Below are 57,098 nucleotides of genomic sequence, written 5' to 3'. Positions count from 1 at the left end.
GCGGCTGCGGGTTGCCACCGGGCAGCTCGGCCCGCGGACCGCCGGACGCCGGCAGCTGACGGCCGGGGCCGCCGGGCTGCTGGAAGCCGGCCTGCTCGTTACGTGCCTGCTGCGGCTGAGGGGTCTGCCGGGCGGGCGGACCGCTCTGGCGGCCCTGCGGACCGGGCTGGGCCGGACCCGTGTGACCGAACAGATTGGGCTGGCCCGAGTCCGTACGGCCGGGAGCCTCCTGCTGACCGCGCGCGCCCGTCCGGGCACCGCCGCCGAAGGCGCCGCCCTGCGGCTGGTTCGGGCGGCCGGGGCCCTGCGGACCGTTGCCGGGACCCTGAGGGCCGCCGTCGCGCGCGGGCAGCGCCGCCCGCGGGCCCGAGCCCGTGCCGACCTGCCCGCGCTGCTGACCTGAACCCAGGCCCTTGGCGGGAGGAGCGGCCGGGGAACCCGCAAGGCCGGGACGCTGACCCGCGCCCGCACCGGAGCCGCCGGCGAGGAGACCACCGGGAGAACCGCCCTGCGGGCCCTGACCCTGCTTGGACTGCGGCTGCTTGCCGCCGTGCGCGACCTCCATGGGCAGCATGACCAGTGCGGTCGTACCGCCGGAGTCGGAGGGACGCAGCTGGATCCGGATGCCGTGACGCAGGGACAGCCGGCCGACCACGAACAGACCCATGCGGCGGGACACGGAGACGTCCACGGTGGGCGGCGATGCGAGCCGCTCGTTGATCGCCGCGAGGTCCTCGGGGGAGAGGCCGATACCCGTGTCGTGGATCTCGACGAGCACACGCCCGTCGGGCAGCGCGTGACCGGTGACCCGGACCTTCGTCTGGGGCGAGGAGAACGACGTCGCGTTCTCCAGCAGCTCGGCGAGGAGGTGCACGAGGTCGTTGACGACGCGGCCGGCCACTTCGGTGGCGGGCACCGCGGCCAGTTCGATGCGCTCGTACTGCTCCACCTCGGATGCTGCGGCGCGGAGCACGTCGACGAGCGGCACCGGACGGGTCCAGCGGCGGCCCGGCTCCTCGCCCGCGAGGACGAGCAGGTTTTCGCCGTTACGGCGCATACGGGTCGCGAGGTGGTCGAGCTTGAAGAGGGAGGACAGCTGGTCCGGGTCGGCCTCGCGCGACTCCAGTTCGGAGATGAGCGAGAGCTGACGCTGGATGAGGCCCTGGCTGCGGCGCGAGAGGTTGGTGAACATCGCGTTGACGTTGCCTCGCAGCAGCGCCTGCTCGGCGGCCAGTCGGACCGCCTCGCGGTGCACGTCGTCGAACGCCGCGGCCACCTTGCCGATCTCGTCCCGGGAGTGCACACCGACCGACTCCACCGAGGTGTCGACGTCCTGCGGGTCGGTCTCGGAGAGCTGCTTGACGAGCTCGGGCAGCCGGTCCTGGGCGACCCGGGTCGCGGTGTCCTGCAGTCGCCGCAGCGAACGGATCATGGACCGGGCCACGACGAAGGCGCCGACCAGGGAGACACCGAGGACGATGAGGATGACCGCACCGTTGAGGATGGCGTCGCGCTGGGAGGCCTCACGGAGCTCGCGGGCCTTGCCCTCCATCTCGCCGAGGAGGGTCGCCTCGATGGTGTTCATGGCAGAGATCTTGTTGGAGCTCTGGTCGAACCAGTCCATGTACGTGCGGGGCTTGCGGCCCTCCAGGCCCAGCGGGCTGTCGAGCACCTGCTTCGCGTACATGTCCGCGGCCTTGATCTCGGGGTTGCCGTTCTCGAGCGAGTCCGTCAGCTCGGAGGCACTGCTACCCGTGGCCGTGTAGGTCGTGCCGAACGTCTGGAGGGCCAGGGTCTCCTTGCGGTTGGCGGCGGCGCCGAAAATCTTGTCGTTGTCGTTGAGGTGCGTCTCGGTGCTGTCGCCGCCCGGCAGTGCCGCGGCGATGATCGCGCGCTGGACGGAGGCGTACTCCTTGGCGGAGGAGAACGCCGCCAGGGCGCGGGTCCGCTTGATCATGTCCGGGCTGCTGGTGGCCTGCGCCATGTCCTGGGAGAGGCCCAGCAGCGCGGTGATCAGCTGGCTGTACTGGTCGACCGTGCTGAGGCTCGGGGCGCCCTCGGCGTACGCGTCCTTGCGGATACTGCTGAGCTCGCCGAGCTGGGTGGCGATCTGGCTGACGCTGGAGTGGATGCCCTCCATCGCCTCGTCGGTCTGCGAGGTGCCGATCTCGTCGGCCGCGTCGAAGAACGCGTCCTTGGCCCGGTCGGTCTGCTTCCGAGGCGTGGTGACCTTGAAGTCGGTGGGCTTCGCGCCGTTCGCCAGGGGGCCGGCCGACTCGTCGCGCTCCTGCTGGAGCGCCTTGGCGAGCGCGGTCGCCTGCTTGGTCATCTGAGTCAGCAGCTGCATGTGCTCCAGCTGTTCCATGTCGTTCATGGACTCGTTGATCCGCAGTCCGCCCAGCGTGGTCGCGGCGACCACGGGAAGGGCGAGGAGGGAGACAAGGCGGGTGCTGATGCGCCAGTTGCGCAGGGCTATGCGTGAGCCGGTGCCGACCGGCCCCGCGGGTTTGAGAGGCGTGGCCGGGTCCGCGCCGCTGCTGCTCGTCGTACCCGAGCGCTGCGCGCGGTCACCACTGCCGCCGGCTACGGCCGGCCCGGGGTTCTGGGCGTGCTGGGGCGAGGAACCGCGGTCGGTCCCGCCGCGCGGCTCCTGTTCCGCCGGAGCACTGCCATCCCTCTTGAAACGTCCCTGCACTAGCGTCGCAACCTCTGGACCAGGCGTCCCACCACGTGTTCGGGCGGGACGGTGTCGGCGTCGTGGGGCGCTGGACGCGCCCCATGGTGGTCGTGAGTGACCGGCGTACTTCCCCCTCCCGCCGCCACTCGGCGCTGCGTTGCGCCCCTGCGCGCCGGGCCTGAAACCCGCGGCGGTGCGTGGAATTTCAGCACAGTGGAGGATCTCCAACAAGGCCCACGTACCGGGCTGTGACCTGTGTGACATTCTGTGATGGCTGAGTGACAAGCCGTGGAGAGCGTTCAGGGGTAAATCGGAACATTGGGGGTGCACCCCCTGGGGGCGGGCGGTGTCCCAGTCGACATGATCGGGAGCGGAATGGCAGATTCAGTGCCGTAATGTCTGCTTTGCTTCAGGTGATCGACTGTCCGCAATGGTTCATTTGTCGGTAACTTCGTGAGCAAACTCACATGATGATCGACGTCTCTTCCCCGCACCCACGGGGAATCGGATGTTTAGCCTGACGCTTTACAGGGATAGCGAATCCGACAACCGGCGCCCCTCCGGGCGGCGCCCCAGCGACAAGGGTCCACACGGCAGATGAAGACGACGATGATGTTCCGCAACATTGCCAACCCCCGGCGCACCACGCTGGCGCACCTCGAGGACGCCGTGGTGCTGCACACGCCGGAGCAGCCGGAGCATTCCGTCGACCTGCCCACCCAGACGGCCAACCCCCGCCGCACCATCCTCATGGAAGCACCCGCCGCAGCCGCAGGCTGACGCGCGCGGCTGTCCCCCTCGCCGCGTCGACATCCGGCCGGGCAGGCTCGGTCCGCCCTGCGGCCGCACGCACCGGACGGCGCTCCTATCGGGGCAAAGCTCGCCGGGCCAGGCGCTAGCCTGGAGCGTCAGTCTTCAGCCAGCCAGCCAGCAAGTGAGGGGCGACAGCATCCCGTGCGCATCGCCAGGTTCTCCATCGACGGCAATGTCGCCTTCGGCGCGGTCGAGGGCGACAGTCCCGACAGCCTCGTCCTCGACATCATCAAGGGCATCCCGTACACCGACTTCGAGCTCTCCGGGACCAAGGTTCCGCTGAGCAAGGTCCGGCTGCTGCCCCCCGTGCTCCCCAACAAGGTCGTGGCCATCGGCCGCAACTACGCGGAACACGCCGCCGAGCTCGGCAACGAGGTCCCGGATGTCCCCGTCGTCTTCCTCAAGCCCACCACCTCGGTGATCGGCTCCGGCGACGCCATCGAGTACCCCTCCTTCTCCGACGAACTGCACCACGAGGCCGAACTGGCCGTGGTCATCGGACGGATGTGCCGCGAAGTTCCGCGTGAGCGTGTCAAGGACGTCATCTTCGGCTACACCTGCGCCAACGACGTCACGGCCCGTGACGCCCAGAAGCGCGAGAAGCAGTGGGGCCGGGCCAAGGGCTTCGACACGTCCTGCCCGCTGGGCCCCTGGGTGGAGACCGACCTCGACCCCCGCGACCTGGCCGTCCAGGCGACGGTCAACGGCGAGCAGCGCCAGCTGGGCCGCACGGGCGACATGATCCGCTCGATCGAGGACCTGATCGTCCACATCACGGAAGCCATGACGCTGCTCCCGGGCGACGTGATCCTCACCGGAACCCCCGCAGGGGTCGGACCCCTGCACGTCGGCGACGAAGTCGCCGTCACCATCGAAGGCATCGGCACTCTCACCAACAAGGTGATCAAGCGTGGTTAACGGACCTGTCCCCAAGCTCTCGGCTCCGCTCGAGCAGGGGAAACCCCATCGCGTACGTTTCTGTCCCTCCCCGACCGGCAACCCCCACGTGGGCCTGGTCCGGACAGCTCTCTTCAACTGGGCCTTCGCCCGGCACCACCAGGGCACCCTGGTCTTCCGTATCGAGGACACCGACGCGGCCCGCGACTCCGAGGAGTCCTACGAGCAGCTGCTCGACTCGATGCGCTGGCTCGGCATGGACTGGGACGAGGGCCCCGAGATCGGCGGCCCGCACGCCCCGTACCGCCAGTCGCAGCGCATGGACCTCTACAAGGACGTCGCCGAGAAGCTCCTGGCCGCCGGTCACGCGTACCACTGCTACTGCACCACCGAGGAGCTCGACACCCGCCGTGACGCCGCCCGCGCCGCCGGCAAGCCGTCGGGCTACGACGGCCACTGCCGCGCGCTGACCGCCGAGCAGACCGCGGCGTACGAGGCCGAGGGCCGGACCTCCATCGTGCGCTTCCGGATGCCCGACGAGGCGATCACCTTCACCGACCTCGTCCGCGGCGACATCACCGTCCAGCCGGAGAACGTCCCCGACTACGGCATCGTCCGTGCCAACGGCGCTCCCCTGTACACGCTGGTCAACCCGGTCGACGACGCGCTGATGGAGATCACCCACGTCCTGCGCGGCGAGGACCTGCTCTCCTCCACCCCGCGGCAGATCGCCCTCTACAGGGCGCTCATCGAGCTGGGCATCGCCAAGGACACCCCCGCCTTCGGCCACCTCCCCTACGTCATGGGGGAGGGCAACAAGAAGCTCTCCAAGCGCGACCCGCAGGCCTCGCTCAACCTCTACCGCGAGCGCGGCTTCCTGCCCGAGGGGCTGCTGAACTACCTCTCGCTGCTCGGCTGGTCGATCGCCGAGGACCGCGACATCTTCGGCCGCGACGAGCTGGTGGCCGCGTTCGACATCGCCGACGTCAACGCCAACCCGGCGCGCTTCGACCTGAAGAAGGCCGAGCACATCAACGCCGAGCACCTGCGCATGCTCGACGTGAAGGCCTTCACCGAGGCCTGCGGCCCGTGGCTGAAGGCCCCGTTCGCCCCCTGGGCGCCCGAGGCCTTCGACGCGGGGCAGTTCGCCGAGATCGCCCCGCACGCGCAGACCCGCGTCACGGTCCTCTCGGACATCACGGCCAACGTCGACTTCCTCTTCCTGGACGAGCCCGTCCACGACGAGGCGTCCTGGACGAAGGCCATGAAGGAGGGCTCCGACGCCCTGCTCGTCACGGCCCGCGCCGAGCTGACCGCCGCCGAGTGGAACGCCGAGGCGCTCAAGACGGCCGTCCTCACCGCCGGCGAGAAGCACGGCCTGAAGCTCGGCAAGGCCCAGGCCCCGGTCCGCGTCGCCGTCACCGGCCGCACGGTCGGTCTGCCGCTCTTCGAGTCCCTGGAGATCCTGGGACGCGAGAAGACGATCGCCCGCATCGACGCCGCGCTGGCCAAGCTCGCCGCGTAACCGTCGTACGCAGTCCGGAGGCCGGGTTCCCACGGGAGCCCGGCCTCCGGCGTCTCCAGCGTTTCGTGCCTGCGGTCCCGGACAGCGGACAGCAAAGCCCACCATCCGCGCAGCGTGGGCGCCTACGCTGGTGAGCATGGCGATTCGCGCGGTTCTCTGGGACGTGGACGACACGATCTTCGACTACGCGGGTTCGGACCGCAACGGTCTGCTGCGGCATCTCCGGGCGGAGGGGCTGGCCGACAGCGACGAGGACCACCACGACCGCTGGATGCGCATCGCCTCCGCCCACTGGGCGCGGGTCGCCGCCGGGGAGTCCGACTGGTACGCGCACTGCCGGGACCGGGTCCGGGACTTCCTGGACGCCGAGCTGAGCGACGAGGACGCCGATGCGTGGTTCACCCGGTACGTCGGGCACTACGAGAGCTCCTGGGAGCTCTTCCCCGACACGGTGCCGGTGCTCGACGCGCTGGCCGGCACCCACCGGCACGCGATCCTGTCGAACTCCTCCGTCGACCATCAGGAGCGCAAACTGCGGGCCCTCGGCGTGCGCGACCGCTTCGAGGTCCTGCTGTGCGCGAGGGAGCTCGGTGTCTACAAGCCGGACGCCAGGGCCTTCCTCTCGGCCTGCGAGGCGCTGGAACTTGATCCGCACGAGGTGGTCTACGTCGGGGACGAGCCCGACATCGACGCCGCCGGTGCTGTGGCCGCGGGCCTGACCGGCATCTGGCTGGACCGGCGAGGGCGCGGCGGGCGCCCGGAACTTGTGCGGATCACCGGGCTGGAGGAGCTCCCCGGTCTGCTGGCAGGCAATACCCGTTTTGGAGCGCCGGACACCTTCAGGTAATGTTCTTCCTGCGCCGCCGAGTGGACCGAAAGATCCGGCCGGGAAGCGCAGACAGAAATGAAACCCCCAAGGGGTTGCGTTTCAGTGGGCTATGGTGTAATTGGCAACACTACGGTTTCTGGTACCGTCATTCTAGGTTCGAGTCCTGGTAGCCCAGCGCAAGATCGAAGTAACAAGCCCCCGTTGTGTAGCGGCCTAGCACGCTGCCCTCTCACGGCAGTAGCGCCGGTTCGAATCCGGTCGGGGGTACAGATCCTTCCCGCGAGAACATCTGGGTCGCACCCACGTTCTTGATGCAGGATCGCTAGGGCCCCCGTTGTGTAGCGGCCTAGCACGCTGCCCTCTCACGGCAGTAGCGCCGGTTCGAATCCGGTCGGGGGTACTTGCAACACCATGGGCTATGGTGTAATTGGCAACACTACGGTTTCTGGTACCGTCATTCTAGGTTCGAGTCCTGGTAGCCCAGCGCAAGACCGAAGTAACAAGCCCCCGTTGTGTAGCGGCCTAGCACGCTGCCCTCTCACGGCAGTAGCGCCGGTTCGAATCCGGTCGGGGGTACAACAGCTCGACAGGGAAAGGCCCTTCACCTCGGTGAAGGGCCTTTCTCGTGTGCCGCAAGGCAACGTGCCGCACGGTGCGGGTCCGTTGGGCGAGGTGGTCCATCTCACCGGGGTGACCGAGGCGGATGAGGGTGGCCGCGCCGGTGTCCGACGAGCTCTGTACGGGGGAGAGTTCACCGGCTCCCGGCCTGCGGAGGGGCCGCCGGGCGGCGGACCGGTTCGGGTGTCGCGCGTCCGGGGAGTAAGCACCGGAGGGAAGAAGCAGGATGAAGATGGGGGCCGCCACGGCGCTGGAGCGGCCTTCGGGGAAGTGGTGCGCTTACTGGTTCAGCCGGTGCGGCGCAGGGCCTCGCTCAGCCGCGCGGCCGAGTCGATGACCGCCTGGGCGTGCATCCGCCCGGGGTGGCGGGTCAGCCGCTCGATCGGGCCGGAGACGGAGACCGCGGCGACCACCCGGTTCGACGGGCCGCGGACCGGTGCGGAGACCGAGGCCACGCCCGGCTCGCGTTCACCGATCGACTGCGCCCAGCCGCGGCGCCGTACGCCGGAGAGGGCCGTCGCCGTGAAGCGGGCCCCCTGCAAGCCGCGGTGCAGGCGCTCCGGCTCCTCCCAGGCCATCAGGATCTGGGCGGAGGAGCCCGCCTTCATCGTGAGCGTGGAGCCGACCGGCACGGTGTCCCGCAGTCCGGACAGACGCTCCGCCGCCGCCACGCAGATCCTCATGTCGCCCTGCCGCCGGTAGAGCTGTGCGCTCTCGCCGGTGATGTCGCGCAGATGCGTGAGAACGGGTCCTGCCGTCGCCAGGAGCCGGTCCTCGCCCGCCGCGGCCGCGAGTTCCGCGAGCCGGGGGCCGAGAATGAAACGGCCCTGCATGTCCCTCGCCACCATCCGGTGGTGTTCCAGTGCCACGGCCAGTCGATGAGCCGTGGGCCTTGCGAGCCCTGTCGCCGCGACCAGCCCGGCGAGGGTGGCCGGACCGGACTCCAGGGCGCTCAATACCAGAGCTGCCTTGTCGAGAACGCCGACGCCGCTAGAGTTGTCCATACGACGATACTCGCGTCTCACTCTGTGAAACGCAAGTTCAATTTTCTCCGGAAGTTGCGAACCTGTACGTGCGGCCGTACAACGGCCCGCAGCCGCCGCCCCGCTCGGGGGTCCGGACGGAGGCGCACCGAATCTCTAGTTGGGCCGGCGAAGACGCCGGCCGGAGGGAAAGCGATGGGTAGGACACTCGCGGAAAAGGTCTGGGACGACCACGTCGTCCGGCGCGCGGAGGGCGAGCCCGACCTTCTCTTCATCGATCTGCACCTGCTGCACGAGGTGACCAGCCCGCAGGCGTTCGACGGCCTGCGTCAGGCCGGACGCCCCGTACGGCGCCTCGACCTCACCATCGCCACCGAGGACCACAACACCCCGACCCTCGACATCGACAAGCCGATCGCCGACCCGGTCTCCCGGGTCCAACTGGAGACCCTGCGCAAGAACTGCGCGGACTTCGGCGTCCGGCTGCACTCGCTCGGCGACGTCGAACAGGGCGTCGTGCACGTGGTCGGCCCGCAGCTGGGCCTGACCCAGCCCGGCACCACCGTGGTCTGCGGCGACTCCCACACCTCCACCCACGGCGCGTTCGGTGCGCTGGCCTTCGGTATCGGCACCAGCCAGGTCGAGCACGTCCTGGCCACCCAGACGCTTCCCCTGGCCCGGCCGAAGACCATGGCGATCACCGTCGAGGGAGAACTCCCCGACAGCGTCACCGCCAAGGACCTGATCCTGGCGATCATCACCCGGATCGGCACCGGCGGCGGCCAGGGCTACATCCTCGAATACCGTGGTTCCGCCATCGAGAAGCTCTCGATGGAGGCCCGGATGACCATCTGCAACATGTCGATCGAGGCCGGTGCCCGCGCGGGCATGATCGCCCCGGACCGGACCACCTTCGACTACCTGCAGGGCCGCGACCACGCGCCCCAGGGCGCGGACTGGGACGCCGCGGTGGCGTACTGGGAGACCCTGCGCTCCGACGACGACGCCGTCTTCGACGCCGAGGTCGTCATCGAGGCCGCGGAGCTCGCGCCGTTCGTCACCTGGGGCACCAACCCCGGCCAGGGCGCGCCCCTGTCGGCCAACGTCCCCGACCCTTCTTCGTACGAGGACGCCTCGGAGCGCAACGCCGCCGAAAAGGCCCTGGAGTACATGGGGTTGACCGCCGGCCAGCCGCTGCGCGAGATCAGCGTCGACACCGTCTTCGTAGGTTCCTGCACGAACGGCCGGATCGAGGACCTGCGCAACGTGGCCTCGATCATGGACGGCCGCAAAGTCGCCGACGGCGTACGGATGCTGGTCGTCCCGGGCTCCGTCCGGGTCGCCCTGCAGGCCGTCGAGGAGGGCCTGGACAAGGTCTTCACGGCCGCCGGCGCCGAATGGCGGCACGCGGGCTGCTCGATGTGCCTCGGCATGAACCCCGACCAGCTGGCCCCCGGTGAGCGCTCGGCCTCCACCTCGAACCGCAACTTCGAGGGCAGGCAGGGCAAGGGCGGCCGCACGCACCTGGTCTCCCCGCAGGTCGCCGCCGCGACCGCCGTGCTGGGCCATCTGGCCTCGCCCGCAGACCTGTCCGACGCCCGTACGCCCGCCGGAGTCCGATAACCATGGAAGCATTCACCGCACACACAGGCCGGGCCGTCCCGCTGCGCCGCAGCAACGTCGACACCGACCAGATCATCCCCGCGCACTGGCTGAAGAAGGTCACCCGCGACGGCTTCGAGGACGGGCTCTTCGAGGCCTGGCGCAAGGACGAGAACTTCGTCCTCAACCGGCCCGAGCGCAGTGGCGCCTCCGTACTGGTGGCCGGCCCCGACTTCGGCACCGGCTCGTCCCGCGAGCACGCGGTCTGGGCCCTGCAGAACTTCGGCTTCAAGGCGGTCATCTCCTCCCGGTTCGCCGACATCTTCCGCGGCAACTCGCTGAAGAACGGTCTGTTGACCGTCGTCCTCGACCAGAAGGTCGTCGACGCGCTGTGGGACCTGTCGGAGGCCGATCCGACGGCCGAGATCACCGTTGACCTGGAGAAGCGGCAGGTTCTCGCCGAGGGAATCACCGCCGACTTCGAGCTCGACGAGAACGCCCGCTGGCGACTGTTGAACGGGCTCGACGACATCAGCCTCACCCTTCAGAACGAAGGGGACATTGCGACTTACGAGGCGGCCAGGCCGTCCCATAAGCCGCGCACAATTGACGCCTGAGCAGCGCTTTTCCCGAACTGCGCCCCCTGCCTTCCGGCAGGGGGCGCAGTCGCTTGTTGAGACCCCCTCGGGCGACAACTCGCCCCAGATGGCACAATCGGTGCATGGGACGCGACAGCCAACTCGAGCTCTATGGCGAAGTCGCCGACCGATTGAAGGAAGCGCACGCAAGGGTGCGCACACTGCAAGTCCCGGAGGGCGTAAGGATGGCGCTGTCCCGGAAGCTGCTGGTCGTCACGGCCGCGGCTAAGCACGATCTTCCGGACGCGGCAAGGCGTCTGGACCGGTTGATGAAGGACCTCGACGAGGGCCGATTCCCCGAAGGTGACTGACTCTGCGGAACAGCGCAGCGGTCGACTTCGTTGCGGCACTAGGGTGATTAGCCCGTTTCGTGTTTGATTTGCGGTATATATCTGCCTAACGTGCGAAAAAGCCAGAACAGTTTCGTTCCGGCGATGTCTCCGAAGGGGAAGACGTGAACAAGGCGCAGCTCGTAGAAGCGATTGCCGACAAGGTCGGCGGCCGCCAGCAGGCCGCGGACGCGGTCGATGTGGTACTCGACGCGATCGTCCGTGCGGTTGTCGCGGGGGACCGTGTATCGGTCACCGGCTTCGGCTCGTTCGAGAAGGTCGACCGCCCCGCCCGGTACGCCCGCAACCCGCAGACGGGTGAGCGCGTGCGGGTCAAGAAGACGTCCGTCCCGCGTTTCCGCGCGGGACAGGGGTTCAAGGACCTGGTGAGCGGCTCCAAGAAGCTCCCCAAGAACGACGTGGCCGTGAAGAAGGCCCCCAAGGGCAGCCTCTCCGGCGGTTCTTCCACCCGTACGACGGCCAAGGCCGCGGCCAAGAAGGCCACCGCCAAGAAGGCCACCACCGCGCGCAAGACGACCGCCGCGGCCAAGAAGGCCACGCCCGCAGCGAAGAAGACCACGGCGAAGAAGACCACCGCCACGGCCAAGAAGACCACTGCGGCTGCGAAGAAGACGGCCCCGGCCAAGAAGGCGACGGCCACGAAGAAGACCGTGGCCGCCAAGACCGCACCCGCCAAGAAGACCACGGCGAAGAAGGCGCCCGCGAAGAAGACCACCGCGCGCAAGACCACAGCCAAGAAGGTCACCGCACGCAAGAAGTGAGACCGGGCAACGCTCGCTTCTCATACGCGCCGGGCCGGGCTCCCTCCGGGGAGCCCGGCCCGCGGGCTGTCAGGAGCCGTTCACAGCGTCTGCAGGGTCACCAGGGTGATCCGGAGGGACGCCCCCTCGCCCTCCGTCTCGAGCCGTACGCGCTGGCCCGGACGCAGCAGCCGCAGGCTGCCCGCGTCGAAGGCGGCGGCATCGAAGTCCACCGGGGTGCCGTCGTCGAGAAGCACGCTGCCGGTGCGGGTCTCGGAGTCGTACGTGAACGAGGTCGCCTGCATGAACGGCAGCCTATCGGTCCCCGGCCGGCGCCACCGAGGTCCGCAGCCGAGCGGTGTACGGCCCCACTCCGAGGGCCATGGCCACGTCCAGATCCCCGCCCGTGTCCACGTCCCTGCGCACGGAGTCGAGGCCGGGCAGCGAGATCTCCTCGGCCCCCGACGCCCGGTGCCGTGCCGCGGACGGTCCGCCGAAGGCCGGCCGCAATTCCACCCCGGGTGCCGCCGACAGGAATGTGGTCCCGATTCCCTGCGTATCGGTGACAAATGCGCGCGGAAATGCCGCGGAGAATTCGAGCACCCGCGCCAATTCCTCCGGGCGCAGTGCGGGCAGATCCGCGTTGAGGGCGGCCACCGCGGCGCCGGGACGCCGCGCGAGCACGGACCGCGCCCCGTACTCCAGCGCCGCGTTCAGCCCGGCCGCCGGTGCGTCGGCCACGACGCGGGCGCCGAGCGCGGCCAGCGCCGCCCCCGCGCTCAGGTCGTCCGTGACGACCACCACATCCCGTACGGCCCGGCAGGACAGTGCGGCGGACACCGTGTCCTGGGCGAACGCCAGGGCGAACAGGGGCCGGAGTTCCTCACCCGCCGCCCGCCCCAACCGGCTCTTGGCCCGCGCGAGAGGTTTCAGCGGGACGACCAGGGACCAGGTCTCGGTCGGGTCGGTGTTCGTGGCGATCTCCCCCTCCGTGCGCATCAGGACTTATTCTCGCCTGCCGGTACGACAACCCGGAGGGTCGCCCCCGCAGGCGAGGCGTACGGTGTTCTCCACACAGAAGCGGCCTGGGGGCGAGACGTCACCGCCACGAGCCAGGCAGCAGGTCAGTTCCTAGAGGAAGGCGTCCGAGTGCCCCGCCGTAGAATCGGCTTCTGGTACCGCCTGGCGGCGGTCATCGCAAAACCGCCCCTGGTGGTTCTGTTCAAGCGCGACTGGCGGGGAATGGAACACATTCCGGCCGATGGCGGATTCATCACAGCGGTCAATCACAACTCGTATCTGGACCCGCTTTCGTACGGTCACTTCCAGTACAACACCGGCCGGGTACCGCGGCTCCTCGCAAAAGCGGGACTGTTCAGGACCCCCTTTGTCGGAATGATGCTCCGCGGCACCGGACAGATCCCCGTATACCGTGAGACGAACAACGCGCTGGACGCTTTCCGCGCCGCCGTCGACGCCATCGAGCGGGGCGAATGCGTCGCTTTCTACCCGGAGGGCACCCTCACCCGGGACCCCGACATGTGGCCGATGGCCGGCAAGACCGGAGCCGCCCGCGTCGCCCTGATGACCAAGGCCCCCGTCATCCCCGTCGCCCAGTGGGGCGCCAACCTCGCGATGCCGCCCTACGCCGAGGACAACAAGCTCCGGCTGTTCCCCCGCAAGACCCTCACGGTCCAGGCGGGACCGCCGGTCGACCTCTCCCGCTTCCACGGCCTCGAGCCGACGCCGGAGGTGCTGCGCAGCGCCACCGAGGTCATCATGGCCGCGGTCACCGCACAGCTGGAGGACGTACGCGGCGAGAAGGCACCCACCGAGCTCTACGATCACCGCAAGGCCCGTGCTGAACAGCGGCGCAAGGCAGAGGGAAAGGGACCCACGTGACGCACCCCGCAAAGGCAGCCGTCTTCGGAACCGGCTCATGGGGTACGGCCTTCGCCATGGTCCTGGCGGACGCGGGCTGCGAGGTCACCCTCTGGGGCCGCCGCGCCGAAGTGGCCGACGCCATCAACACGACCCGTACCAACCCGGGCTATCTGCCGGGAATTGAGCTCCCCGCCTCGGTCCGGGCCACCACCGACGCCGCAGAGGCGCTGCGCGGCGCCGACTTCGCGGTCCTGGCCGTGCCCTCGCAGACGCTGCGCGCCAACCTCGCCGACTGGGTCCCGTACCTGGAACCGGGCACGGTTCTCGTCTCGCTGATGAAGGGTGTCGAACTCGGCACCGCCAAGCGGATGAGCGAGGTCATCCAGGACGTCACCGGGGTCGCCGCGGACCGTATCGCCGTCGTCACGGGACCCAACCTCGCCAAGGAGATCGCCGAACGCCGCCCCGCGGCCGCGGTCGTCGCCTGCTCGGACGAATCCGTGGCCCAGCGACTCCAGGCCGCCTGCCACACCCCGTACTTCCGGCCGTACACCAACACCGACGTCGTCGGCTGCGAACTCGGCGGCGCCGTCAAGAACGTCATCGGTCTCGCCGTGGGCATCGCCGACGGCATGGGCCTCGGCGACAACACCAAGGGCTCGCTCATCACCCGCGGCCTCGCCGAGACCACCCGCCTCGGCCTCGCCATGGGCGCCGACCCGCTGACGTTCTCCGGACTCGCCGGCCTCGGCGACCTCGTGGCCACGTGCTCGTCCCCGCTGTCCCGCAACCACACCTTCGGCACCAACCTCGGCCGGGGGATGACACTCCAGGAGACCGTCGCCGCCACCAGCCAGACGGCCGAGGGAGTCAAGTCCTGTGAGTCGGTGCTCGATCTGGCGCGCAGGCACGGCGTCGACATGCCCATCACCGAGACGGTCGTCGGTATCGTCCACGAGGGCAAGCCGCCCGTGGTCGCGGTCAAGGAGCTGATGTCGCGCAGCGCCAAGCCCGAGCGGCGCTGACTCGAGCCCTACCAGCAGGTACGCTCGTCGCGATATGAGCAGCCAGAACCTCCCCCAGAGCCCTGAGAGCCCCCTGAGCTCCGAGCAGAGCTCCGAGCAGAGCTCCGAGCAGGGCCGCAAGCCGCGCGTGGCCGTCGTGTTCGGCGGCCGGAGCTCCGAACACGGCATCTCGGTCGTCACGGCCGGTGCCATCATGAGCGCCATCGACCGGACGAAGTACGACGTCCTGCCGATCGGCATCACCAGGGACGGACGTTGGGCCCTCACGGCCGACGACCCGGCCCGTATGGCCATCACGGACCGCAAGGTCCCCGAGGTGGACCAGCTGACCGAGTCCGCGCGGGGAGTCGTCGCGCTCTCCGTCGACCCGGGCAGCCGCGAGGTCGTCCTCAGCGAACCCGGTGCGGTACCCACGGCCCTCGGCGAGGTCGACGTCGTCTTCCCCATGCTCCACGGCCCGTACGGCGAGGACGGCACGCTCCAGGGGCTCCTCGAGCTCTCCGGTGTGCCGTACGTCGGCGCGGGTGTGCTCGCCTCGGCCGTCGGCCAGGACAAGGAGTACATGAAGCGGGTGTTCACCTCCTTCGGGCTGCCGGTCGGCCCGTACGAGGTCGTCCGCCCCCGGGAGTGGGAGTCGGACCGCCCCGCCGCCCGCAAGCGCATCATGGAGTTCGCCGCCGAACACGGCTGGCCGCTCTTCGTGAAGCCCGCCCGCGGTGGCTCCTCCATGGGCATCACCAAGGTCGACGACGCCGCCGGTCTCGACGAGGCCGTCGAGGAAGCCCGCAGGCACGACCCCAAGTTCCTCGTGGAGTCCCTGCTGCGCGGCCGCGAGATCGAGTGCGGCGTGCTGGAGTTCGAGGACGGGCCCCGCGCCAGCGTCCCCGCCGAGATCCCGCCGGTCACCTCGCACGACTTCTACGACTTCGAGGCCAAGTACATCGACTCGGCGGCCGGCCTGGTGCCCGCCCCGCTCACCGAGGAGCAGACCGCCGAGGTCCAGCGCCTCGCCGTCGAAGCCTTCGAGGCCGCCTCCTGCGAGGGACTGGTGCGCGCCGACTTCTTCCTCACCGAGGACGGCACGTTCGTCATCAACGAGATCAACACCATGCCGGGCTTCACGCCGATCTCCATGTACCCGCGCATGTGGCAGGAGAGCGGCGTGGACTACCGGGAGCTGGTGGACCGGCTGATCCAGTCCGCGCTGAACCGCTCCACCGGACTGCGCTGACCCCGTGGGCTAGAGACTGTCGGGCACCGTGGCCCTGACCGGCGCGGCGAACGCCGACAGAGGGGTGGCGTCATGGGCGTACTCCGCCCCGAGCGTCACCTCGACATACGCCTTGCGGTAGGTGGTCGTGAACCGCGGACCGGCGTCATCCCGCTGCTCCAGCAGCCAGTTGACGCCGTCCGCGTCGATCGCCTCGGACTGGACATCGTCCATCTTCGCGGGCCGGGGGACTCCGCAGCGCAGTACGATCGCCCCGTCCCCCCAGGCGGCGGTCAGCACGGAATCCGGTCCGGGATCACTCCGCTCGAGACCGGTAATGGTCTTCGGCAGCTCCTCGTGCAGCGCCTCGCAGTACGCTGCGGCCTCCGGCGACGGCGTGGGAACCGTGACCGAGAGGCGAGCGCCGCCGAAGGAGCAGCCCACCGCGGCCAGGACGAGCAGGGCGGCGGCGGGCGCGGCGAGAAGTGCGGATCGGTGGGACCGGCGGCGGGTGTGCGTCACCGGACCAGCGTAATAGGGGGTCAGAGGTGGACGACCGGGCAGGTCAGGGTTCGTGTGATGCCGTCCACCTGCTGCACCTTGGCGACCACCATGCGGCCGAGCGCGTCGACCGTGTCGGCCTGCGCGCGCACGATCACGTCGTAAGGGCCTGTGACGTCCTCTGCCTGAATCACTCCCGGGAGCTTTGCGATGGTCTCGGCGACGATCGACGCCTTGCCCACCTCGGTCTGGATAAGGATGTACGCCTGTACCACGGAACCTCCAGGGCGGCCACGAGGATCATGTGGGGGAAAGGGACGCCACGTTATCGCGTTGCCGCGGGCCGCGGGGAGACCTGCGGGCCGGTTGACGTCCACAGCGTGGCGTACACAGCACAGAAGTTGACGTATCTCTTGACGGTACCGACAGCAGCAAGGGCGCGCGACCGCAAGCCCACCGGTGCAGAAGGGGGACAGTGATGCCCGTACGTCCCGGGGCCACCGGCTCCCGTCGACGGCCCGTTCACGGTCCGGACCTCCGGCCGCTGAAGCAGCCCGGACAGGTGTCCGGTGCGATAAATGAGAGGTGAGACTCGGTGAAGGGAACCGTGGGCGAGTTGGGGGAGTTCGGGCTCATCAGAGAGCTCACTTCCCGGCTCACCACCACTCCGGCGGTACGGCTGGGACCCGGCGACGACGCCGCGGTCGTGGCCGCTCCCGACCGCAGGGTCGTGGCCAGTACGGACATCCTGTTGGAAGGGCGGCACTTCCGCCGCGACTGGTCGACCGCGTACGACGTCGGCCGCAAGGCCGCCGCACAGAACCTCGCCGACATCGCGGCCATGGGCGCCGTGCCCACGGCACTGCTCCTCGGCCTCGTCGTACCCGCCGACCTCCCGGTCACCTGGGCCGCCGAACTGATGGACGGGCTGCGTGACGAATGCCAGGTCGCCGGCGCCGCCGTGGTCGGGGGCGATGTCGTCGGCGGCGACACCATCACCGTCGCGATCACCGCACTCGGCGATCTGCGCAACCACGAACCCGTCACCCGGTCCGGTGCCAGGCCCGGCGACGTCGTCGCCGTCACCGGCTGGCTCGGCTGGTCGGCCGCCGGATTCGCCGTGCTCTCCCGCGGCTTCCGCTCGCCACGCGCTTTCGTCGAGGCCCACCGGCGGCCCGAACCGCCCTACCACGCGGGCCCCGCGGCGGCCGGGCTCGGCGCCACCGCCATGACCGACGTCAGCGACGGCCTCGTCGCCGACCTCGGACACATCGCTGAGGCCAGCAAGGTCAGGATCGATCTGCGCTCCGGACTGATCGACATCCCCTCGCAGATGTCCGACATCGGACAGGCCGTCGGCGTCGACCCGCTGCAGTGGGTGCTCACCGGGGGAGAGGACCACGCGATCGTGGCGACGTTCCCCCAGGACGTGAAGCTCCCCGCCCGCTGGAAGGTGATCGGCGAGGTCCTCAACCCCTCCGCGCTGCCCCAGGTCACCGTCGACGGGGCGCCCTGGACGAGCAAGGGCGGCTGGGACCACTTCGGTTCCATCGAGGAAGCCCAGTAGATTCCGGGGCATGGCCATACCGACCGCTGTTCCGCCCAGAGTGCTCACCGTCGCCGGATCCGACTCCGGCGGCGGTGCGGGCATCCAGGCCGACCTCAAGACGATGCTGGCCCTCGGGACGCACGGAATGAGTGTCCTGACCGCTGTCACCGCCCAGAACTCGCTGGGCGTCCAGGGGGCCTGGGACCTTCCCGTGGAAGCCGTACGCGCCCAGTACCGCAGTGTCGTCGACGACATCGGCATCCAGGCCGTGAAGACCGGCATGCTGTCCTCGGCCGCGCTCGTCGACGCCGTCGCCGGCCTCCTGGCGGGGACGGACGCACCTGTCGTCGTCGATCCCGTCGGGGTCTCCAAGCACGGGGACGCGCTGCTGGCCGCCGAGGCCCTCGATTCCGTACGGACGAAACTCTTGCCGACCGCGACGGTGGCCACCCCGAACCTCGACGAAGTGACCCAGCTCACCGGGATCACGGTCACCGACGCGCGGGGCATGCGGCTGGCCGCCGCCGAGGTGCTCTCCTACGGGCCGCGCTGGGTGGTCATCAAGGGCGGACATCTGCCGGGCGAGGCCGTGGACCTGCTGACGGACGGCAGCGAGGAACACTGGCTGCGGGCGCCGCGGCACGACAACCGGCACACCCACGGCACGGGCTGCACCCTGGCCTCGGCGATCGCGTGCGGACTCGCCAAGGGCCACGACGTGCCGACAGCCGTACGGGGCGCGAAGGCGTACGTCACCGGCGCGATCGAAGCAGGCTTCGCGCTGGGCGGAGGGATAGGCCCCGTCGACCACGGCTGGCGGACCCGCGCCCGCTGAGCGCGGGGCGGAGCACAGCAAAAAGCCGGTCCACCGAGGTGGACCGGCTTTTTGGGCAACCGGAAGGCTGCGCTACGACGGGAACGTCAGCGCGCGACCTTGCCGGCCTTGATGCACGAGGTGCAGACGTTGAGCCGCTTCGGCGTCCGACCGACCACGGCACGCACGCGCTGGATGTTGGGATTCCAGCGACGGGACGTACGGCGGTGCGAGTGCGAAATGCTGTTGCCGAAGCTCGGCCCCTTGCCGCAAACGTCGCAGTTGGCAGCCACGGGTCACTCCAAAGACTTCAGATGCACTTACAGTGAATTCCGGCGCGCCGGATTCATTTGACTGAAGTGGCGGTACCGGAGGAATGGCCCGACTCTCGCCGGGCAACCGAAGCAGCATACAACGCCTGCTTCGGAGATACGAAACTACCACGGACCGCAGGTCCGTCCCGCCCGCCCCTGTCCGGGCCCGGTGCTCCGGGCGAGGGCTACTCTGCGGTGCAGTCCGCCCCCCTCGGCCGCCTCAAGGAGGACCACACGGTGCCGCAGTCCCCCGACGATCTGGACGCCGTCGCGGTGCGCACCTGGTGCTCACTGGCGCTGGAAGCCCTGGGCCGCGAGCGCGAGGCGATCGACGCCATCAACGTCTATCCCGTCGCCGACGGGGACACCGGCACCAACCTCTACCTGACCGTGGAGTCCGCGGCGGCAGCCGTCGAAGCGGTATTCGCGGCCCATGAGACCGGCTCCACCGTGCCCGCCGCCGCCGACGCCGTACGGGCGATGGCGCACGGCGCGCTGATCGGCGCCCGCGGGAACTCCGGCACGATCCTGGCCCAGCTGCTGCGCGGCATGGCGGGAGTGCTCGCCGAGGCGGGTGACGCGGATCACCTGCGCACCGCCCTGGCCGAGGCCGCCACCGCCGCCCGCCGGGCCGTCGCCCACCCCGTGGAGGGCACCGTGCTGACCGTCGCGAGCGCCGCCGCCGATGCCGCCGGGGCCACCGCGGGCACCGCAGACCTCACCGCCGTGCTCGACGCCGCGTACGAAGGCGCGCGCACGGCACTGGCCGCGACCCCCGGACAGCTCGCCGTCCTCGGCAGGGCGGGCGTCGTGGACGCGGGTGGGCAAGGCCTCGTGACCGTGCTCGGGGCGCTGCTCGAAGCGGTCGGCGGGCAGACACCTGCGCGCACGCCGAAGGTGGCCCCCGACGTCCTGCCCCTGACCGGCGACTGCGCCCAGGAAGGACCGGACAGTGGTCCCGCCTTCGAGGTGATCTACCTGCTGGAGGCCCGCGACGCAGCCGTCGACCGGCTGCGGAGCCGACTGGACGCGCTGGGCGACTCCCTCGTCGTGGTCGGCGGCGACGGCCTGTGGAACGTCCACGTCCATGTCGACGACGCCGGAGCCGCTGTGGAGGCGGGCGTCGAGGCCGGCCGGCCGTACCGGATCCGGATCACGCACTTCGCCGCCGACCGGGTCCGCGCCCACCTCGAACCCGCCCAGCGCGGCGTCGTCGTCGTGGTCCCCGGAGACGGGCTGTCCGGCCTGTGCACGGAGGCCGGGGCGACCACGGTGCTCGCACGCCCCGGCGAGCCGCCGGCCAGCGGCGAACTGGTCGACGCGATCCGCCGGGCCCACGCCCGCGAGGTGGTCCTGCTGCCCAACGACGCCCAACTGCGCCACACCGCGGCGGCAGCCGCCGAACAGGCCAGGGCCGAGGGCGTCCGCGTCGCCCTGATCCCCACCCGCGCCGCCGTCCAGGGCATCGCCGCGCTCGCCGTACACGAACCCGACCGCAGCTTCGACGAGGACGTCGTCGCGATGACCGCGGCCGCCGGCGCCACCCGGTACGCCGAACTCGCCGTCGCCGAAAGGCAGTCGTGGACCATGGCCGGCATCTGCCAGGCGGGCGACATCCTCGGCCTGATCGACGGGGACGTCGCCGTCATCGGCGAGGACGTCCCCGGCACGGCCCGGACCGTCCTGGACCGGATGCTGTCGGCGGGCGGCGAACTCGTCACGCTGGTCCTGGGCGAGGACGTCCCCGACACCCTGGCCGACGCCCTGCAGGAGCACGTCCGCGAGGGCTACTTGGCCGTGGACACGGTGATCTACCGGGGCGGCCACCAGGCGGCACCCCTGCTGATCGGCGTCGAGTAGCGGGTCCCGGTGCGGCGCCCGGCGACATTTGTCGGTGCCGTGGTGTGCAATGGATCGCGTGTCCGCGTTCGATGAACCCCTCAAGAAGCTGCTCGGCGGAGCCACCGCGAAGGTGATGGCCGAACACCTCGACCTGCACACGGTCGGCGACCTGCTGCACCACTACCCCCGGCGCTACGAGGAGCGGGGCCGCCTCACGGCGCTCACCGAGCTCCCGCTGGACGAGCACGTGACGGTCGTCGCACAGGTCGCCGATGCGCGGGTCATGATGTTCAACAACGGCCGCGGCAAGCGCCTCGAAGTCACCCTCACCGACGGCAGCGGCAGACTCCAGCTCGTCTTCTTCGGACACGGTGTCCACAAACCGCACAAGGAGCTGCTCCCCGGCCGACGCGCGATGTTCGCCGGCAAGGTCTCCGTCTTCAACCGGAAGATGCAGCTCGCCCACCCCACCTACCAACTCCTCGACGCCCAGGACGAGGACGAGGCGACCGACGCCGTGGACGCCTTCGCCGGGCAGCTGCTGCCGATCTACCCCGCCTGCAAGCAGCTCGACTCCTGGCGGATCGCCAAGGCGGTCGACACCGTCCTGCCGAGCGCACAGGAGGCCGTCGACCCGCTGCCCGCAGCACTCCGGGAGGGGCGCGGGTTCGTCCCGCTGCCCGAGGCGCTGCTCAAGATCCACCGTCCGCACACCAAGGCGGACATCGCGGCCGCGCGAGACCGGCTGAAGTGGGACGAGGCCTTCGTCCTCCAGGTCGCGCTCGCCCGCCGCCGATACGCGGACACACAACTTCCGGCGGTGGCCCGCCGATCCGTCCCCGACGGACTGCTCGACGCCTTCGACGCCAAGCTGCCCTTCACCCTCACCGAAGGCCAGCAGAAGGTCACCGGAGAGATCTTCGGCGACCTGGCCACCGAGCACCCGATGCACCGGCTGCTGCAGGGCGAGGTCGGCTCAGGGAAGACGATGGTCGCCCTGCGCGCCATGCTCACCGTCGTCGACGCGGGCGGCCAGGCCGCGATGCTGGCACCCACCGAGGTGCTCGCCCAGCAGCACCACCGGTCCATCACCGAGATGATGGGCGAGCTCGCGGAAGGCGGCATGCTCGGCGGCTCCGACCGGGGCACGAAAGTGGTCCTGCTCACCGGCTCCATGGGCGTCCCGGCCCGCCGCCAGGCCCTGCTCGACCTGGTCACCGGCGAGGCCGGGATCGTGATCGGCACCCATGCGCTGATCGAGGACAAGGTGCAGTTCCACGACCTCGGTCTGGTCGTCGTCGACGAACAGCACCGCTTCGGCGTGGAACAGCGCGACGCACTGCGCTCCAAGGGCAAGCAGCCGCCGCACCTGCTGGTCATGACCGCCACACCCATTCCCCGTACCGTCGCGATGACCGTCTTCGGGGACCTGGAGACCTCCGTCCTGGACCAGCTCCCGGCCGGCCGCTCACCCATCGCCAGCCATGTCGTCCCCGCCAAGGACAAGCCGCACTTCCTCAGCCGCGCCTGGGAACGCGTCCGCGAGGAAGTGGAGAACGGCCACCAGGCGTACGTGGTGTGCCCCCGCATCGGGGACGACGCCGACGAGGCCGCGGAGAAGAAGAAGGGGAAGAAGCAGGCCGTTCCGGAGGACGACGACGAGAAGCGTCCGCCGCTCGCCGTGCTGGAGATCGCCGAGCAGCTCCGCAAGGGCGCGCTCACCGTTCTGCGGGTCGAGGTGCTCCACGGCAGGATGCACCCCGACGACAAGGACGACGTGATGCGCCGGTTCGCCGCCGGGCAGGTCGACGTCCTTGTCGCCACCACCGTCATCGAGGTCGGGGTGAACGTCCCGAACGCCACCGCAATGGTGATCATGGACGCCGACCGCTTCGGCGTCTCCCAGCTGCACCAGCTCCGCGGCCGCGTCGGGCGAGGCTCGGCCCCCGGCCTCTGCCTGCTGGTCAGTGAGGCCCATGAGGCGAGTCCCGCCCGGGCCAGGCTCTCCGCCGTCGCAGCCACCCTCGACGGCTTCGAGCTCTCCCGGATCGACCTCGAACAGCGCCGCGAGGGCGATGTCCTCGGCCAGGCCCAGTCCGGCGTCCGCTCCTCCCTGCGCGTGCTCAGCGTCATCGACGACGAGGAGGTCATCGCGGCGGCCCGCGAGGAGGCCGTCCGCGTCGTCGCGGACGACCCCGCGCTGGAACGGCTCCCCGAGCTGCGCATCGCGCTGGACGCGCTCCTGGACAAGGACCGGGAGGAGTACCTCGACAAGGGGTGACCAGGGCCGGATCGGCACCGACGCCATATCGTGGGGAGCACGGCACGCGTCCCGTCCTGCGTGCTGCCCGCGACCCGAGGACCAGACACCCATGACCCGCGTGATCGCCGGCTCGGCCGGCGGACGCCGCCTGGCCGTCCCGCCCGGCACCGGCACCCGCCCCACGTCCGACCGGGCGCGCGAGGGCCTGTTCTCCACCTGGGAAGCGCTCCTGGGCACTCTCGACGGCATCCGCATCGCCGATCTCTACGCGGGTTCCGGCGCCGTCGGCCTCGAGGCGCTCTCCCGAGGTGCGGTCCACGCACTGCTCGTGGAGGCCGACGCCAAGGCCCTGCGCACCGTCCGTGACAACGTCCGCACCCTCGGTCTGCCGGGCGCCGAAGTTCGACCGGGCAAAGCCGAGCAGATCGTGACAGGACCGGCGCCCGCGGATCCCTACGACGTGGTGTTCCTGGACCCGCCGTACGCCGTCACCGATGGCGATCTTGGCGAGATACTGCTCACACTCCGTGCTCAGGGGTGGCTCAGCGACGATGCTCTCGTCACGGTGGAACGCAGCACACGAGGCGGAGAATTCAGCTGGCCGACAGGATTCGAGCCACTGCGGGCCCGTCGCTACGGCGAGGGAACGCTTTGGTACGGTCGCGCCGCCTCTACGTGCGAAGACGCACGATGACCGCATCGGAGAGCGAGGGAACCACGTTGCGCCGCGCCGTCTGTCCGGGGTCGTTCGACCCCATCACCAACGGACATCTCGACATCATTGGCCGAGCCTCGAAGCTGTACGACGTCGTGCACGTCGCGGTGATGATCAACCAGTCCAAGAACGGACTGTTCACGGTCGAGGAGCGGATCGAGATGATCCGCGAGGTCACCGCGGACTTCGGCAACGTCGAGGTCGAGTCCTTCCACGGCCTGCTGGTCGACTTCTGCAAGCAGCGAGACATCCCGGCGATCGTGAAGGGCCTGCGGGCCGTCAGCGACTTCGACTACGAGCTGCAGATGGCCCAGATGAACAACGGGCTCTCGGGGGTCGAGACACTCTTCGTGCCGACCAATCCCACCTACAGTTTCCTGTCGTCCTCCCTGGTCAAGGAGGTGGCGACCTGGGGCGGCGACGTCTCGCACCTGCTGCCGCCGTCCGTCCACGAGGCCCTCGTGGAGCGCCTCGGCCAGAAGTGACGTGCTGACCGTCCGTCACCAGGTGTCGGACGGCAGGCGACTGGCCTTACAGTCGTCCCGTCCGTCTCCAACAGCAGCAGAGAGTGGCGAGCACACGGTGGACGTGCAGAAGAAGCTCGACGAGATCGTCGAAACGGTCGGGAACGCCCGTGCCATGCCCATGTCGGCGTCCTGTGTGATCAACCGCGCCGAGCTGCTCGCGATGCTCGAAGAGGTGCGCGAGGCGCTGCCCGGCTCGCTGGCACACGCCGAGGAGCTCATCGGCGGCCGTGAGCAGCTCGTGGAGCAGGCCCGGCAGGAGGCCGAACGGATCATCGAGTCGGCCCACGCCCAGCGAGGCTCGCTGGTCTCCGACACCGAGATCGCCCGGCGGTCCCAGGCGGAGGCCGACCGGATCCTCTCCGAGGCCCGCAGGGAGGCCGACGAGGTCCGCGGCGAGGCCGACGAGTACGTCGACAGCAAGCTCGCCAACTTCGAGGTCGTCCTCACCAAGACGATCGGTTCCGTCGACCGCGGCCGGGAGAAGCTCCTGGGCCGCAGCGAAGGGCTCGACGAGCAGGGCTACGAGGACCCGGACTTCACCGAGGCACCCGAGCGCAGCGCGGACCCCGAGACGCTTCGCCGGCGCGCCGACGACTACGTCGACACCAAGCTCGGTGCCTTCGAGGCCGTGCTCGCCAAGACCCTGGAAGCCGTCGGCCGCGGCCGGCAGAAACTGCACGGCCGCGTCGCCACCGACGACCTCGGCGCGCACATGGCGGCCCAGGACGCCGCGGGCGGCCACCAGCGCACCAGCGACGAGGACCACTGGGCGGGCCTGGCCGAGCTCTCCACCCCCGAACCGCAGCACGCACCCGGGCAGCCCCTGTACGCGGAGCCCGCGCAGCCGGGCTACGCGCCGGTGGCCGACTATCAGGACGGCACGGTCCCGGACTACCAGGACCCCTCGCAGTCCGGGTTCCCCGTGCAGGCGCAGCCGGAGCCGCAGTACGCGCAGACGTACGCCTACCAGGACCAGCCGGTCCAGCAGGAGGGCTACGGCTACCAGCAGCAGGACCCGTACGCGGCCTACCAGCAGCAGGGCTACGACCCCAACCAGCAGCAGCAGGAGTACTGGCCGCAGCAGGCCCAGGTGCCGGCTCAGCAGGGCGAGAGCGCGCTCGACGAGACCAGCCTCTTCGACACCAGCATGATCGACCTGGAGCAGTTGCGCCGGTACGAACAGGGCCGCTGACCGGAGCGGTCCGTACCGGATTGGGTGCTGGGCGGTACGTCCAGTATCCTGGCTCTTCGGTCGCGCGTATTCCGCGATCCCGGCTGCCCTCTTTCCTGAGGACAGGGGCAGCTTCCCCGAAGCAGAACCACGCACATGATCTCGAAAGCAGGAAAAGCCCTGAACGGCCACCTCGACCACCGCAGCCCTCTCGTGTTCGATACGCGCGAGCTGGGCCGGCGTCCGGGTACCCAGAAGCGGCTGACCCGCACGGCGGAAGCACCGAAGGACCTCGGCATCGACGGGGTCGTCGGAGTTCCGGAGAACGCGCCCCTGGTGCTGGACCTCCGCCTCGAATCGGTCATGGAAGGGGTGCTCGTCACAGGCACCGCCCGTGCGACGGCCGAGGGGGAGTGCGTAAGGTGTCTGGAGCCGCTGACCCTCAAGGTCGAAGCGGACTTCCAGGAAATGTTCTCGTACCCTGACGCCGATGACCGGAACCGCAGCAGGACTGCGGACCCGGTCGACGACGCCGAGGACGACGAGGACAGGTTCTTTCTCGAGGACGACTCGTTCGACCTCGAGCCTGTGCTGCGTGACGCGGTGGTGCTCGCACTGCCGCTGCAGCCGGTGTGCAAGGAGACCTGTGCCGGTCTGTGTTCCGAATGCGGGATCAGGCTGGACGAGAATCCGGACCACCACCACGACGTCGCCGACATCCGTTGGGCGGCACTGCAAGGACTCGCCGAGACCGTTCAGGACGGCGAGAAGGACAACATGGGCGGCGCCGAACCTGGCGTCGACGAGAAGCAGGAGAAGTAGCCGTGGCTGTTCCGAAGCGGAAGATGTCGCGCAGCAACACGCGCCACCGCCGGTCGCAGTGGAAGGCTGCGGTCCCCACCCTGGTTTCGTGCGAGCGTTGCCAGGAGCCGAAGCTCCAGCACATTGCGTGCCCGAGCTGCGGCACCTACAACAAGCGCCAGGTCCTCGAGGTCTGAGCGGCTGGTGAGAGGCCCGATGTCTGAGTTGTCCAGCGCCAAGAAGCAGGCAGACAACGTCAACACAGCCTCGTCCCACACGCTTCTGGAAGGGCGGCTCGGGTACCACCTCGAGTCCGCCCTTCTGGTGCGTGCGCTGACCCACCGTTCGTACGCGTACGAGAACGGCGGTCTGCCCACCAACGAGCGGCTCGAATTCCTCGGGGATTCGGTGCTCGGCCTGGTGGTCACGGACACGCTGTACCGCACCCACCCCGACCTGCCCGAAGGCCAGCTGGCCAAGTTGCGGGCCGCGGTGGTCAACTCGCGTGCACTTGCGGAAGTGGGCCGCGGCCTCGAACTCGGCTCCTTCATCCGGCTCGGCCGCGGTGAAGAGGGCACGGGTGGCCGGGACAAGGCTTCCATCCTCGCCGACACCCTTGAAGCGGTGATCGGCGCCGTCTATCTCGACCAGGGCCTCGGCGTGGCCTCGGAGCTGGTTCACCGGCTCTTCGACCCGCTGATCGACAGGTCCTCCAACCTCGGAGCCGGCCTGGACTGGAAGACCAGTCTCCAGGAGCTCACCGCGAGCGAGAGCCTCGGAGTTCCCGAGTACCTCGTCACGGAGACCGGCCCCGATCACGAGAAGACCTTCACTGCTGCTGCTCGCGTCGGTGGTGTCTCGTACGGCACCGGCACCGGCCGTAGCAAGAAGGAAGCGGAGCAGCAGGCGGCAGAATCCGCCTGGCGCGAGATCAGCGCCGCCGCAGAAGCGCGGGAGACGGCAGAGAAGGCTTCTGCCGACGCAGGGGTCGTCGACACCCCTGCCGACCCGTCGCCGAACACGGACGCCACTCCGGCCTGAACCATCCGACAGCCCCTCGGTGCCTGGCGCACCGGGGGGTTTTCGATGTCCTCCGCCGTCTTCCACCGCCGGCCGTCCTGTCTTCTGCCGTCCTGTCTTCTGATGCCCTGTCTTCCGACGTCACGTCTTCGAAGGAGCGCCGTGCCCGAACTGCCCGAGGTCGAAGTCGTCCGGCGCGGTCTGGAGCGCTGGGTCACCGGGCGGACCGTCGACGAGGTCGAGATCCTGCACCCGCGGGCGGTCCGCAGGCACCTGGCGGGCGGGCCGGACTTCGCCGCCCGGCTGACGGGCCGGCGCTTCGGCACGGCGATGCGCCGCGGCAAGTACCTCTGGGTGCCGCTGGAGGAGGTGTCCTCCTCCATGCTCGGTCACCTCGGCATGAGCGGTCAGCTGCTGGTGCAGCCCGGGCAGGCCCCCGACGAGAAGCACCTGCGGATCAGGATCCGCTTCGACGACGACCTCGGCACCGAGCTGCGCTTCGTCGACCAGCGGACCTTCGGCGGGCTCTCGCTCCACGAGAACACTCCCGACGGACTGCCCGACGTCATCGCACACATCGCGCGCGACCCCCTCGACCCGGCCTTCGACGACGCCGCGTTCCACACGGCGCTGCGCCTGCGCCGTACGACGGTCAAACGCGCCCTGCTCGACCAGTCCCTGATCAGCGGGGTCGGCAACATCTACGCGGACGAGGCGCTCTGGCGCAGCCGCCTGCACTACGAGCGGCCCACCGCCACCCTGAACCGGCCGAAGTCGGCGGAGCTGCTCGGCCATGTCCGGGCGGTGATGCACGAGGCGCTCGATCAGGGCGGCACCAGCTTCGACAGCCTCTATGTCAACGTGAACGGCGAGTCCGGCTACTTCGACCGGTCGCTCGACGCGTACGGACGCGAGGACCAGCCGTGCCACCGCTGCGGCACACCGATGCGCCGTCGCCCCTGGATGAACCGCTCCAGCTACTTCTGCCCACGTTGCCAGCGTCCGCCGCGTACGGGCTGAGGGCTTCAGGCAGTCCGCCGCGCACGGGCTGGGGCGGCTCTCGGGCCCGCGTGCCCCGTCGACGCGTCCGCGCGGTGCGTCGAGCACCTCAGGCAGCCGGCCCTGCACGAGGTGGACGAGTCCCGAACGGCCGCAGCATCCATCTGTCCAGCAGAGCCTGGCCTCCGAGCTCCACGCCCGGCACATCACCGACACCCGCAGCGGTCACGGCATCAGCGTCGAACAGCCCCGGCCGGTCGCCGGCACCATCCGCGAGGTGGTCGGTCAGGCGCGGCATGCGGACGCTCACCGGCGCTGAACGCACGGGCTTCGCCAGAAAGGGCTGCCCGGTGTCCCGTTCGTCCGGGGCACCGGGCAGCCCTCACTGAGGCACTTCTACGCGCGGACAGCCACGGAGGCTTCCTTATCCACCGACCTGCGGCTCACTGACCTGCGGGCTCTCTCAGAAGCCGAAGTCCTGCGTCCACCACGGGCCGCCGGAACCGCGCTGCACACCCACGCCGAGCGTCGTGTAGTCGCAGTTGAGAATGTTCGCGCGGTGGCCGTCGCTGTTCATCCAGGCGTCCATCACGGCCTGCGCGTCGGCCTGGCCGCGGGCGATGTTCTCGCCCCCGAGGCCTTCCACACCCGCCTTGTCGGCGCGGTCCCAGGGGGTCGCTCCGTCGGGGTCGGTGTGGCCGAAGAAGCCGCGGGCTGCCATGTCCTCGCTGAAGTTCTGGGCGAGCGCCGTGAGCGAGGCGCTGGCGGTGACCGGGCGACAGCCGACCTTCGCGCGCTCCTGGTTGACCAGGGCGAGCACGGCGGCCTGTGCGGAGGTGTCGGCCGTCGGGGCCGTGGTCGCGCGGCTCGGAGTGGCTGACGGCTTCTTCGGGGCGGCCGGGGCCTTGGTGGCCGGGCTCGAAGGCTTCTTCGACTCCGTGGCCGGAGCCTTGGTGCGCTCCGGCTTCTTCGTCGGCTTGTCGGCCTTCCTGGCCGCCGGCTTCGAGGCGGTGGCGGACGGCTTCTTCGTCGGAGTGGCCGAGGCGGACTTCGACGGCGCCGTGGGGCGCACGCTGCTTCGTCCGGCCTGGGCGGACGCGGACTCCGAGGTGCGGTCGGTCGGCGTGGCGGAGGAACCGCCCTGCGTCAGCAGGTCCGGGGCACCGCCCGCGCGGACCTGGTCGGCGGCGGGGCCGCCGCTCACGCTGTAGGTGTCACCGCCGGGCAGCAGGCCCGACGCGACGGCGACCGCGCCGACGGCCACGGCCGCGGACACGCCGAGCAGTCCGGTGCGCAGGGGCGCCGAGACCCGCTTCTTGCGGCGGTTGCCGCGGTGCCCGCTTGTCCCGCCCGCTGTGTGCTGGTCAGCGGCGGGGGCTGCGCCCGAGCGTCGATGGCGTCCCATGCGCTGTGCCTTCCTCGTGCTCCGGGCGTCACTGCGACGTCACCGTGTTCGCTGTCGATCTCACCCGTTCGGGTGAGGCTATTGCGAGGGGACTGTACGCCATGGCGTAAAGGGGCGACGTGCTCGTTGAGCAATTGGCCGGTTAGCGTTCGGGCATGAGCGAAGATGCACGACTCGTCGTCTGGGTACGCGGCCGAGTACAGCAAGTAGGGTTCCGCTGGTTCACCAGGGCAAATGCTTTGGAGATCGGAGGCCTCACCGGCTTTGCCCTCAATCTCGACGACGGCAGAGTGCAGGTTGTTGCCGAAGGTGCACGTGAGAATTGCCACCGTCTGCTCGACTGGCTGGGCTCCGACGACACACCCGGCCGCGTGGACGGCGTCACTGAGATCTGGGACACGCCGCGCGGTGGATATGAGGGATTCGCAATCCGCTGACCGGGGCGACGAAAGGGCTTGCGGATCCGCTCCGTATCCGGGCTGCGGCGAGGGGTGACCGAGCCGGTCGTCGAGGGCCCCGCACCCGAAATGACCTGCGAAAGAACCCTTCGGCGGAGCATGGTTGCCAAGAACGTCATGTCATGCCAGGCTGCGGCATTGACGAAGATCTCCACGCCCCTCGGGACCCCGCAGGAGAGTCGCGCCGCATGATCGTCCGGCCGCGCACCCCCGGGACACCCGCCTCAACGGGGTGTGATCGTGTTGACCGTCAAACTTTTTGGTGAGACGCTGAAAACCCCGCGCACCTTAGCTGTTTGGCAGAGCTGTTTGGCAGCAGAACCGCAGTGGAGACAGAGCACTGCCGAGCACCGCGGGTGCGATTCCCTCACGACCCACACCGCATCGGTCGGTCACTCAGTGTGGAGGACCATCCATCATGGCAAAGGCGCTTCTCGGTTACGTCGGCGGTTCCGATCCGCGACTCCTCGCCGAGATGCGACGGCTCCAGCAGCGCGTCCAGGACCTGGAATCCGAGCTCGTACGGATCCAGGACGAGAACGACGCGCTCAACGCCGCCGCCCAGCACCAAGAGTCGCTGCTCGACAGCATCGACATCGACGTACCCCAGGCGGAGCCCGCGCTGACCTGACCGATGGCCCTTTCGGGGCCGGTCGGGCTGCACGTGGCAGCCGTACGGGATCACCACTGGAATGTCTTCGTCACGGATCGTCGTCCGGAAGCACCATGGATTGCTTGTGATCCGGTCCGTTCGCGATCCGTCACGCAGGACTGCATACGATTAACAAGGGACGCCTCGGCGTCCCTTCTTTCTTTGCCCCCCGGCCCGTCCCGGATCTATCGCTCTTCGCTTACCGTCTGATGTGCCCTGCACCTTCATCAGCGAAACCGAGAGTGAAAGGTAGAGTCCGGCGGCGTGCACCTCAAGGCCCTGACCCTGCGTGGTTTCAAATCATTCGCTTCCGCCACGACCCTGCGGTTCGAACCGGGGATCACCTGCGTCGTCGGTCCCAATGGGTCCGGCAAATCCAATGTGGTGGACGCGCTCTCCTGGGTCATGGGTGAGCAGGGGGCCAAAAGCCTGCGCGGCGGCAAGATGGAAGACGTGATCTTCGCCGGAACCACCGGCAGACCACCGCTCGGCCGCGCGGAAGTGTCGCTGACCATCGACAATTCCGACGGCGCGCTGCCCATCGAGTACGCCGAGGTGACGATCACCCGGATCATGTTCCGCAACGGCGGCAGCGAATACCAGATCAATGGCGACACCTGCCGGCTGCTCGACATCCAGGAACTCCTCTCGGACTCCGGTATCGGCCGCGAGATGCATGTCATCGTCGGGCAGGGGCGCCTGGACTCCGTACTGCACGCCGATCCGATGGGGCGCCGCGCCTTCATCGAGGAGGCGGCCGGCGTCCTCAAGCACCGCAAGCGCAAGGAGAAGGCGCTGCGGAAGCTGGAGGCGATGGGAGCCAACCTCGCCCGGGTGCAGGACCTGACCGACGAACTGCGGCGCCAGCTCAAACCGCTGGGCCGCCAGGCCGCCGTCGCCCGCCGTGCCGCCGTCATCCAGGCAGATCTGCGTGACGCGCGGCTGCGTCTCCTCGCCGACGATCTGGTCGGGCTGCACGACGCCTTGCGCGGCGAGATCGCCGACGAGGCCGCGCTCAAGCTGCGCAGGGAGAAGGCCGAGGCCGAGCTCAAGGCGGCGCTCACCCGCGAGGCCGACCTCGAGGACGAGGTACGGCGGCTGGCGCCGAGGCTGCAGCGGGCCCAGCAGACCTGGTACGAACTCTCGCAGCTGGCCGAACGCGTACGGGGCACGATCTCGCTCGCCGACGCGCGCGTGAAGAGCGCGTCCGCCGCACCGGAGGAGGAGCGGCGCGGCCGGGACCCCGAGGACATGGAGCGCGAGGCCGCCCGGATCCGCGAGCAGGAGGCGGAGCTGGAGGCCGCGCTGGAGGCGGCACAACACGCGCTGGAGGACACCACCGCGCACCGGGCCGAGCTGGAACGCGAGTTGGCCGCCGAGGAGCGCAGACTCCGGGACGCAGCCCGCGCCATCGCCGACCGGCGCGAAGGCCTCGCCCGGCTGAACGGCCAGGTCAACGCTGCCCGCAGCCGCGCCGGTTCGGCGCAGGCCGAGATCGACAGGCTCACCGCGACGCGGGACGAGGCACGCGAGCGGGCGGTCGCCGCGCAGGAGGAGTACGAACAGCTCAAGGCCGAAGTCGACGGTCTGGACGCGGGCGACGCGGAACTGGCGGAACAGCACGAGGCCGCCAAGCGGGAGCTGGCCGGGGCCGAGGCCGCACTCGGCGAGGCCCGGGAGGCGGCCACGTCGGCGGAGCGCAAGCGTGCCGCGCTCGCCGCCCGCCACGAGGCGCTCTCGCTGGGACTGCGCCGCAAGGACGGCACGGGCGTGCTGCTCGGCGCGGGCGACCGGCTGTCGGGCCTGCTCGGCCCGGCCGCGGAACTCCTCACGGTGGCTCCGGGGTACGAGGTCGCTGTGGCAGCGGCACTGGGGGCGGCGGCCGACGCCATCGCGGTGACGGACCCGGCGACGGCGGCGGACGCGATCCGTCTCCTGCGCAAGCAGGACGCGGGCCGCGCGGCGCTGCTGCTCGGAGGTGCGGGGGCCGCTGCGGGACACCTGCCCGGCCAGGCGTCCGGCGCGGCCGACGGTACGGAGCACCATGCAGGGCTCGTGCCCGGGCAGGGCGGGCAGCCCGGTGCACCCGGGCACCCGGCCACCGGGCAGGCCGCGCAGCCGGGGCGGACCGTTCCGGCGCCGGCCGATCCGGCGTCGGCCCTGGTGTCCGCGGTCGGTCCGGACGCGGCCGTCGCGTCCGCCGACCGGATGGGGGCAGCTCCTGCACCGTCCGTCGCCCAGCTCGTGCAGGGGCCCGCCGAACTGATGGTGGCCGTACGGCGGCTGGTACGCGACATGGTCGTCGTCGGCACGCTGGAGGACGCCGAGGACCTGGTCGCCGCCCACCCGGGCCTGACCGCGGTGACCGGCGAGGGCGACGTGCTGGGAGCGCACTTCGCGCACGGAGGGTCCGCCGGGGCGCCCAGCCTTCTGGAGGTGCAGGCCTCCGTCGACGAGGCCGCGGCCGAGCTGGCCGAGCTGGCCGTGCGGTGCGAGGAGCTCGCCGGAGCGCAGCAGCGTGCGGGCACTCTGCGCAGCGAGGGCGCCGCCCGTGTGGAGGAGCTGGGGGAACGGCGCCGTGCCGCGGAACGGGAGAAGTCCGGGGTGGCCCAGCAACTCGGCCGCCTGGCCGGGCAGGCCCGTGGCGCAGCCGGGGAGGCCGAGCGCACGACCGCGTCCGCGGCGCGGGCACAGGAGGCGCTGGAGCGTGCCACCGAGGAGGCGGAGGAGCTGAGCGAGCGGCTGCTCGTCGCAGAGGAGACCCCGGTGGAGGAGGAGCCCGACACCGCCGTACGGGACCGGCTCGCCGCCGACGGCGCGAACGCACGCCAGACCGAGATGGAGGCGCGGCTCCAGGTCCGTACCCACGAGGAACGGGTCAAGGGACTCGCAGGGCGTGCCGAGGCGCTCGATCGCGGGGCGCGCGCCGAGCGTGAGGCCAGGACCCGCGCGGAGCAGCGCCGCGCCCGGATGCGTCACGAGGCCGCGGTGGCCTCCGCGGTGGCCTCCGGAGCCCGTCAGCTGCTCGCGCACGTCGAGGTGTCCGTCGTCCGGGCCGAGGAGGAGCGGGTTTCGGCCGAGGCCGCGAAGGCCGGGCGTGAGCGTGAGCTGGCGGCCGAACGCAACCGGGGCCGTGACCTCAAGGGCGAGCTCGACCGGCTGACCGACTCGGTGCACCGCGGCGAGGTGCTCGGGGCCGAGAAGCGGCTGCGGATAGAGCAGCTGGAGACGAAGGCGCTGGAGGAGTTCGGCGTGGAGCCGGCCGGTCTGGCCGCCGAGTACGGCCCCGGCCAGCTCGTGCCGCCGTCCCCCGCGGCGGAGGGCGAGGAGCTTCCGGAGGATCCGGAGCACCCCCGTAACCAGCCGAAGCCGTTCGTCAGGGCGGAGCAGGAGAAGAGGCTGAAGGCGGCCGAACGGGCGTATCAGCAACTCGGGAAGGTGAATCCGCTCGCCCTTGAGGAGTTCTCCGCGCTCGAGGAACGGCACAAGTTCCTCTCCGAGCAGCTCGAGGACCTGAAGAAGACCCGCGCCGATCTGATGCAGGTGATCAAGGAGGTCGACGAGCGGGTCGAGCAGGTGTTCACCGAGGCGTTCCGTGACACCGCGCGTGAGTTCGAGGGTGTCTTCTCCCGGCTCTTCCCCGGTGGTGAGGGCCGGCTCATCCTCACCGACCCGGACAACATGCTGACGACCGGACTCGATGTCGAGGCCAGGCCGCCGGGCAAGAAGGTCAAGCGGCTGTCGCTGCTGTCGGGCGGGGAGAGATCCCTTACGGCCGTTGCCCTGCTGGTCGCGATCTTCAAGGCGAGGCCGAGCCCGTTCTATGTGATGGACGAGGTCGAGGCGGCGCTCGACGACACCAATCTGCAGCGTCTGATCCGGATCATGGAGGAGCTCCAGGAGAGCTCACAGCTCATCGTGATCACGCATCAGAAGCGGACGATGGAGGTCGCCGACGCGCTGTACGGCGTCTCGATGCAGGGCGACGGAGTCTCGAAGGTGATCAGCCAGCGGCTCCGCTGAGGACCTGCATGGACGGGCGGACCGTGGGTACACAAGGGCACGCCATTTTTACCATAACTTCAACACTTCAACGCACCTTTTGGGTGGGAGTGTGTGGTTGTCCGTACTTCCTAGCTTCCGTTCGAATCTTGACTTCGAGACTTGAACACATAGCCTCTGCAATGTTGTTTTCACCTTCAAGTGGTGTCTGACGAAAAGTTATGCGCCACTGGGAGAGCTCACCCCCCACACCTGACGTTGCGGCCAGGTATCAGGAGTTCATGTGACCAGCACAGCGCACGGACCGGAGTCCGGAGCCCGGGGAGCCCACCCGGAGCATCTCGGCCACGTCATCTTCATTACCGCAGCCGCGGCGATGGGCGGCTTCCTCTTCGGCTACGACAGTTCCGTGATCAACGGAGCGGTGGAAGCCATCCGTGACCGCTACGACATCGGCTCGGGGACGCTGGCGCAGGTCATCGCCATCGCGCTGATCGGCTGTGCGATCGGCGCGGCGACCGCGGGACGCATCGCCGACCGGATCGGCCGCATCCGCTGCATGCAGATCGCCGCCGTGCTGTTCACCATCAGCGCCATCGGCTCCGCGCTCCCGTTCGCCCTGTGGGACCTCGCCATGTGGCGGATCATCGGCGGCTTCGCGATCGGTATGGCCTCGGTCATCGGCCCGGCCTACATCGCCGAGGTCTCGCCGCCCGCCTATCGCGGACGGCTCGGCTCCTTCCAGCAGGCCGCCATCGTCATCGGCATCGCCATCTCGCAGCTGGTCAACTACGGCATCCTGCAGATCGCCGACGGCGACCAGCGCGGCGACATCGCCGGCTTCGAGGCCTGGCAGTGGATGCTCGGCGTCATGGTCGTGCCCGCCATCCTCTACGGGCTGCTGTCCTTCGCGATCCCCGAGTCGCCGCGCTTCCTGATCTCCGTCGGCAAGAAGGACCGGGCCCGGAAGATCCTCGAAGAGGTCGAAGGGAAGAACGTCGATCTCGACGCCCGCGTGCTCGAGATCGAGACGGCCATGCACCGCGAGCACAGGTCCACGTTCAGCGACCTGCTCGGGAGCCGCTTCGGCTTCCTGCCGATCGTCTGGGTCGGTATCGGACTCTCCGTCTTCCAGCAGCTCGTCGGCATCAACGTGGCGTTCTACTACTCGTCGACGCTGTGGCAGTCGGTCGGCATCGACCCGACCAGCTCGTTCTTCTACTCGTTCACCACGTCGATCATCAACATCATCGGCACCGTGATCGCGATGGTCCTCGTGGACCGGGTCGGTCGCAAGCCGCTCGCGCTCGTCGGCTCGGTCGGTATGGCCATCGCGCTGGGCGTCGAAGCCTGGGCCTTCTCCGCCGACCTGGTCGACGGCAAGCTCCCCGACACCCAGGGCACGGTCGCGCTCATCGCGGCCCATGTCTTCGTGCTCTTCTTCGCACTGTCGTGGGGTGTCGTGGTCTGGGTCTTCCTCGGCGAGATGTTCCCGAACCGCATCCGCGCCGCCGCGCTCGGAGTCGCCGCGTCCGCGCAATGGATCGCCAACTGGGCGATCACCGCGAGCTTCCCGAGCCTTGCCGACTGGAACCTGTCGGGCACCTACATCATCTACACCTGCTTCGCCGTGCTCTCGATCCCCTTCGTGCTCAAGTTCGTGAAGGAGACCAAGGGCAAGGCGCTGGAGGAGATGGGCTGATCCCCGCTGCCCCTCTCCTCGGAACAGAACGCTGCCCCGGTCCGGCCACTCGCCCGACCGGGGCAGCGTGCTGCCGCGGACGGGTACCGCGCGATGCACCGGCCCTCAGGAGCCGTCAGGGCCACCGCCGTCCCTGCGGGCGGCCGGGCGCGGCAGCAGTGCGTACACCCCCGCCGCGGCCAGGATCGTCGCCGCCCAGCCCAGGCCGTTGCGGCCGATCCAGGTGGTGGCGAGAGGGCCGGCGAACCACTCCACCGTCGTGAACAGGAGCCCCACGGCGAGGGCCGCGGCCCACGCGGTCATGGCCTGCCAGCAGAAGCCGGCCGAGTACCAGTAGGCGCTGCGGGACGTCGTGTCCATCAGGGCCGCCGCGTCGTACGCGCGCCCCCGGAGCAGATCCGCGCCGAACACGCCGATCCAGGCGGAGAACGTCACGGCGAGCAGCGCCAGGAAGGAGATGAACGTGTCGATGAAACTCCTCGCCACCATCATCAGCAGCCCGCCGAGCAGCAGACTGATGGCGGCGTTCACGCCCACGGCCCAGGCGCGGGGCATCGCGAACCCGAGTGTCTGAGCGGTGAAGCCGGCGGAGTACATGGACATCGAGTTGATCATCACCATGCCGAAGATGGCGATCAGGAGGTACGGCACCGATATCCAGCCCGGCAGGAGAGGCCCGATGAAGGCCACCGGATCCTCCGTGACGGCCAGCCCCGGCGTGCCCACCGCCATCACCGCGCCCATCATCACCATCGGCAGGACGATGATCAGTGCCCCTCCCACGGTCACGCCGACCATCCTCCGGCCGGAGGCGGAACGCGGCAGGTAGCGGGCGAAGTCCGGGGCGGACGGGACCCAGCTGATGCCTCCCGCGACCAGGGTCCCGATTCCCGCGACCATCATCGCCGCCGGGCCCGCAGGCCGGTCCAGGACAGCCCTCCACGGTGTCGAGCCGATCACATGGACCAGTACGAGAAGACTGGCGCCGCCGAAGAGGTACGAGGACACGGCGCAGCACAACCGCAGTGCCCGGATGCCGAGCCCAGAGACGAGGAAGCTGCTCGCGACGAAGGCCGTGAGGGTCACCATGACCAGACTGTTGGTTCTCCGGACGTCGAACAGCAGGTTGAGCACCGCCAGCACGGCGTAGGAGCCGGTGACCGCGTTGACCGTCTCCCAGCCCCAGCGGGCCACCCACAGCAGGGCGCCGGGGAACAGGTTGCCGCGCTGGCCGAAGACCGCTCGCGACAGCGCCATGCCGGGTGATCCGCCGCGCTTCCCGGCGATCGACACCAGGCCGACCAGGCCGAAGGAGAGCAGCGGGGCCGTGACCGCGACGGCGAGCACCTGCCAGAAGTTCAACCCGTTGAAGACGGTCAGACCGGCGCCCACCGTCAGCAGCAGCACCGTCATGTTCGCCGTCACCCAGGTGGGGAAGAGGGCGCCGACCCGGCCGGTGCGTTCGGCGTCGGGGACGGGATCGAGACCGCGGTTCTCCACGGGCAGCAGCGTACCTTTACCCCCAAAAGGTTCATAACGCCCCCGAGGTCTGTCCGGACGGTCCTCCGGAACCGTGCCCGGACCACGGCCGTGGCCGATACTGGACGGGTTATGGAAATCGCCGAAATCGTCATCCTTGCCGTAGTCATCGCCCTGGTCGCGGTCGGCCTGATCAGCGGGCTCGTGGTCAGCAGCCGCAAGAAGAAGCAGCTGCCGCCCTCGGCGCCGTCGAGCACGCCGACCATCACTGCTCCCGCCGAACCCCACGTCGGCGACGAAGCCGAGGCGCCGCGCGACGAAGCGCGGCGCACCATCGAGGAGGTCGGTCCCCCCGGAACCGAGGCCCCCGCCGGGGAAGCCCCGGTGGCCATCGAGCCGGAGATCCCCCCGCTCGAAGTCCCCGAGCCCACCGAGGGCCGCCTGGTACGCCTCCGGGCCAGGCTCGCCCGCTCGCAGAACTCCCTGGGCAAGGGGCTGCTCACGCTCCTGTCCCGCGACAACCTCGACGAGGACACCTGGGAGGAGATCGAGGACACGCTCCTGACCGCCGACGTCGGCGTCGCGCCCACCCAGGAACTGGTGGAGCGGCTCCGTGAGAGGGTCCGCATCCTCGGTACCCGTACGCCGGAAGGGCTGCGCACACTGCTGCGCGAGGAGCTCATCACCCTTCTCGGCACCGACTTCGACCGCGCCGTGAAGACGGAGGGCGGCGCCGAGACGCCCGGCGTCGTGATGGTCGTCGGTGTCAACGGCACCGGCAAGACGACCACGACGGGCAAGCTCGCCCGGGTGCTCGTCGCCGACGGCCGCAGCGTCGTGCTCGGTGCGGCCGACACCTTCCGCGCCGCCGCCGCGGATCAGCTCCAGACCTGGGGCGAGCGCGTCGGCGCCCGCACGGTCCGCGGACCCGAGGGCGGCGACCCCGCGTCGATCGCCTTCGACGCGGTGAAGGAAGGCATCGCCGAGGGCGCCGACGTCGTGCTCATCGACACCGCCGGTCGGCTGCACACCAAGACCGGCCTCATGGACGAGCTCGGCAAGGTCAAGCGCGTCGTCGAGAAGCACGGGCCGCTCGACGAGATCCTCCTCGTGCTCGATGCCACGACGGGCCAGAACGGCCTGGTGCAGGCACGGGTGTTCGCCGAGGTCGTCGACATCACCGGCATCGTCCTCACGAAGCTGGACGGTACCGCCAAGGGCGGCATCGTCATCGCGGTCCAGCGTGAGCTGGGCGTACCCGTGAAGCTCATCGGCCTCGGTGAGGGGCCTGACGATCTTGCTCCGTTCGAGCCGGACGCCTTCGTCGACGCACTGATCGGCGACTGATTCCCGTACCCCCGCGCACGCCGGAAGGGCGGTGGACCCTCCTCGGGTCCACCGCCCTTCCGGCTGTCCTGCCTGTCACCAGCGGTGGCATATGTAGGCCAGCGTGCCCAGCAGCAGTCGTGCCTGCGGGGGAGCGACAGCCGTGTCCGGCTGCGGGGGACGCAGCCACCGGACCGGCCCCAGACCCCCGAGGTCGGACGGCGGAGCCGTGATGTACGAACCCGGGCCCAGCGCCCGCAGATCGAGATCCGCGTCGTCCCAGCCCATCCGGTACAGGAGCCCCGGCAGCCCGGTCGCGGCGCCGGGGGCGACGAAGAACTGCGTCCGCCCGGTGGGGGTCACCGTCACCGGGCCCAGCGGCAGCCCCATCCGCTCCATGCGTACCAGGGCCCGCCGGCCGGCGGCCTCGGCGACGTCGAGCACGTCGAAGCTGCGGCCCACGGGGAGCAGCATCGAGGCGCCGGGCACCTCGGCCCAGGCGTTCGCGGCGGTCGTGAAGGTGGCGCCCGCCGGCACCTCCTGGGCGAAGTCCAGGGGATGTGCCCCGGGGGCCGCGCACACGCTGTCGCCGCACGAGCAGGCACCGTCGCTCGCCCGTGCTCCCGGAGTCACCGCCCAGCCCCAGAGTCCTGTGTACTCGGCCACCGCGGTGCCCTCGGCCACACGGCCGCGGCGCCGCGCGCCGGATCGCATCTCCCGGATGCCGCCGATCGTGAAGCCCATGCCCCCTCCAACGGGTCCGAGTCACCGGTGGTTACGACCCGGAGCACGCGAGCGTCCTCCGGCGCCGCCGACGGTCCGATGACGCGCGGGGGTGACATTCGGGGGTTGCGCGATACGGTTCACGCGCCCCTGAATGCTTCACTCCGCTCGTCCCTGATCGCGGCCTGTCAAGTGAATCGCGGCAGGCGCCGGGCGCGTTCATCCGAAGGGGTGGCGAATGGTGGCGTTTCCGTGGTCACCCTCGCGTGAGCAGTGATCGTAGGATTACCGTCGGTACTCGAACCATGCAATTGCATGTGCGCTCACGGGTATGCCCCGGGCAACCCGACTCTCTGTTCGATGGTGCGCAACGTCCGTACGGACAGCACCGATGCACGGCATTCTGATAGAGGTTCGCGCGACAGGTTTCAGCGGGATGGGGGCGTTCCAGTGAGTGGCAGCGGCGCAGGCGAGGCGAATGCCGGGAAGCGCCCCAATGGGCAATTGGGATCATGGTTCGTGCGCAGCGGCTGGTCGAAGGGCGAGCTCGCACGCCAGGTGAACCGGCGTGCGCGCCAGCTGGGCGCCCACCACATCAGCACCGACACCTCCCGGGTCCGGCGCTGGCTCGACGGTGAACAGCCGCGTGAACCCATCCCGCGCATCCTCTCGGAGCTCTTCTCCGAACGCTTCGGCACCGTCGTCGCCGTCGAGGACCTCGGCCTGCGCGCCGCCCACCAGTCCCCGTCGGTGGCCGGGGTAGACCTGCCCTGGGCCGGCCCTCAGACCGTCGCGCTGCTCAGTGAGTTCTCCCGCAGCGACCTGATGCTGGCGCGGCGAGGCTTCCTCGGCTCCTCCCTCGCCCTGGCGGCGGGCCCCACCCTCATCGAGCCGATGCAGCGCTGGCTGGTGCCCGTGGCCCCCTCCGGGCCCCCGGTGCCGGAACAGGCCGCCCCGGGAGGACGCCCCTCACGGCTCTCCGGGCCCGAGCTGGACCTGCTGGAATCCACCACCGCGATGTTCCGCCAGTGGGACGCGCAGTGCGGCGGCGGACTGCGCCGCAAGGCCGTCGTGGGCCAACTCCACGAGGTCACCGACCTGTTACAGGAATCCCAGCCCGAGGCCACCGCCAAGCGCCTCTTCCGGTGCGCCGCCGAACTGGCCGAACTCGCCGGCTGGATGAGCTACGACGTAGGCCTCCAGCCCACCGCTCAGAAGTACTTCGTCCTGGCCCTGCACGCCTCCAAGGAGGCGGGGGACAAGCCGCTGGGTTCGTACATCCTGTCCAGCATGAGCCGCCAGATGATCCACCTCGGGCGGCCCGACGACGCACTCGAACTCATCCACCTCGCCCAGTACGGCAGCCGGGACTGCGCCACCGGGCGCACCCAGGCCATGCTGTATGCGATGGAGGCCCGTGCGTACGCCAACATGGGCCAGCCCAGCAAGTGCAAGCGGGCGGTCCGGATGGCCGAGGACACCTTCGCCGACGCCGGGATCGACGGCGAGCCCGAGCCCGACTGGATCCGCTTCTTCTCCGACGCCGAACTGCACGGCGAGAACGCGCACTCCTACCGTGACCTCGCCTATGTCGCGGGCCGCAGCCCCACGTACGCGTCGCTCGCGGAGCCCGTCATGGCGCGCGCCGTCGAGCTCTTCGGCGAGGACGACGAGCACCAGAGGTCCTTCGCACTCAACCTGATCGGCATGGCCACCGTGCACCTGCTCAAGCGCGAGCCCGAGGAGTCGACGGTGCTGGCCACCCAGGCCCTGAAGATCGCCAAGAAGGTCAGGTCCGAGCGCGTGAACACCCGGCTCCGCAAGACCGTCGACACCGCTGCCAGGGACTTCGGTGACATTGCCGAGGTCGCCCGGCTCACCGACCTGCTCACCGAGCAGCTTCCGGAGACCGCGGAAGCGGTCTGACCGCCACCCCTACCACCGGCCACGACAGCCATCCCGTACATCCCGACTCGGCTCCCCCATTGCCAGGTCAGCGGGTGGCTGCCGTGGCCGGTTCACGTCCTGAGCCGTCCGAACCGCACCGTATGCGGCGCAGGCAGCATGGTAGGCAGCACAACGGGTTCGCCACTCCTGGTTCATTCGGACGTAACACGCGAAGCCCGTTCGTCACTGAGGCGAAACATCGTGCGGCATTCGTGGAAACCGCGCTGCGCGAATCTCATGGCGCATAACCGGCCCGCACCTTTTCCACAGTGGTCCCGCACCCCCGCACGTGGCCGCACCGACGACGAGGAGACGCCGATGCCCCCAGGCATCACGACGCTTGCCGCAGACGCCCCGACGCTGTCTGCCGCCAATACCGGGTTCATGCTCATCTGCTCCGCGATGGTGATGCTGATGACCCCGGGCCTGGCCTTCTTCTACGGAGGCATGGTCCGCGTCAAGAGCACCCTGAACATGCTGATGATGAGCTTCATCAGCCTCGGGATCGTCACGATCCTGTGGGTGCTCTACGGATTCAGCCTCGCCTTCGGCACCGACGTCGGTTCCGTCATCGGCTGGAGCTCCGACTTCGTCGGCCTCAGCGGCATCGGCGTCACCGAGCTCTGGGACGGCTACACCATCCCGACCTACGTCTTCGCGGTCTTCCAGCTGATGTTCGCCGTGCTCACCCCGGCCCTCATCAGCGGCGCCCTCGCCGACCGGGTCAAGTTCACCTCGTGGGCCCTGTTCATCACCCTCTGGGTCACCGTCGTCTACTTCCCGGTCGCGCACTGGGTCTGGGGCGCCGGCGGCTGGCTCTTCGATCTGGGTGTCATCGACTTCGCCGGTGGTACGGCAGTCCACATCAACGCGGGTGCCGCAGCCCTCGGCGTGATCCTGGTCATCGGCAAGCGGGTCGGCTTCAAGAAGGACCCGATGCGGCCGCACAGCCTGCCGCTCGTCATGCTCGGTGCCGCGCTCCTGTGGTTCGGCTGGTTCGGCTTCAACGCCGGGTCGTGGCTCGGCAACGACGACGGTGTCGGCGCGGTCATGTTCGTCAACACCCAGGTCGCCACCGGTGCGGCAGTTCTGGGCTGGCTCGCCTACGAGAAGATCCGCCACGGCTCCTTCACCACCCTGGGTGCGGCGTCCGGCGCCGTTGCAGGCCTCGTCGCCATCACCCCGGCGGGCGGCGCCGTCAGCCCGCTCGGCGCCATCGCGATCGGCATCATCGCCGGTGTCCTGTGCGCCATGGCCGTCGGCCTGAAGTACAAGTTCGGCTACGACGACTCCCTGGACGTCGTCGGCGTCCACCTCGTCGGCGGTGTCATCGGATCCCTCCTCGTCGGCTTCTTCGCCACCGGCGGTGTGCAGTCCGACGCCAAGGGCCTCTTCTACGGCGGCGGGCTCGACCAGCTGGGCAAGCAGGCCGTCGGAGTGTTCGCGGTCCTCGCGTACTCTCTGGTCGTCTCCGCGATCCTCGCCCTCATCCTGGACAAGACGATCGGCATGCGCGTCTCCGAGGACGACGAGATCTCCGGCATCGACCAGGTCGAGCACGCCGAGACGGCGTACGACTTCAGCGGCGCCGGCGGCGGCGCGGCCACGCGCACCACACCTCCGGCGCCCGGCGCCACGGCAGCCCCGACGAACAAGAAGGTGGACGCATGAAGCTCATCACCGCAGTCGTGAAGCCACACCGGCTGGACGAGATCAAGGAGGCCCTCCAGGCCTTCGGCGTCCAGGGCCTCACGGTCACGGAGGCCAGCGGTTACGGGCGGCAGCGCGGACACACCGAGGTCTACCGGGGCGCCGAGTACACCGTCGACCTCGTACCCAAGATCCGCATCGAGGTCCTCGTCGAGGACGAGGACGCCGAACAGCTCATCGACGTGGTCGTCAAGGCCGCCCGGACGGGCAAGATCGGTGACGGCAAGGTCTGGAGCGTCCCCGTCGAGACCGCGATCCGCGTACGGACCGGTGAGCGCGGCCCGGACGCACTCTGACCGACGGTTTTCCCGAACGGAAAGGCAGCTGGGTGACGAGCACCGAAGTGACCACCGAATCCGAGGACTCGGGACCCAGCGGCTACGCGGCGGCCCGGCTGCGTCTTCTCCAGGAGAAGACGCAGTCCGGGCCGCCGCGCCGTGCCGCCCTGGCCCGCATCACCGACGAGTGGCTGACCGCGCTGTTCACCGCGGCGGCCGAGGCGGCGGGTGTCCGCGGCGCGGCCCTCGTCGCCGTCGGCGGGTACGGCCGCGGCGAACTCTCCCCGCGCAGCGACCTCGACCTCCTGCTCCTGCACGACGGCAGCGCCGACTCCGGAGCCATCGCCGAGCTCGCCGACCACGTCTGGTACCCCGTGTGGGACCTCGGCCTGGCCCTCGACCACTCCGTACGCACCCCCGGCGAAGCACTCAAGACCGCCGGCGAGGACCTCAAGGTCCAGCTCGGGCTGCTCGACGCGCGCCCCGTCGCCGGAGACCTCGGCCTCGTCGCCGGACTGCGCACCGCGATCCTCGCCGACTGGCGGAACCAGGCACCCAAACGCCTCCCCGCCCTCGACGAACTCTGCCGGGAGCGGGCCGAACGCATGGGCGAGCTCCAGTTCCTGCTGGAACCCGACCTCAAGGAAGCCCGCGGCGGTCTCCGTGACGCCACCGCCCTGCGCGCCGTCGCCGCCTCCTGGGTCGCCGACGCCCCCCGCGAAGGCCTCGCCGAAGCCCGCCGCACCCTCCTCGACGCCCGCGACGCCCTTCACCTCACCACCGGCCGCGCCACGGACCGCCTCGCCCTGCAGGAACAGGACCAGGTCGCCGGTGCCCTCGGCCTGCTCGACGCCGACGCCCTGCTGCGCCAGGTGTACGAGGCCGCCCGCACCGTCTCGTACGCGACCGACGTCACCTGGCGCGAGGTCAACCGCGTCCTGCGCGCCCGCTCCGTACGGCCCCGGCTGCGGGCGATCCTCAGCGGCGGCGCCAAGGCCGCCCCGGAACGCACCCCGCTCGCCGAGGGCGTCGTCGAGGCGGACGGCGAAGTCGTCCTCGCGCGCACCGCACGCCCCGAGAAGGACCCCGTCCTCACCCTCCGGGCCGCAGCGGCGGCGGCGGAGTCAGGGCTGCCGCTCTCCCGCCACCTCGTACGCCATCTGAGGACCGCGGCCCAGCCGATGCCCGTGCCGTGGCCCGCGCAAGCCCGCGAGGAGCTCGTCACCCTGCTGGGAGCGGGCGAGTCCACCGTCGGGGTCTGGGAGGCCCTGGAGGCGGAAGGCATCATCACCCGGCTGCTGCCCGACTGGGAACGGGTCCACTGCCGTCCGCAGCGCAACCCCGTCCACACCTGGACCGTCGACCGCCACCTCGTCGAGACGGCCGTCCGCGCCTCCTCCCTCACCCGCCGCGTCGGCCGGCCCGACCTCCTCCTGGTCGCGGCCCTCCTCCACGACATCGGCAAGGGCTGGCCCGGGGACCACTCCGTCGCGGGCGAGGTCATCGCCCGCGACATGGCCGCCCGCATCGGCTTCGACAAGCAGGACGTGGGTGTCCTCGCCACTCTCGTACGCCACCACCTCCTGCTCATCGAGACCGCCACCCGGCGCGACCTCGACGACCCGGCGACCGTCCGCTCCGTCGCCAACGCCGTGGGCAGCGCCTCCACCCTGGAACTCCTGCACGCGCTGACCGAGGCCGACGCGCTGGCCACCGGTCCTGCCGCGTGGAGCTCCTGGCGTGCCTCCCTCGTCACGGACCTCGTCAAGCGCGTCGCCGCACTCCTGGCCGGGGAGGAGCCGCCCGAGCCGGAACCTCTCGCGCCCAGTGCCGAACAGGAACGCCTCGCGATCGAGGCCCTGCGCACCGGCGAACCCGTCCTGTCCCTCCACACCCGGCCCGAGCCCGTCTCGGAGGACGGCGAACCGGGACCCGTCGGCGTCGAACTCCTCATCGCACTGCCCGACCGACCCGGCGTGCTGCCGGCCGCGGCCGGGGTGCTCGCCCTGCACCGCCTCACCGTCCGCGCCGCCGACCTGCGGGCCGTCGAGCTCCCCACCGAGCTGGGCGAGACAGCCGGTCTGCTGGTGCTCAGCTGGCGGGTCGCGGCCGAGTACGGGTCCCTCCCGCAGGCCGTCCGGCTCCGCGCCGACCTCGTACGGGCCCTGGACGGGTCGCTGGACATCCGGACCCGCCTCGCCGAGCGCGAGGCCGCCTACCCGAGGCGGCGCGGCGTGAAGGCGCCGCCGCCCAGGGTGACCGTAGCGGCGGCCGGCTCGCGGCTCGCCACTGTGATCGAGGTGCGCGCCCAGGACGCCCCGGGGCTCCTGCACCGGATCGGCTGGGCACTGGAGCAGAGCGCGGTACGGGTGCGCAGCGCCCACGTCTCGACGCTCGGCGCGAACGCGGTGGACGCCTTCTACGTCACGGACACCGACGGTGAGCCGCTGGCCCGGGAGCGGGCGGCGGCAGTCGCCCGGGAGGTGGAGAAGGCACTGCGCTGAACCCCGCCGCCGAGCCGTTCGTCACGAGAAACGGCCGGGGGCTTTGCGTTCCACGGGGTCCGGATACCCTGGAGGGCGATTGACCTGCCACCACCCCCGACCCTGAGGACCGACGAGCGCCGTGTTCGATACTCTCTCCGACCGCCTTAGCGCGACTTTCAAAAACCTCAGGGGCAAGGGCCGCTTGTCCGAGGCGGACATCGACGCCACGGCTCGCGAGATCCGTATCGCACTGCTCGAGGCCGATGTCGCCCTGCCCGTCGTCCGTGCCTTCATCGCCAACGTCAAGGAGCGGGCGCGCGGCGTCGAGGTCTCCCAGGCGCTGAACCCTGCCCAGCAGGTCGTCAAGATCGTCAACGAGGAACTCGTAGGGATCCTCGGCGGTGAGACCCGGCGGCTCCGGTTCGCCAAGAACCCTCCCACCGTGATCATGCTGGCGGGCCTGCAGGGTGCCGGTAAGACGACCCTCGCCGGAAAGCTCGGTCTGTGGCTCAAGAGCCAGGGCCACTCGCCGCTGCTGGTCGCCTGTGACCTCCAGCGCCCGAACGCCGTGAACCAGCTCAGCGTCGTCGCCGACCGCGCGGGTGTCGCGGTGTACGCGCCGGAGCCGGGCAACGGTGTGGGTGACCCGGTCCAGGTCGCCAAGGACTCGATCGAGCACGCCCGGGCCAAGCAGTACGACGTGGTCGTGGTCGACACCGCGGGCCGCCTCGGTATCGACCAGGAGCTGATGCAGCAGGCCGCGGACATCCGCGACGCCGTCAGCCCCGACGAGATCCTCTTCGTCGTCGACGCGATGATCGGCCAGGACGCGGTCAACACCGCCGAGGCCTTCCGCGACGGCGTCGGCTTCGACGGCGTGGTCCTCTCCAAGCTCGACGGCGACGCCCGTGGTGGCGCCGCCCTGTCGATCGCCCATGTCACGGGCAAGCAGGTCATGTTCGCGTCGAACGGTGAGAAGCTCGAGGACTTCGACGCGTTCCACCCCGACCGCATGGCGTCCCGCATCCTCGACATGGGTGACCTGCTCACCCTGATCGAGCAGGCGGAGAAGACCTTCAGCCAGGAAGAGGCCGCTCAAATGGCCTCCAAGCTGGCGTCGAGCAAGGGCAAGGACTTCACGCTCGACGACTTCCTGGCGCAGATGGAGCAGGTCCGCAAGATGGGCTCCATCTCCAAGCTGCTCGGGATGCTGCCCGGCATGGGGCAGATCAAGGACCAGATCGCCAACATCGACGAGCGGGACGTGGACCGCACGGCCGCGATCATCAAGTCGATGACGCCGCACGAGCGCCAGGAACCGACCGTCATCAACGGTTCGCGCCGGGCCCGTATCGCCAAGGGCTCCGGCGTCGAGGTCTCCGCCGTGAAGAGCCTGGTGGAGCGGTTCTTCGAGGCCCGCAAGATGATGTCGAAGATGGCCCAGGGCGGCGGAATGCCGGGGATGCCCGGGATGCCTGGCTCGGGTGGCGGTGCGGGCCGTCAGAAGAAGCAGGTCAAGCAGGCCAAGGGCAAGCGCAAGAGCGGCAACCCGATGAAGCGCAAGGCCGAGGAGCAGGCCGAGGCGGCCCGCCGTGAGGCTGCGGCGCAGGGCGGCGCGTTCGGTCTGCCCGCCCAGGAGGACAAGAACTTCGAGCTGCCGGACGAGTTCAAGAAGTTCATGGGCTGACCGGCCGGAAACATGAGGAAGGGGCGCCCCGCCGAGCGGGGCGCCCCTTCCTCATGTTCTCCGGCCCTCCCGGGTGCTAGACCACGCACACCAGATACCGGAAGACATTCGGCATCCATACCGTCCCGTCGGGCCGCCGGTGCGGATGCAGCGCCTCCGCGACCTCCTTCTCCACCTGGGAACGGTCCGTGGCACGTATCGCCGTGTCGAAGAGGCCGGTCGACAGCAGTCCGCGCACCGCGCTGTCCAGATCCGCGTACCCGAACGGGCAGGAGACCCGGCCGGATCCGTCCGGCTTCAGCCCCGCCCGCGCCGCCACGTCCTCCAGGTCGTCCCGCAGCGCGGGACGCCAGCCGCCGGGGCGCGGTGTGCGCGCCGACTCGGCGAGCCGGGCCGCCACCCGGAGCACCGGAGCCGTGGCACACCGCTCCGGCGGTCCCCAGCCGGTCAGGACCACCGTGGCCCCCCGCGCGGCCAGCGGCACGGCGGCGGCGAGCGCGGGCGAGAGCCCCTCGGAGTCGCCGGCCGCGCAGCCGATCGGATTGAACGCGGTGAGCAGGTTGTACGGCGGTTCACCCGTCGGCGCGGCTGCCGACGGGACGCCGGCGACCAGCCGCGCCCGCGGCGGGGCGTCCGGCCGTGCGGGCCCTGCCTCCTGGCCGGACACGAGACGCTCGCGGGCCAGCGCGAGCCGTTCACGGTCGGTGTCGACTCCGGTGACGTGCGCCCCGCGCGATGCCGCGATGAGCAGGGCGAGCCCGGAACCGCAGCCGATGGAGAGCATCCGGGTGCCGGCCCCGACTTCGAGCCGCTCGTACACCGCCTCGTAGAGCGGCGCCAGCATGCGCTCCTGGATCTCGGCCCAGTCACGGGCACGGGTGCCGCCATCCACGGTGGCGGACGAATCCGCATACCGGTGGTGCCGGACGAGCGTTGGTGTCATGGAATGCGCCCCAATCCGCCGAGAGGTCGGTCGTGCCCGAGTGGGCGGCCCCCGATGTCGTTAGGTGCGCCCGCAGCCCCCGTATGCCAGAGAACTCCGCATCCGCGGTCCCGTCCAGAGGTCGGACAGGGTGGGATGGCATTGCTTGCGTGCTCCGGTCGTGCGCCCCCGGCCTCCGCATCGTGGCCTGGGGTGCCGGGGACCAGCACGCCCGCTGCTCGCTCTCGTCCCAGTCTTACCCGACACGCGGGACGGAGCACGTCGAAGGCTCTGCGCCCGGACGGGCGGGGGGTTCGGGGCCGTCCCGCAGTGCCGGGTAATGTCCCCCGGAGGGCTACCCCGCGTAGGCGCAGGGGCGTACGGCACGCTACGTACCGCCTTGGCGCGAGCTGTGAGCCTTCTCCGCAGATCTGCGCACCCGCCCTCGTCCGGACGCATCGACGGCAACTGACTGGTACGTGCAAATTATTTGGGATGCCCCGGAATAGGAACACCGGGGCACTCAGGCTCGTTATCCCGACGTGAGCACGACACCACCTGTACTTGCCGCAGAGCTGGCACAGGCGTGGGCCGACATTCAGCGGTACCACCCCGAGCTGCCCGATCTTGCCGCGCCAGAGTCCCTGATCGGAGAGTCCTCGTCCGCCTGTGGCGCCGAGCTCTCCTTCGAACGACTGCTCCATGAGGCAGTCCACGGCATCGCCGCCGCGAGAGGTGTCCGGGACACCTCCCGTGCCGGCCGGTACCACAACCGGCGGTTCCTCGCGATCGCCGAGGAACTGGGTCTGGATCATTCCGAGGAACCCCATGCCAGCAGCGGGTTCTCGCTGGTGACACTCAATCCCGAGGCCAAACGCAGATACCGTCCGACGACGGAGCGGCTCCAGCGCGCCCTCAAGGCGCACACCGTGGCCACCGCCGCCGACACCAAACGCTCCTTCCGCGGCCCCGCGGCCCGGCACGGCTCCTCCGGAGGGGGCGTGCGGGTCAAGGCCGTCTGCGACTGCGGTCGCAACGTGCGCGTGGTCCCCTCCGTCCTCGCGCAGGCCCCGATCGTCTGCGGCGGCTGCGGAAAGCCCTTCCGTATCCCGGAAGCAGTGGTCGCGGTGGGGTGAGGCGACGTGGTGTGGCACAATGGCTAGCTGTACTCGACAGTCGCATAGGACCCCTCTCTTCCTCCGGCTGACGCGTCCATCGGGCACCCGAGTACCGCAACCCCACGTGGCATCTTGTTGTGCCCAACCACGTCAGAGACCAGGAGACACCACTTCCGTGGCAGTCAAGATCAAGCTGAAGCGCATGGGCAAGATCCGTTCGCCTCACTACCGCATCATCGTCGCCGACTCCCGTACCCGCCGTGACGGCCGGGCCATCGAGGAGATCGGCCTGTACCATCCGGTGCAGAACCCGTCGCGCATCGAGGTCAACGCAGAGCGCGCGCAGTACTGGCTGTCCGTCGGCGCCCAGCCGACCGAGCCGGTTCTCGCGATCCTGAAGCTGACCGGTGACTGGCAGGCCCACAAGGGCCTTCCCGCCCCCGCGCCGCTGCTGCAGCCGGAGCCCAAGGCTGACAAGCGCGCCCTGTTCGAGGCCCTTACCTCGGACGGCGACGAGGCCAAGGGTGAGGCCATCACCCAGAAGGCCAAGAAGTCGGACAAGAAGGCGGACGAGGCGGCCGACGCTGCCGCGTCCACCGAGTCGACCGAGGCCTGAGCATGCTCGAGGAGGCTCTTGAGCACCTCGTGAAGGGCATCGTCGACAACCCCGACGATGTGCAGGTCGCTTCGCGCGATCTGCGCCGTGGACGTGTGCTCGAGGTCCGGGTCCATCCCGATGACCTCGGCAAGGTGATCGGCCGCAACGGCCGCACCGCACGCGCCCTGCGTACCGTCGTGGGTGCTATCGGCGGCCGTGGTATCCGTGTCGACCTCGTCGATGTGGATCAGGTTCGCTGAAAGAGTTGAACACCGGCCGGGGCCGGGGAGGGCTTTCGAGCCGTCCCCGGCCTTTGTCGTCCCTACACCATCACCGGGAGAAGTAGCGTGCAGTTGGTAGTTGCGCGGATCGGTCGCGCCCATGGCATCAAGGGCGAGGTCACCGTCGAGGTGCGCACGGACGAGCCCGAACTGCGGCTCGGCCCCGGGGCCGTCCTCGCCACGGAACCAGCGGCTACGGGCCCCCTGACGATCGAGACCGGCCGGGTGCACAGCGGCAGGCTGCTGCTGCGCTTCGAGGGCGTACGCGACCGTACGGGCGCCGAGGCACTCCGCAACACGCTCCTGATCGCCGACGTGGACCCCGAAGAGCTTCCCGAGGACCCCGAGGAGTTCTACGACCACCAGCTGATGGATCTCGACGTGGTCCTCGCCGACGGAACCGTGATCGGCCGGATCACCGAGATCACCCACCTGCCCTCCCAGGACCTGTTCATCGTGGAGCGTCCCGACGGCAGCGAGGTGATGATCCCGTTCGTCGAGGAGATCGTCAGCGAGATCGACCTGGAGGAGCAGCGGGCCGTCATCACGCCGCCGCCCGGCCTGATCGACGAGAGCGAGGCCGTGGTCGCCTCCTCGCGCGACGAGGCCGACGACGAGGCCGACGAGGCTTCCGCGCCCGAGGACACGGCCGGTGAGGCCCCCGGTGAGCCCGGAAAGGGCGATGCGTGATGCGGCTCGACGTCGTCACGATCTTCCCCGAGTACCTGGAACCGCTGAACGTCTCACTCGTCGGCAAGGCACGCTCCCGGGGGCGCCTCGACGTACACGTCCACGACCTGCGGGACTGGACGTACGACCGGCACAACACGGTGGACGACACCCCGTACGGCGGCGGCCCGGGCATGGTCATGAAGACCGGGCCCTGGGGCGAGGCCCTGGACGACGCACTGGCCCGCGGCTACGAGGCGGGGGCGCACTCCCCGGTGCTCGTGGTGCCCACGCCCAGTGGGCGGCCGTTCACCCAGGAACTCGCCGTCGAGCTCTCGGAGCGGCCGTGGCTGATCTTCACGCCCGCCAGGTACGAGGGCATCGACCGCCGGGTGATGGACGAGTACGCCACCCGCATGCCGGTCGTGGAGGTGTCCATCGGGGACTACGTCCTGGCCGGCGGGGAAGCGGCGGTCCTGGTGATCACGGAAGCCGTGGCGCGGCTCCTGCCGGGAGTCCTCGGCAACGCCGAATCGCACCGTGACGACTCCTTCGCACCCGGAGCCATGGCCGATCTGCTCGAAGGGCCCGTCTACACGAAGCCGCCCGAGTGGCGCGGGCGAGGCATCCCGGACGTGCTGCTCAGCGGCCACCACGGCAGGATCGCGCGGTGGCGCAGGGACGAGGCCTTCCGTCGTACCGCCCTCAACAGGCCCGATCTGATCGAGCGTTGCGAAGCGGCTGGCTTCGACAAGAAGGACCGCGAGATCCTCTCCATCCTGGGCTGGTCCCCGGAGCCCGGCGGCCGATTTTGGCGAAGGCCCGAGGCCGTGGAAGAATAGGCCCGCTGTACGTCCGGCGCGCGCCCCTGCCACAGGGGGAAAGACGCCCGCCCGATGTGATCAGCATCCGAACTTTCCCACTCTCCCGTCGATGACCTGTGGCATCGGCGAAGAAAGCAGACAACATGACTTCCCTGCTCGATGGCGTCAATTCCGCCTCGCTGCGTACCGACCTCCCGGCCTTCCGCGCGGGTGACACCGTCAACGTCCACGTGCGAGTGATCGAGGGCAACCGCTCCCGTATCCAGCAGTTCAAGGGCGTCGTCATCCGCCGCCAGGGCGCGGGCGTCAGCGAGACCTTCACGGTCCGCAAGGTCTCCTTCAGCGTCGGCGTCGAGCGCACCTTCCCGGTGCACAGCCCGATCTTCGAGAAGATCGAGCTCGTCACCCGTGGTGACGTCCGCCGCGCCAAGCTGTACTTCCTCCGTGAGCTGCGCGGCAAGGCCGCGAAGATCAAGGAGAAGCGCGACCGCTGATTCAGCGCCGGCGTCCATAGCGTGGCCGGATACAATTCGGCCCCGATGGACACGGAAGCTCAGCACACGGAGCGCGATCGCTCCTCCGCCCCTGAAGAAGGGCCGGAGGAGGGGTCGCGCTTCACGCATGTCCCGGACCGGCCGAACACCTCGATGTCCTGGGGGCGAGCCGCCTTCCTGGGGTTGCTCTGCACGGTCGCCCTCCTGCTGTTCAGCGCGTTCGTGCTGCAGCCCTTCCTCATCCCCAGCGGCTCGATGGAGCCCACGCTTCGGGTGGGGGACCGGGTGCTGGTCAACAAACTGGCGTACCGTTTCGGCTCCGAGCCGCAGCGCGGCGACGTGGTGGTCTTCGACGGCACCGGCTCCTTCGTACAGGAGACGCCCGGGGGGAACCCCGTCACCGCGCTCCTGCGTGGGGCGGCCTCGTCCCTGGGGCTGGCCGAACCCGCCGAGACCGACTTCGTGAAGCGGGTGGTGGGCGTGGGGGGCGATCGCGTGGTCTGCTGCGACAAGCGGGGGAGGCTCGAAGTGAACGGCCGGTCGGTGCACGAGGAGTATCTGTACCCGGGTGACAACCCGTCCGAAGTGGCCTTCGACATCGTGGTGCCCGACGGCACGCTGTGGGTCATGGGCGACCACCGCAGCAACTCGCGGGACTCCCGTGACCACCTGGGGCAGCCCGGCGGCGGCATGGTGCCCGTGGACCGGGTCGTCGGACGCGTCGACTGGCTCGGCTGGCCGCTCGGCAGGCTCGGCTCCCTGGGTGGGACCGATGCTTTCACCGGCATACGGCCGCCGGACGCGGTCCATGGGTAACCGGGGGCGCAGGCCGGGAGAGACGGAAGCGCACATTCCGCTGCCCACCGGGACCCGGCCGACCATGGCCCGCTCACTGCCGACGAGGGCGGAGCGCCGCAAGCTGGCCCGCAGGGTCAAACGACGCAGGCGACGTTCCGCGATCAAGGAGATACCCCTCCTCGTCCTGGTGGCGCTGCTGATCGCACTGGTGCTCAAGACCTTTCTGGTGCAGGCCTTCGTGATCCCGTCCGGGTCGATGGAGCAGACCATCAAGATCGGCGACCGGGTGCTGGTCGACAAACTGACGCCGTGGTTCGGCTCCGAGCCCCAGCGCGGCGATGTCGTCGTCTTCCGGGATCCGGGCGGCTGGCTGCAGCAGGAGAACGTCGCCGAGGAGGAGCCGCCGGTCGGCGTCAAGCAGGCCGAGGAACTGCTGACCTTCATCGGACTGCTGCCCTCGGACGACGAGCAGGATCTGATCAAGCGAGTGGTGGCCGTCGGGGGCGACACCGTGAAGTGCTGCGGCACGGACGGCAAGGTCACCGTCAACGGCGTGGCACTCAACGAGCCGTACCTGCATCCGGACAATGCGCCCTCCACCCTCAAATTCGAGGTAAAGGTTCCGCAGGGCCGAATCTTCGTGATGGGCGACCACCGGTCGAACTCCGCGGACTCCCGCTTCCACCTCGACGAACCGGACAAGGGCACGGTTTCGGAGGACGAGGTCGTGGGACGGGCGGTCGTGATCGCCTGGCCGTTCGCTCACTGGCGCAAGCTCGAGGAACCCGGAACGTTCGCGTCGGTGCCCGATGCGCGTGCCGGGGCGACGGAGGCCGCCGGCCCGTCGAATAGTGTGTCCTCCCAGGATCGCAACGACATGGTCCTGCTCCCGACCCCTGCGGAACTCCCGCTCGTTATGGGAGTGGTGGGCCTGCGCCGATTCGGGCGCGGGCGGTGGCACGGAGTGAGGAGTGGATGTGGGGGATTTGGCGGTCGGCGCACGATCCGGACACGGCGAACCCGAGGACCGGCCTTCGAGCGGCGGGATCCCGGCGGACTCGGCGGGCCGGGCGGAGGGTGACGGCGTCCCCCCGGGCGACGGCTTCCCCGGTGGCGACTCCCCGGGGGACGACGACTCACCGGGCGGCGGCAGCACGGCGCAGAAGAAGCCGCGTTCGTTCTGGAAGGAGCTGCCGCTCCTCATCGGTATCGCGCTCATCCTCGCGCTGCTGATCAAGACGTTCCTGGTGCAGGCGTTCTCGATCCCCTCGGACTCCATGCAGAACACACTGCAGCGGGGCGACCGGGTGCTGGTCGACAAGCTGACGCCGTGGTTCGGTTCGGAGCCGGAGCGCGGCGAGGTCGTGGTCTTCCACGACCCGGGCGGCTGGCTCGAGGACACCGCGGCCCCGGAACCGAACGCGGTGCAGAAGTTCCTGAGCTTCATCGGGCTCATGCCGTCCGCCGAGGAGAAGGACCTGATCAAGCGGGTCATCGCCATCGGCGGAGACACGGTGGAGTGCAAGAAGAACGGCCCCGTGACGGTCAACGGCAAGGCGCTGGACGACAAGTCGTTCATCTTCGAGGGCAACAGCGCGTGCGATGACGAGCCCTTCGGGCCGATCCATGTACCCGAGGGCCGGATCTGGGTGATGGGCGACCACCGGCAGAACTCGCTGGACTCCCGCTACCACCAGGAGCTGCCCGGACAGGGCACCGTGTCCACGGACGAGGTGGTCGGACGGGCCATCGTCGTCGCCTGGCCGGTCAACCGCTGGGCGACCCTGCCGGTCCCGAGCACGTTCGACCAGCCCGGGCTGAACAAGGCGGCTGCCGCCGTTCCGGCAGCACTCGGTGTAGCCGGAGCGCTGCCCCTCGTGTTCTGGCGACGCCGGAGACTGACCAGCGGGCGTACCGCCGGGTAGGGTGCCGACTCGGATCAGCGATTGTCGATCTCCGATGGGGGAGCGCTGGGATGAGCGGAATGGGACGTACGGATGACGGCCGCGGCCGGCTCGGCAACGTGTTGTCGAACCTGGCCGTGGCCGTCGGCTGTGTGCTCTTCCTCGGCGGATTCGCCTGGGGAGCGGTGGTGTACCAGCCGTACACGGTGCCGACCGCGTCGATGACCCCGACGGTGAACGCCGGGGACCGGGTACTCGCGGAGCGGGTGGACGGCGCCGACGTACGGCGCGGTGACGTGGTCGTCTTCACGGATGCGGCGTGGGGCGATGTACCGATGGTGAAACGGGTCGTGGGTGTCGGCGGGGACAAGATCGCCTGCTGCGACAAGAACGGTCGGCTGACCATCAACGGCAAGCCCATCGAGGAACCGTATCTGCAGGCGAACGGTGGCGCGTTGCTGGTCGAGGCCGACGGCGAGGCGCCCGCTTCCGTGGAGGAATTCACGGCCGAGGTCCCCGAGGGGCAGCTGTTCCTCCTCGGTGACGAGCGCACCGGTTCGCTGGACTCCAGAGTCCACCTCAAGGATCCGGGACAGGGCTCGGTGCCGCGCAGCGCCGTGCAGGCGCGGGTGGATGCCGTCGCGTGGCCCATGAACGGCATGATCGAACGCCCCGAGGCCTTCGCGGCTCTGCCGGGCGGTGTGTCGTCCAGCGGACCGCTGAGACTGCAGATCGGGGCTGTTCTGGCGGGCGTGGTCCTCATCGTGGGTGGGGCCGCCCTGGGTGCGATCGCCGGGCGCTCCGCACGCGGGAGCAAGCGGGCAGGGACCGACGCCGGTGTCCGCTGAGAAGCGCAAGGTCGCCCGGGTCGTGCTCCTTGACCCGGACGACCGGATTCTGCTGCTGCACGGGTTCGAGCCCGACGACCCGGAGACGAGCTGGTGGTTCACCCCCGGCGGCGGTCTGGAGGACGACGAGACCAGGGCGGAGGCCGCACTGCGCGAGCTCGCCGAGGAGACCGGGATCACGGACGTCGCGCTGGGCCCGGTGCTCTGGAAGAGAATCTGCTCCTTCCCGTTCGACGGGCGGCGCTGGGACCAGGACGAGTGGTATTTCCTGGCTCGAACGGCGCAGACCGCCACGGACCAGAAGGGGCTCACCGAGCTGGAGCTCCGCAGCGTTGCCGGGCTCAGGTGGTGGACCTCCGCCGAACTTCTGGCGGCGCGTGAGACGGTGTATCCGACCAGGCTCGGCGAGCTGCTGCGCACGCTGCTCGACGAGGGTCCTCCACGCGATCCGCTGGTTCTCGCCCCCGAAATCGTCTAATC

The 57,098-nt window shown here is 69.9% G+C and carries 54 protein-coding genes and 5 tRNA genes (1 of these 59 only partly in view); 48 read left to right on the top strand and 11 right to left on the bottom strand.

What is annotated here, in order from left to right:
- Positions 1-2,695: the 5' portion of a nitrate- and nitrite sensing domain-containing protein gene (locus tag ABZS61_RS30265; RefSeq protein WP_356428146.1), read on the bottom strand. The gene continues 899 nt to the left of window position 1, outside the view; the window shows 2,695 of its 3,594 coding nt (coding positions 1-2,695); the start codon lies at positions 2,693-2,695; its stop codon lies off the left edge, out of view.
- A 579-nt stretch (positions 2,696-3,274) separates the two neighbouring features.
- Here ABZS61_RS30265 and ABZS61_RS30260 point away from each other — a divergent pair.
- The 9 genes from ABZS61_RS30260 (at position 3,275) to ABZS61_RS30220 (ending at position 7,317) form a co-directional block, all read left to right on the top strand.
- Positions 3,275-3,457 (top strand): hypothetical protein, encoded by a 183-nt coding sequence (locus ABZS61_RS30260; protein WP_356428143.1) that lies wholly within the window; start codon positions 3,275-3,277, stop codon positions 3,455-3,457.
- A 174-nt stretch (positions 3,458-3,631) separates the two neighbouring features.
- Positions 3,632-4,408: a fumarylacetoacetate hydrolase family protein gene (locus ABZS61_RS30255; RefSeq protein ID WP_356428140.1), complete on the top strand. Its 777-nt coding sequence runs from the start codon at positions 3,632-3,634 to the stop codon at positions 4,406-4,408.
- A complete protein-coding gene (gene gltX / locus ABZS61_RS30250) occupies positions 4,401-5,912 on the top strand; it encodes a glutamate--tRNA ligase (RefSeq protein ID WP_356428137.1) in 1,512 nt (503 codons plus the stop codon). Before ABZS61_RS30255 ends, gltX begins: the two co-directional genes overlap by 8 nt.
- A gap of 136 nt (positions 5,913-6,048) precedes the next feature.
- Positions 6,049-6,759, top strand: a complete 711-nt coding sequence (locus ABZS61_RS30245) for an HAD family hydrolase (RefSeq protein ID WP_356428134.1) — start codon at positions 6,049-6,051, stop codon at positions 6,757-6,759.
- A gap of 85 nt (positions 6,760-6,844) precedes the next feature.
- A tRNA-Gln gene (locus tag ABZS61_RS30240) sits at positions 6,845-6,916 on the top strand.
- Positions 6,917-6,935: 19 nt separating this feature from the next.
- A tRNA-Glu gene (locus ABZS61_RS30235) sits at positions 6,936-7,008 on the top strand.
- A 60-nt stretch (positions 7,009-7,068) separates the two neighbouring features.
- A tRNA-Glu gene (locus ABZS61_RS30230) sits at positions 7,069-7,141 on the top strand.
- A 12-nt stretch (positions 7,142-7,153) separates the two neighbouring features.
- Positions 7,154-7,225 (top strand) — tRNA-Gln (locus ABZS61_RS30225).
- Positions 7,226-7,244: 19 nt separating this feature from the next.
- Positions 7,245-7,317: transfer RNA gene (locus ABZS61_RS30220), tRNA-Glu, on the top strand.
- Positions 7,318-7,646: 329 nt separating this feature from the next.
- Here the strand turns inward: ABZS61_RS30220 and ndgR are convergent.
- A complete protein-coding gene (ndgR, locus tag ABZS61_RS30215; RefSeq protein WP_014048551.1) occupies positions 7,647-8,363 on the bottom strand; it encodes an IclR family transcriptional regulator NdgR in 717 nt (238 codons plus the stop codon).
- Between the two features lie 174 nt (positions 8,364-8,537).
- On the opposite strand from ndgR, the gene leuC reads away from it, so the two are divergent.
- The 4 genes from leuC (at position 8,538) to ABZS61_RS30195 (ending at position 11,693) form a co-directional block, all read left to right on the top strand.
- Positions 8,538-9,965, top strand: coding sequence for a 3-isopropylmalate dehydratase large subunit (leuC, locus tag ABZS61_RS30210; RefSeq protein ID WP_356428132.1), 1,428 nt, complete (start codon positions 8,538-8,540; stop codon positions 9,963-9,965).
- Positions 9,966-9,967: 2 nt separating this feature from the next.
- Complete coding sequence (gene leuD / locus ABZS61_RS30205) at positions 9,968-10,561, top strand: 3-isopropylmalate dehydratase small subunit (protein ID WP_356428129.1); 594 nt, start codon at positions 9,968-9,970, stop codon at positions 10,559-10,561.
- Between the two features lie 104 nt (positions 10,562-10,665).
- Positions 10,666-10,893, top strand: a complete 228-nt coding sequence (locus ABZS61_RS30200; RefSeq protein ID WP_329207005.1) for a hypothetical protein — start codon at positions 10,666-10,668, stop codon at positions 10,891-10,893.
- A 143-nt stretch (positions 10,894-11,036) separates the two neighbouring features.
- Positions 11,037-11,693, top strand: coding sequence for an HU family DNA-binding protein (locus tag ABZS61_RS30195; RefSeq protein ID WP_356428126.1), 657 nt, complete (start codon positions 11,037-11,039; stop codon positions 11,691-11,693).
- Positions 11,694-11,773: 80 nt separating this feature from the next.
- Here the strand turns inward: ABZS61_RS30195 and ABZS61_RS30190 are convergent, their stop codons facing one another.
- On the bottom strand, positions 11,774-11,977 hold the full coding sequence (locus ABZS61_RS30190) for a hypothetical protein (RefSeq protein ID WP_351172167.1): 204 nt from the start codon (positions 11,975-11,977) through the stop codon (positions 11,774-11,776).
- A gap of 10 nt (positions 11,978-11,987) precedes the next feature.
- A complete protein-coding gene (gene cofC, locus ABZS61_RS30185; RefSeq protein ID WP_356428123.1) occupies positions 11,988-12,671 on the bottom strand; it encodes a 2-phospho-L-lactate guanylyltransferase in 684 nt (227 codons plus the stop codon).
- Between the two features lie 150 nt (positions 12,672-12,821).
- Here cofC and ABZS61_RS30180 point away from each other — a divergent pair, with 150 nt between their 5' ends.
- The 3 genes from ABZS61_RS30180 to ABZS61_RS30170 are packed head-to-tail and all read left to right on the top strand — an operon-like array spanning position 12,822 to position 15,812.
- Positions 12,822-13,574 carry a lysophospholipid acyltransferase family protein gene (locus ABZS61_RS30180; protein ID WP_356428120.1) on the top strand — a complete coding sequence of 251 codons (753 nt, stop codon included), beginning with the start codon at positions 12,822-12,824 and terminating at the stop codon, positions 13,572-13,574.
- The gene (locus ABZS61_RS30175) at positions 13,571-14,581 is read left to right on the top strand and encodes an NAD(P)H-dependent glycerol-3-phosphate dehydrogenase (protein WP_356428116.1); all 1,011 of its coding nucleotides are present in this window, start codon (positions 13,571-13,573) and stop codon (positions 14,579-14,581) included. The genes ABZS61_RS30180 and ABZS61_RS30175 overlap by 4 nt, the downstream gene beginning before the upstream one ends.
- Positions 14,582-14,615: 34 nt before the next feature.
- On the top strand, positions 14,616-15,812 hold the full coding sequence (locus ABZS61_RS30170) for a D-alanine--D-alanine ligase family protein (protein ID WP_356428113.1): 1,197 nt from the start codon (positions 14,616-14,618) through the stop codon (positions 15,810-15,812).
- Between the two features lie 9 nt (positions 15,813-15,821).
- On the opposite strand, the gene ABZS61_RS30165 is transcribed toward ABZS61_RS30170, so the two are convergent.
- Entirely contained in the window at positions 15,822-16,313 is a 492-nt protein-coding gene (locus ABZS61_RS30165; protein WP_356428110.1) for a DUF3515 domain-containing protein, read from the bottom strand.
- Positions 16,314-16,333: 20 nt separating this feature from the next.
- Entirely contained in the window at positions 16,334-16,567 is a 234-nt protein-coding gene (locus ABZS61_RS30160; RefSeq protein WP_056791028.1) for an Lrp/AsnC ligand binding domain-containing protein, read from the bottom strand.
- Between the two features lie 320 nt (positions 16,568-16,887).
- On the opposite strand from ABZS61_RS30160, the gene ABZS61_RS30155 reads away from it, so the two are divergent.
- Together ABZS61_RS30155 and thiD are read left to right on the top strand one after the other, a co-directional pair.
- On the top strand, positions 16,888-17,859 hold the full coding sequence (locus ABZS61_RS30155; protein ID WP_356428106.1) for a thiamine-phosphate kinase: 972 nt from the start codon (positions 16,888-16,890) through the stop codon (positions 17,857-17,859).
- Positions 17,860-17,869: 10 nt separating this feature from the next.
- The gene (gene thiD / locus ABZS61_RS30150; protein ID WP_356428104.1) at positions 17,870-18,676 is read left to right on the top strand and encodes a bifunctional hydroxymethylpyrimidine kinase/phosphomethylpyrimidine kinase; all 807 of its coding nucleotides are present in this window, start codon (positions 17,870-17,872) and stop codon (positions 18,674-18,676) included.
- 86 nt (positions 18,677-18,762) lie between these two features.
- On the opposite strand, the gene rpmB is transcribed toward thiD, so the two are convergent.
- Positions 18,763-18,948, bottom strand: coding sequence for a 50S ribosomal protein L28 (rpmB, locus tag ABZS61_RS30145; protein ID WP_003965989.1), 186 nt, complete (start codon positions 18,946-18,948; stop codon positions 18,763-18,765).
- Between the two features lie 258 nt (positions 18,949-19,206).
- Between rpmB and ABZS61_RS30140 the strand changes: the two genes are divergently transcribed.
- The 9 genes from ABZS61_RS30140 (at position 19,207) to mutM (ending at position 28,328) form a co-directional block, all read left to right on the top strand.
- Positions 19,207-20,829: a DAK2 domain-containing protein gene (locus ABZS61_RS30140; RefSeq protein WP_356428176.1), complete on the top strand. Its 1,623-nt coding sequence runs from the start codon at positions 19,207-19,209 to the stop codon at positions 20,827-20,829.
- Between the two features lie 49 nt (positions 20,830-20,878).
- Positions 20,879-23,092 carry an ATP-dependent DNA helicase RecG gene (gene recG, locus ABZS61_RS30135; RefSeq protein WP_356428101.1) on the top strand — a complete coding sequence of 738 codons (2,214 nt, stop codon included), beginning with the start codon at positions 20,879-20,881 and terminating at the stop codon, positions 23,090-23,092.
- Between the two features lie 91 nt (positions 23,093-23,183).
- Entirely contained in the window at positions 23,184-23,768 is a 585-nt protein-coding gene (rsmD, locus tag ABZS61_RS30130; protein WP_356428098.1) for a 16S rRNA (guanine(966)-N(2))-methyltransferase RsmD, read from the top strand.
- 26 nt (positions 23,769-23,794) lie between these two features.
- Entirely contained in the window at positions 23,795-24,274 is a 480-nt protein-coding gene (coaD, locus tag ABZS61_RS30125) for a pantetheine-phosphate adenylyltransferase (protein WP_329215035.1), read from the top strand.
- 97 nt (positions 24,275-24,371) lie between these two features.
- On the top strand, positions 24,372-25,508 hold the full coding sequence (locus ABZS61_RS30120) for a cell division initiation protein (protein ID WP_356428095.1): 1,137 nt from the start codon (positions 24,372-24,374) through the stop codon (positions 25,506-25,508).
- Positions 25,509-25,643: 135 nt separating this feature from the next.
- Positions 25,644-26,309 carry a DUF177 domain-containing protein gene (locus tag ABZS61_RS30115; protein ID WP_356428091.1) on the top strand — a complete coding sequence of 222 codons (666 nt, stop codon included), beginning with the start codon at positions 25,644-25,646 and terminating at the stop codon, positions 26,307-26,309.
- A 2-nt stretch (positions 26,310-26,311) separates the two neighbouring features.
- Entirely contained in the window at positions 26,312-26,485 is a 174-nt protein-coding gene (gene rpmF, locus ABZS61_RS30110) for a 50S ribosomal protein L32 (RefSeq protein ID WP_003965982.1), read from the top strand.
- 19 nt (positions 26,486-26,504) lie between these two features.
- Positions 26,505-27,329 carry a ribonuclease III gene (gene rnc / locus ABZS61_RS30105; RefSeq protein ID WP_356428088.1) on the top strand — a complete coding sequence of 275 codons (825 nt, stop codon included), beginning with the start codon at positions 26,505-26,507 and terminating at the stop codon, positions 27,327-27,329.
- 141 nt (positions 27,330-27,470) lie between these two features.
- A complete protein-coding gene (gene mutM, locus ABZS61_RS30100) occupies positions 27,471-28,328 on the top strand; it encodes a bifunctional DNA-formamidopyrimidine glycosylase/DNA-(apurinic or apyrimidinic site) lyase (RefSeq protein WP_356428085.1) in 858 nt (285 codons plus the stop codon).
- Positions 28,329-28,770: 442 nt separating this feature from the next.
- On the opposite strand, the gene ABZS61_RS30095 is transcribed toward mutM, so the two are convergent.
- Positions 28,771-29,712 carry a CAP domain-containing protein gene (locus tag ABZS61_RS30095; protein WP_356428082.1) on the bottom strand — a complete coding sequence of 314 codons (942 nt, stop codon included), beginning with the start codon at positions 29,710-29,712 and terminating at the stop codon, positions 28,771-28,773.
- Positions 29,713-29,867: 155 nt separating this feature from the next.
- On the opposite strand from ABZS61_RS30095, the gene ABZS61_RS30090 reads away from it, so the two are divergent.
- From ABZS61_RS30090 to ABZS61_RS30075, 4 genes are all read left to right on the top strand, one after another.
- Positions 29,868-30,149 carry an acylphosphatase gene (locus tag ABZS61_RS30090; RefSeq protein WP_356428079.1) on the top strand — a complete coding sequence of 94 codons (282 nt, stop codon included), beginning with the start codon at positions 29,868-29,870 and terminating at the stop codon, positions 30,147-30,149.
- A gap of 439 nt (positions 30,150-30,588) precedes the next feature.
- Positions 30,589-30,801: a hypothetical protein gene (locus ABZS61_RS30085; RefSeq protein ID WP_018551753.1), complete on the top strand. Its 213-nt coding sequence runs from the start codon at positions 30,589-30,591 to the stop codon at positions 30,799-30,801.
- Positions 30,802-31,086: 285 nt separating this feature from the next.
- Positions 31,087-34,845, top strand: a complete 3,759-nt coding sequence (locus tag ABZS61_RS30080; RefSeq protein ID WP_356428077.1) for an AAA family ATPase — start codon at positions 31,087-31,089, stop codon at positions 34,843-34,845.
- 262 nt (positions 34,846-35,107) lie between these two features.
- Positions 35,108-36,526 carry a sugar porter family MFS transporter gene (locus ABZS61_RS30075; RefSeq protein ID WP_356428074.1) on the top strand — a complete coding sequence of 473 codons (1,419 nt, stop codon included), beginning with the start codon at positions 35,108-35,110 and terminating at the stop codon, positions 36,524-36,526.
- 105 nt (positions 36,527-36,631) lie between these two features.
- On the opposite strand, the gene ABZS61_RS30070 is transcribed toward ABZS61_RS30075, so the two are convergent.
- On the bottom strand, positions 36,632-38,026 hold the full coding sequence (locus tag ABZS61_RS30070) for a cytosine permease (RefSeq protein ID WP_356428071.1): 1,395 nt from the start codon (positions 38,024-38,026) through the stop codon (positions 36,632-36,634).
- Between the two features lie 111 nt (positions 38,027-38,137).
- Between ABZS61_RS30070 and ftsY the strand changes: the two genes are divergently transcribed.
- Positions 38,138-39,352, top strand: a complete 1,215-nt coding sequence (gene ftsY, locus ABZS61_RS30065; protein WP_356428068.1) for a signal recognition particle-docking protein FtsY — start codon at positions 38,138-38,140, stop codon at positions 39,350-39,352.
- Between the two features lie 75 nt (positions 39,353-39,427).
- On the opposite strand, the gene ABZS61_RS30060 is transcribed toward ftsY, so the two are convergent.
- Positions 39,428-40,075 carry a bifunctional DNA primase/polymerase gene (locus tag ABZS61_RS30060; protein WP_356428065.1) on the bottom strand — a complete coding sequence of 216 codons (648 nt, stop codon included), beginning with the start codon at positions 40,073-40,075 and terminating at the stop codon, positions 39,428-39,430.
- 429 nt (positions 40,076-40,504) lie between these two features.
- Between ABZS61_RS30060 and ABZS61_RS30055 the strand changes: the two genes are divergently transcribed.
- The 5 genes from ABZS61_RS30055 (at position 40,505) to ffh (ending at position 48,162) form a co-directional block, all read left to right on the top strand.
- Positions 40,505-41,980 (top strand): hypothetical protein, encoded by a 1,476-nt coding sequence (locus ABZS61_RS30055; protein WP_356428062.1) that lies wholly within the window; start codon positions 40,505-40,507, stop codon positions 41,978-41,980.
- A gap of 339 nt (positions 41,981-42,319) precedes the next feature.
- Entirely contained in the window at positions 42,320-43,672 is a 1,353-nt protein-coding gene (locus ABZS61_RS30050; RefSeq protein ID WP_356428059.1) for an ammonium transporter, read from the top strand.
- Positions 43,669-44,007 carry a P-II family nitrogen regulator gene (locus ABZS61_RS30045; RefSeq protein ID WP_014048583.1) on the top strand — a complete coding sequence of 113 codons (339 nt, stop codon included), beginning with the start codon at positions 43,669-43,671 and terminating at the stop codon, positions 44,005-44,007. The genes ABZS61_RS30050 and ABZS61_RS30045 overlap by 4 nt, the downstream gene beginning before the upstream one ends.
- Before the next feature lie 32 nt (positions 44,008-44,039).
- Positions 44,040-46,493, top strand: a complete 2,454-nt coding sequence (locus tag ABZS61_RS30040; RefSeq protein WP_356428056.1) for a [protein-PII] uridylyltransferase — start codon at positions 44,040-44,042, stop codon at positions 46,491-46,493.
- A gap of 121 nt (positions 46,494-46,614) precedes the next feature.
- Positions 46,615-48,162, top strand: coding sequence for a signal recognition particle protein (gene ffh, locus ABZS61_RS30035; protein WP_356428053.1), 1,548 nt, complete (start codon positions 46,615-46,617; stop codon positions 48,160-48,162).
- Between the two features lie 76 nt (positions 48,163-48,238).
- On the opposite strand, the gene ABZS61_RS30030 is transcribed toward ffh, so the two are convergent.
- Positions 48,239-49,105 carry a methyltransferase domain-containing protein gene (locus tag ABZS61_RS30030; RefSeq protein ID WP_356428050.1) on the bottom strand — a complete coding sequence of 289 codons (867 nt, stop codon included), beginning with the start codon at positions 49,103-49,105 and terminating at the stop codon, positions 48,239-48,241.
- A gap of 521 nt (positions 49,106-49,626) precedes the next feature.
- Here ABZS61_RS30030 and ABZS61_RS30025 point away from each other — a divergent pair.
- From ABZS61_RS30025 to ABZS61_RS29975, 11 genes are all read left to right on the top strand, one after another.
- Positions 49,627-50,220: a hypothetical protein gene (locus tag ABZS61_RS30025; RefSeq protein ID WP_329206956.1), complete on the top strand. Its 594-nt coding sequence runs from the start codon at positions 49,627-49,629 to the stop codon at positions 50,218-50,220.
- 157 nt (positions 50,221-50,377) lie between these two features.
- Entirely contained in the window at positions 50,378-50,818 is a 441-nt protein-coding gene (rpsP, locus tag ABZS61_RS30020; RefSeq protein ID WP_329206954.1) for a 30S ribosomal protein S16, read from the top strand.
- 2 nt (positions 50,819-50,820) lie between these two features.
- Positions 50,821-51,060 (top strand): RNA-binding protein, encoded by a 240-nt coding sequence (locus ABZS61_RS30015; RefSeq protein ID WP_014153811.1) that lies wholly within the window; start codon positions 50,821-50,823, stop codon positions 51,058-51,060.
- 87 nt (positions 51,061-51,147) lie between these two features.
- Entirely contained in the window at positions 51,148-51,771 is a 624-nt protein-coding gene (rimM, locus tag ABZS61_RS30010; protein ID WP_356428045.1) for a ribosome maturation factor RimM, read from the top strand.
- Positions 51,771-52,592, top strand: coding sequence for a tRNA (guanosine(37)-N1)-methyltransferase TrmD (gene trmD / locus ABZS61_RS30005; RefSeq protein ID WP_356428171.1), 822 nt, complete (start codon positions 51,771-51,773; stop codon positions 52,590-52,592). Before rimM ends, trmD begins: the two co-directional genes overlap by 1 nt.
- A 125-nt stretch (positions 52,593-52,717) precedes the next feature.
- Positions 52,718-53,068 carry a 50S ribosomal protein L19 gene (rplS, locus tag ABZS61_RS30000; protein WP_356428042.1) on the top strand — a complete coding sequence of 117 codons (351 nt, stop codon included), beginning with the start codon at positions 52,718-52,720 and terminating at the stop codon, positions 53,066-53,068.
- A gap of 45 nt (positions 53,069-53,113) precedes the next feature.
- A complete protein-coding gene (lepB, locus tag ABZS61_RS29995) occupies positions 53,114-53,884 on the top strand; it encodes a signal peptidase I (protein ID WP_356428039.1) in 771 nt (256 codons plus the stop codon).
- Positions 53,877-54,947, top strand: a complete 1,071-nt coding sequence (gene lepB, locus ABZS61_RS29990; protein WP_356428036.1) for a signal peptidase I — start codon at positions 53,877-53,879, stop codon at positions 54,945-54,947. Before lepB (ABZS61_RS29995) ends, lepB (ABZS61_RS29990) begins: the two co-directional genes overlap by 8 nt.
- Entirely contained in the window at positions 54,853-55,791 is a 939-nt protein-coding gene (lepB, locus tag ABZS61_RS29985; protein WP_356428168.1) for a signal peptidase I, read from the top strand. The genes lepB (ABZS61_RS29990) and lepB (ABZS61_RS29985) overlap by 95 nt, the downstream gene beginning before the upstream one ends.
- Positions 55,792-55,841: 50 nt before the next feature.
- A complete protein-coding gene (gene lepB / locus ABZS61_RS29980; protein ID WP_356428033.1) occupies positions 55,842-56,618 on the top strand; it encodes a signal peptidase I in 777 nt (258 codons plus the stop codon).
- Positions 56,608-57,096, top strand: a complete 489-nt coding sequence (locus tag ABZS61_RS29975) for an NUDIX hydrolase (protein ID WP_356428030.1) — start codon at positions 56,608-56,610, stop codon at positions 57,094-57,096. Before lepB (ABZS61_RS29980) ends, ABZS61_RS29975 begins: the two co-directional genes overlap by 11 nt.
- The last annotated feature ends 2 nt before the right edge of the window (positions 57,097-57,098 follow it).

The sequence above is a fragment of the Streptomyces sp. NPDC005566 genome (genome assembly GCF_040605575.1).
GTDB lineage: Bacteria > Actinomycetota > Actinomycetes > Streptomycetales > Streptomycetaceae > Streptomyces.
This window is presented reverse-complemented; position numbering and strand designations above follow the sequence as displayed.

Excerpts from the sequence above, each read along its gene's own strand:
- ABZS61_RS30260 (WP_356428143.1), top strand. The coding sequence starts at position 3,275 with ATGAAGACGACGATGATGTTCCGCAACATTGCCAACCCCCGGCGCACC.
- ABZS61_RS30245 (WP_356428134.1), top strand. The coding sequence starts at position 6,049 with ATGGCGATTCGCGCGGTTCTCTGGGACGTGGACGACACGATCTTCGAC.
- ndgR (WP_014048551.1), bottom strand. The coding sequence starts at position 8,363 with ATGGACAACTCTAGCGGCGTCGGCGTTCTCGACAAGGCAGCTCTGGTA.
- leuC (WP_356428132.1), top strand. The coding sequence starts at position 8,538 with ATGGGTAGGACACTCGCGGAAAAGGTCTGGGACGACCACGTCGTCCGG.
- leuD (WP_356428129.1), top strand. The coding sequence starts at position 9,968 with ATGGAAGCATTCACCGCACACACAGGCCGGGCCGTCCCGCTGCGCCGC.
- ABZS61_RS30200 (WP_329207005.1), top strand. The coding sequence starts at position 10,666 with ATGGGACGCGACAGCCAACTCGAGCTCTATGGCGAAGTCGCCGACCGA.
- ABZS61_RS30190 (WP_351172167.1), bottom strand. The coding sequence starts at position 11,977 with ATGCAGGCGACCTCGTTCACGTACGACTCCGAGACCCGCACCGGCAGC.
- cofC (WP_356428123.1), bottom strand. The coding sequence starts at position 12,671 with ATGCGCACGGAGGGGGAGATCGCCACGAACACCGACCCGACCGAGACC.
- ABZS61_RS30170 (WP_356428113.1), top strand. The coding sequence starts at position 14,616 with ATGAGCAGCCAGAACCTCCCCCAGAGCCCTGAGAGCCCCCTGAGCTCC.
- thiD (WP_356428104.1), top strand. The coding sequence starts at position 17,870 with ATGGCCATACCGACCGCTGTTCCGCCCAGAGTGCTCACCGTCGCCGGA.
- recG (WP_356428101.1), top strand. The coding sequence starts at position 20,879 with ATGGATCGCGTGTCCGCGTTCGATGAACCCCTCAAGAAGCTGCTCGGC.
- rsmD (WP_356428098.1), top strand. The coding sequence starts at position 23,184 with ATGACCCGCGTGATCGCCGGCTCGGCCGGCGGACGCCGCCTGGCCGTC.
- ABZS61_RS30115 (WP_356428091.1), top strand. The coding sequence starts at position 25,644 with ATGATCTCGAAAGCAGGAAAAGCCCTGAACGGCCACCTCGACCACCGC.
- rnc (WP_356428088.1), top strand. The coding sequence starts at position 26,505 with ATGTCTGAGTTGTCCAGCGCCAAGAAGCAGGCAGACAACGTCAACACA.
- ABZS61_RS30095 (WP_356428082.1), bottom strand. The coding sequence starts at position 29,712 with ATGGGACGCCATCGACGCTCGGGCGCAGCCCCCGCCGCTGACCAGCAC.
- ABZS61_RS30090 (WP_356428079.1), top strand. The coding sequence starts at position 29,868 with ATGAGCGAAGATGCACGACTCGTCGTCTGGGTACGCGGCCGAGTACAG.
- ABZS61_RS30085 (WP_018551753.1), top strand. The coding sequence starts at position 30,589 with ATGGCAAAGGCGCTTCTCGGTTACGTCGGCGGTTCCGATCCGCGACTC.
- ftsY (WP_356428068.1), top strand. The coding sequence starts at position 38,138 with ATGGAAATCGCCGAAATCGTCATCCTTGCCGTAGTCATCGCCCTGGTC.
- ABZS61_RS30060 (WP_356428065.1), bottom strand. The coding sequence starts at position 40,075 with ATGGGCTTCACGATCGGCGGCATCCGGGAGATGCGATCCGGCGCGCGG.
- ABZS61_RS30050 (WP_356428059.1), top strand. The coding sequence starts at position 42,320 with ATGCCCCCAGGCATCACGACGCTTGCCGCAGACGCCCCGACGCTGTCT.
- ABZS61_RS30045 (WP_014048583.1), top strand. The coding sequence starts at position 43,669 with ATGAAGCTCATCACCGCAGTCGTGAAGCCACACCGGCTGGACGAGATC.
- ABZS61_RS30030 (WP_356428050.1), bottom strand. The coding sequence starts at position 49,105 with ATGACACCAACGCTCGTCCGGCACCACCGGTATGCGGATTCGTCCGCC.
- ABZS61_RS30015 (WP_014153811.1), top strand. The coding sequence starts at position 50,821 with ATGCTCGAGGAGGCTCTTGAGCACCTCGTGAAGGGCATCGTCGACAAC.
- trmD (WP_356428171.1), top strand. The coding sequence starts at position 51,771 with ATGCGGCTCGACGTCGTCACGATCTTCCCCGAGTACCTGGAACCGCTG.
- rplS (WP_356428042.1), top strand. The coding sequence starts at position 52,718 with ATGACTTCCCTGCTCGATGGCGTCAATTCCGCCTCGCTGCGTACCGAC.
- lepB (WP_356428039.1), top strand. The coding sequence starts at position 53,114 with ATGGACACGGAAGCTCAGCACACGGAGCGCGATCGCTCCTCCGCCCCT.
- lepB (WP_356428036.1), top strand. The coding sequence starts at position 53,877 with ATGGGTAACCGGGGGCGCAGGCCGGGAGAGACGGAAGCGCACATTCCG.
- lepB (WP_356428033.1), top strand. The coding sequence starts at position 55,842 with ATGAGCGGAATGGGACGTACGGATGACGGCCGCGGCCGGCTCGGCAAC.